49 protein-coding genes (2 of these 49 running past the window's edge) are annotated in these 57,671 nt (G+C 40.9%); 21 read left to right on the forward strand and 28 right to left on the reverse strand.

From position 1 onward, the window contains the following. Together EXT43_RS19720 and EXT43_RS19725 are read right to left on the reverse strand one after the other, a co-directional pair. Window positions 1-1,712: the beginning of a S8 family serine peptidase gene (locus EXT43_RS19720; RefSeq protein ID WP_062565873.1), read on the reverse strand. The gene continues 2,041 nt to the left of window position 1, outside the view; the window shows 1,712 of its 3,753 coding nt (coding positions 1-1,712); the start codon lies at window positions 1,710-1,712; the stop codon falls past the left edge of the window. A gap of 5 nt (window positions 1,713-1,717) precedes the next feature. Further along, window positions 1,718-5,365, reverse strand: coding sequence for a S8 family serine peptidase (locus tag EXT43_RS19725; RefSeq protein WP_082710924.1), 3,648 nt, complete (start codon window positions 5,363-5,365; stop codon window positions 1,718-1,720). Window positions 5,366-5,705: 340 nt separating this feature from the next. On the opposite strand from EXT43_RS19725, the gene EXT43_RS19730 reads away from it, so the two are divergent. Beyond that, window positions 5,706-7,718, forward strand: coding sequence for a winged helix-turn-helix domain-containing protein (locus tag EXT43_RS19730; RefSeq protein ID WP_062565875.1), 2,013 nt, complete (start codon window positions 5,706-5,708; stop codon window positions 7,716-7,718). Here the strand turns inward: EXT43_RS19730 and EXT43_RS19735 are convergent. After that, entirely contained in the window at window positions 7,715-8,122 is a 408-nt protein-coding gene (locus EXT43_RS19735) for a hypothetical protein (protein ID WP_130167753.1), read from the reverse strand. The two genes, EXT43_RS19730 and EXT43_RS19735, sit on opposite strands and share 4 nt — an antisense overlap. Before the next feature lie 37 nt (window positions 8,123-8,159). Further along, the gene (locus tag EXT43_RS19740; RefSeq protein ID WP_062565877.1) at window positions 8,160-9,140 is read right to left on the reverse strand and encodes a hypothetical protein; all 981 of its coding nucleotides are present in this window, start codon (window positions 9,138-9,140) and stop codon (window positions 8,160-8,162) included. A gap of 222 nt (window positions 9,141-9,362) precedes the next feature. Between EXT43_RS19740 and EXT43_RS19745 the strand changes: the two genes are divergently transcribed. Together EXT43_RS19745 and EXT43_RS19750 are read left to right on the forward strand one after the other, a co-directional pair. After that, a complete protein-coding gene (locus EXT43_RS19745; RefSeq protein ID WP_205990977.1) occupies window positions 9,363-10,433 on the forward strand; it encodes a DUF1214 domain-containing protein in 1,071 nt (356 codons plus the stop codon). Window positions 10,434-10,597: 164 nt separating this feature from the next. Further along, window positions 10,598-11,356 carry an AAA family ATPase gene (locus tag EXT43_RS19750; RefSeq protein ID WP_062565878.1) on the forward strand — a complete coding sequence of 253 codons (759 nt, stop codon included), beginning with the start codon at window positions 10,598-10,600 and terminating at the stop codon, window positions 11,354-11,356. A gap of 243 nt (window positions 11,357-11,599) precedes the next feature. On the opposite strand, the gene arsJ is transcribed toward EXT43_RS19750, so the two are convergent. From arsJ to EXT43_RS19800, 10 genes are all read right to left on the reverse strand, one after another. Next, window positions 11,600-12,808 carry an organoarsenical effux MFS transporter ArsJ gene (gene arsJ / locus EXT43_RS19755; RefSeq protein WP_062565879.1) on the reverse strand — a complete coding sequence of 403 codons (1,209 nt, stop codon included), beginning with the start codon at window positions 12,806-12,808 and terminating at the stop codon, window positions 11,600-11,602. 5 nt (window positions 12,809-12,813) lie between these two features. Beyond that, window positions 12,814-13,824, reverse strand: a complete 1,011-nt coding sequence (locus EXT43_RS19760) for an ArsJ-associated glyceraldehyde-3-phosphate dehydrogenase (protein WP_062565880.1) — start codon at window positions 13,822-13,824, stop codon at window positions 12,814-12,816. Window positions 13,825-13,826: 2 nt separating this feature from the next. Further along, window positions 13,827-14,327 carry a dual specificity protein phosphatase family protein gene (locus EXT43_RS19765; RefSeq protein WP_062565881.1) on the reverse strand — a complete coding sequence of 167 codons (501 nt, stop codon included), beginning with the start codon at window positions 14,325-14,327 and terminating at the stop codon, window positions 13,827-13,829. A gap of 13 nt (window positions 14,328-14,340) precedes the next feature. Further along, the gene (gene arsB, locus EXT43_RS19770; RefSeq protein ID WP_062565882.1) at window positions 14,341-15,363 is read right to left on the reverse strand and encodes an ACR3 family arsenite efflux transporter; all 1,023 of its coding nucleotides are present in this window, start codon (window positions 15,361-15,363) and stop codon (window positions 14,341-14,343) included. Window positions 15,364-15,372: 9 nt separating this feature from the next. Continuing rightward, entirely contained in the window at window positions 15,373-16,137 is a 765-nt protein-coding gene (locus EXT43_RS19775) for a metalloregulator ArsR/SmtB family transcription factor (protein ID WP_062565883.1), read from the reverse strand. A gap of 146 nt (window positions 16,138-16,283) precedes the next feature. Further along, a complete protein-coding gene (locus EXT43_RS19780; RefSeq protein WP_062565884.1) occupies window positions 16,284-17,420 on the reverse strand; it encodes a serine hydrolase domain-containing protein in 1,137 nt (378 codons plus the stop codon). A gap of 185 nt (window positions 17,421-17,605) precedes the next feature. Beyond that, the gene (locus EXT43_RS19785) at window positions 17,606-17,851 is read right to left on the reverse strand and encodes a hypothetical protein (protein WP_058584498.1); all 246 of its coding nucleotides are present in this window, start codon (window positions 17,849-17,851) and stop codon (window positions 17,606-17,608) included. Further along, on the reverse strand, window positions 17,848-18,792 hold the full coding sequence (locus EXT43_RS19790) for a polysaccharide deacetylase family protein (RefSeq protein ID WP_082710939.1): 945 nt from the start codon (window positions 18,790-18,792) through the stop codon (window positions 17,848-17,850). The genes EXT43_RS19785 and EXT43_RS19790 overlap by 4 nt, the downstream gene beginning before the upstream one ends. Continuing rightward, on the reverse strand, window positions 18,792-19,895 hold the full coding sequence (locus EXT43_RS19795) for an alkene reductase (RefSeq protein WP_062565885.1): 1,104 nt from the start codon (window positions 19,893-19,895) through the stop codon (window positions 18,792-18,794). Before EXT43_RS19795 ends, EXT43_RS19790 begins: the two co-directional genes overlap by 1 nt. Window positions 19,896-19,906: 11 nt before the next feature. Continuing rightward, window positions 19,907-20,320, reverse strand: a complete 414-nt coding sequence (locus tag EXT43_RS19800) for a hypothetical protein (RefSeq protein WP_062565886.1) — start codon at window positions 20,318-20,320, stop codon at window positions 19,907-19,909. 97 nt (window positions 20,321-20,417) lie between these two features. Here EXT43_RS19800 and EXT43_RS19805 point away from each other — a divergent pair, with 97 nt between their 5' ends. Further along, window positions 20,418-21,332 (forward strand): LysR family transcriptional regulator, encoded by a 915-nt coding sequence (locus EXT43_RS19805; protein WP_171037175.1) that lies wholly within the window; start codon window positions 20,418-20,420, stop codon window positions 21,330-21,332. Between the two features lie 37 nt (window positions 21,333-21,369). Here the strand turns inward: EXT43_RS19805 and EXT43_RS19810 are convergent, their stop codons facing one another. After that, on the reverse strand, window positions 21,370-22,179 hold the full coding sequence (locus tag EXT43_RS19810) for a sulfite exporter TauE/SafE family protein (protein ID WP_062565888.1): 810 nt from the start codon (window positions 22,177-22,179) through the stop codon (window positions 21,370-21,372). A 374-nt stretch (window positions 22,180-22,553) separates the two neighbouring features. Between EXT43_RS19810 and EXT43_RS19815 the strand changes: the two genes are divergently transcribed. The 3 genes from EXT43_RS19815 to EXT43_RS19825 all read left to right on the forward strand — a co-directional run bounded on the left by EXT43_RS19815 (window position 22,554) and on the right by EXT43_RS19825 (window position 25,806). Next, window positions 22,554-23,531: a DUF1852 domain-containing protein gene (locus EXT43_RS19815; protein WP_062565889.1), complete on the forward strand. Its 978-nt coding sequence runs from the start codon at window positions 22,554-22,556 to the stop codon at window positions 23,529-23,531. Between the two features lie 11 nt (window positions 23,532-23,542). Next, window positions 23,543-24,580, forward strand: coding sequence for a methionine synthase (locus tag EXT43_RS19820; protein WP_062565890.1), 1,038 nt, complete (start codon window positions 23,543-23,545; stop codon window positions 24,578-24,580). Between the two features lie 890 nt (window positions 24,581-25,470). Then, the gene (locus EXT43_RS19825; RefSeq protein WP_062565891.1) at window positions 25,471-25,806 is read left to right on the forward strand and encodes a hypothetical protein; all 336 of its coding nucleotides are present in this window, start codon (window positions 25,471-25,473) and stop codon (window positions 25,804-25,806) included. Window positions 25,807-25,840: 34 nt separating this feature from the next. On the opposite strand, the gene EXT43_RS19830 is transcribed toward EXT43_RS19825, so the two are convergent. Continuing rightward, window positions 25,841-26,317, reverse strand: a complete 477-nt coding sequence (locus EXT43_RS19830) for a hypothetical protein (RefSeq protein ID WP_062565892.1) — start codon at window positions 26,315-26,317, stop codon at window positions 25,841-25,843. Window positions 26,318-26,357: 40 nt separating this feature from the next. Further along, on the reverse strand, window positions 26,358-27,179 hold the full coding sequence (locus EXT43_RS19835; RefSeq protein ID WP_240701544.1) for a hypothetical protein: 822 nt from the start codon (window positions 27,177-27,179) through the stop codon (window positions 26,358-26,360). Between the two features lie 207 nt (window positions 27,180-27,386). On the opposite strand from EXT43_RS19835, the gene EXT43_RS19840 reads away from it, so the two are divergent. Further along, complete coding sequence (locus EXT43_RS19840; protein ID WP_130167754.1) at window positions 27,387-29,264, forward strand: GGDEF domain-containing protein; 1,878 nt, start codon at window positions 27,387-27,389, stop codon at window positions 29,262-29,264. A gap of 183 nt (window positions 29,265-29,447) precedes the next feature. Then, window positions 29,448-29,924 (forward strand): hypothetical protein, encoded by a 477-nt coding sequence (locus tag EXT43_RS19845; protein ID WP_063704069.1) that lies wholly within the window; start codon window positions 29,448-29,450, stop codon window positions 29,922-29,924. 3 nt (window positions 29,925-29,927) lie between these two features. Here the strand turns inward: EXT43_RS19845 and EXT43_RS19850 are convergent, their stop codons facing one another. After that, complete coding sequence (locus EXT43_RS19850) at window positions 29,928-31,133, reverse strand: anhydro-N-acetylmuramic acid kinase (protein WP_130167755.1); 1,206 nt, start codon at window positions 31,131-31,133, stop codon at window positions 29,928-29,930. A gap of 259 nt (window positions 31,134-31,392) precedes the next feature. Here EXT43_RS19850 and EXT43_RS19855 point away from each other — a divergent pair, with 259 nt between their 5' ends. From EXT43_RS19855 to EXT43_RS19865, 3 genes are all read left to right on the forward strand, one after another. Then, entirely contained in the window at window positions 31,393-34,128 is a 2,736-nt protein-coding gene (locus EXT43_RS19855; RefSeq protein ID WP_130167756.1) for a TonB-dependent receptor, read from the forward strand. Between the two features lie 164 nt (window positions 34,129-34,292). Then, window positions 34,293-35,288: a hypothetical protein gene (locus EXT43_RS19860; protein WP_062564720.1), complete on the forward strand. Its 996-nt coding sequence runs from the start codon at window positions 34,293-34,295 to the stop codon at window positions 35,286-35,288. Then, window positions 35,278-35,511: a helix-hairpin-helix domain-containing protein gene (locus EXT43_RS19865; RefSeq protein ID WP_063527592.1), complete on the forward strand. Its 234-nt coding sequence runs from the start codon at window positions 35,278-35,280 to the stop codon at window positions 35,509-35,511. The genes EXT43_RS19860 and EXT43_RS19865 overlap by 11 nt, the downstream gene beginning before the upstream one ends. Here the strand turns inward: EXT43_RS19865 and EXT43_RS19870 are convergent. Next, window positions 35,508-36,350, reverse strand: a complete 843-nt coding sequence (locus tag EXT43_RS19870; protein ID WP_130167757.1) for an SMP-30/gluconolactonase/LRE family protein — start codon at window positions 36,348-36,350, stop codon at window positions 35,508-35,510. The two genes, EXT43_RS19865 and EXT43_RS19870, sit on opposite strands and share 4 nt — an antisense overlap. Window positions 36,351-36,361: 11 nt before the next feature. Beyond that, window positions 36,362-36,769, reverse strand: a complete 408-nt coding sequence (locus EXT43_RS19875) for a hypothetical protein (RefSeq protein ID WP_062564723.1) — start codon at window positions 36,767-36,769, stop codon at window positions 36,362-36,364. A 187-nt stretch (window positions 36,770-36,956) separates the two neighbouring features. On the opposite strand from EXT43_RS19875, the gene EXT43_RS19880 reads away from it, so the two are divergent. After that, complete coding sequence (locus EXT43_RS19880; RefSeq protein ID WP_062564724.1) at window positions 36,957-37,988, forward strand: NADP-dependent oxidoreductase; 1,032 nt, start codon at window positions 36,957-36,959, stop codon at window positions 37,986-37,988. A gap of 47 nt (window positions 37,989-38,035) precedes the next feature. Next, a complete protein-coding gene (locus EXT43_RS19885; RefSeq protein WP_062564725.1) occupies window positions 38,036-38,653 on the forward strand; it encodes a glutathione S-transferase in 618 nt (205 codons plus the stop codon). Window positions 38,654-38,766: 113 nt separating this feature from the next. Here the strand turns inward: EXT43_RS19885 and EXT43_RS19890 are convergent, their stop codons facing one another. The 3 genes from EXT43_RS19890 to EXT43_RS19900 form a co-directional block, all read right to left on the reverse strand. Then, on the reverse strand, window positions 38,767-39,669 hold the full coding sequence (locus EXT43_RS19890) for a diguanylate cyclase (RefSeq protein WP_240701552.1): 903 nt from the start codon (window positions 39,667-39,669) through the stop codon (window positions 38,767-38,769). Window positions 39,670-39,763: 94 nt separating this feature from the next. After that, a complete protein-coding gene (locus EXT43_RS19895; RefSeq protein ID WP_062564727.1) occupies window positions 39,764-40,432 on the reverse strand; it encodes a response regulator transcription factor in 669 nt (222 codons plus the stop codon). Then, window positions 40,425-41,729, reverse strand: a complete 1,305-nt coding sequence (locus EXT43_RS19900; protein WP_240701545.1) for a DUF4118 domain-containing protein — start codon at window positions 41,727-41,729, stop codon at window positions 40,425-40,427. Before EXT43_RS19900 ends, EXT43_RS19895 begins: the two co-directional genes overlap by 8 nt. Window positions 41,730-41,906: 177 nt before the next feature. Here EXT43_RS19900 and EXT43_RS19905 point away from each other — a divergent pair, with 177 nt between their 5' ends. Beyond that, the gene (locus EXT43_RS19905) at window positions 41,907-42,566 is read left to right on the forward strand and encodes a TrkA family potassium uptake protein (RefSeq protein WP_054553462.1); all 660 of its coding nucleotides are present in this window, start codon (window positions 41,907-41,909) and stop codon (window positions 42,564-42,566) included. After that, the gene (locus tag EXT43_RS19910) at window positions 42,563-43,930 is read left to right on the forward strand and encodes a TrkH family potassium uptake protein (RefSeq protein ID WP_130167759.1); all 1,368 of its coding nucleotides are present in this window, start codon (window positions 42,563-42,565) and stop codon (window positions 43,928-43,930) included. The genes EXT43_RS19905 and EXT43_RS19910 overlap by 4 nt, the downstream gene beginning before the upstream one ends. Before the next feature lie 56 nt (window positions 43,931-43,986). Here EXT43_RS19910 and EXT43_RS19915 read toward each other — a convergent pair whose 3' ends face one another. The 3 genes from EXT43_RS19915 to EXT43_RS19925 all read right to left on the reverse strand — a co-directional run bounded on the left by EXT43_RS19915 (window position 43,987) and on the right by EXT43_RS19925 (window position 47,593). After that, entirely contained in the window at window positions 43,987-44,832 is an 846-nt protein-coding gene (locus tag EXT43_RS19915; RefSeq protein WP_062564730.1) for a DUF3037 domain-containing protein, read from the reverse strand. After that, entirely contained in the window at window positions 44,829-45,539 is a 711-nt protein-coding gene (locus EXT43_RS19920) for a HipA family kinase (protein WP_062564731.1), read from the reverse strand. Before EXT43_RS19920 ends, EXT43_RS19915 begins: the two co-directional genes overlap by 4 nt. Window positions 45,540-45,658: 119 nt before the next feature. After that, window positions 45,659-47,593, reverse strand: a complete 1,935-nt coding sequence (locus EXT43_RS19925) for a RecQ family ATP-dependent DNA helicase (RefSeq protein WP_130167760.1) — start codon at window positions 47,591-47,593, stop codon at window positions 45,659-45,661. A gap of 259 nt (window positions 47,594-47,852) precedes the next feature. Here EXT43_RS19925 and EXT43_RS19930 point away from each other — a divergent pair, with 259 nt between their 5' ends. The 3 genes from EXT43_RS19930 to EXT43_RS19940 all read left to right on the forward strand — a co-directional run bounded on the left by EXT43_RS19930 (window position 47,853) and on the right by EXT43_RS19940 (window position 52,065). Then, complete coding sequence (locus tag EXT43_RS19930; RefSeq protein WP_130167761.1) at window positions 47,853-49,157, forward strand: NAD(P)/FAD-dependent oxidoreductase; 1,305 nt, start codon at window positions 47,853-47,855, stop codon at window positions 49,155-49,157. Window positions 49,158-49,277: 120 nt separating this feature from the next. Further along, window positions 49,278-51,407, forward strand: a complete 2,130-nt coding sequence (locus tag EXT43_RS19935; RefSeq protein WP_130167762.1) for a hypothetical protein — start codon at window positions 49,278-49,280, stop codon at window positions 51,405-51,407. An 85-nt stretch (window positions 51,408-51,492) separates the two neighbouring features. Continuing rightward, the gene (locus tag EXT43_RS19940) at window positions 51,493-52,065 is read left to right on the forward strand and encodes a manganese efflux pump MntP family protein (protein ID WP_062564755.1); all 573 of its coding nucleotides are present in this window, start codon (window positions 51,493-51,495) and stop codon (window positions 52,063-52,065) included. Here the strand turns inward: EXT43_RS19940 and EXT43_RS20875 are convergent. Together EXT43_RS20875 and EXT43_RS19945 are read right to left on the reverse strand one after the other, a co-directional pair. Continuing rightward, window positions 52,062-52,625 (reverse strand): EAL domain-containing protein, encoded by a 564-nt coding sequence (locus EXT43_RS20875; RefSeq protein ID WP_240701546.1) that lies wholly within the window; start codon window positions 52,623-52,625, stop codon window positions 52,062-52,064. The two genes, EXT43_RS19940 and EXT43_RS20875, sit on opposite strands and share 4 nt — an antisense overlap. Continuing rightward, on the reverse strand, window positions 52,564-54,510 hold the full coding sequence (locus EXT43_RS19945) for a diguanylate cyclase (protein WP_240701547.1): 1,947 nt from the start codon (window positions 54,508-54,510) through the stop codon (window positions 52,564-52,566). The genes EXT43_RS20875 and EXT43_RS19945 overlap by 62 nt, the downstream gene beginning before the upstream one ends. 146 nt (window positions 54,511-54,656) lie before the next feature. Here EXT43_RS19945 and EXT43_RS19950 point away from each other — a divergent pair, with 146 nt between their 5' ends. Together EXT43_RS19950 and EXT43_RS19955 are read left to right on the forward strand one after the other, a co-directional pair. Next, window positions 54,657-55,607, forward strand: coding sequence for a diguanylate cyclase (locus EXT43_RS19950; RefSeq protein ID WP_240701548.1), 951 nt, complete (start codon window positions 54,657-54,659; stop codon window positions 55,605-55,607). A 52-nt stretch (window positions 55,608-55,659) separates the two neighbouring features. Beyond that, window positions 55,660-57,671: the 5' portion of an ATP-binding protein gene (locus tag EXT43_RS19955; RefSeq protein WP_062564737.1), read on the forward strand. Its footprint extends 1,510 nt past the window's final position; 2,012 of the gene's 3,522 nt are visible here — the first part of the coding sequence; its start codon is at window positions 55,660-55,662; its stop codon lies off the right edge, out of view.

Below are 57,671 nucleotides of genomic sequence, written 5' to 3' on the forward strand. Positions count from 1 at the left end.
CCTGGAGCGGCAATATCTAACGAAAAATAGCTATCGTAAGGAAGTCCTGGACCACGTGATGAGAAATACCCAGCAATAGAGCCAGCATCAGGATCGCTCACCATTTCACCTTCTTCGATTACGGCAATATGGTTGCTACCTTCTGCTAGCCAATTAACTAAACTCTGACCTTTAGTTGCATCTAAATGAATTGATGGCAGCACATGAAAATCATTATCTACCGTTTCACTGCCACCATCGACATTGATAAGTACTAAACCACCAGCGCCGCCAGCTTTAACATTTGAGCCTTTTGCCACACGCGCAATTTCACCGCGTCGACACACAACGATTTCACCATTAAAAGTACCAGCGGCAAACTCCGTTAAACAGTCACCATCACCAAAGTCAGCAGCATCCACTATTTCAGCTGTTAAACCACCACTGGCACTGCGGCCAACTAAAGGTGACAAACTAAAATTACCACCAGTGAAGCTGATCTGTTTTTCTGCAAAGGTACGGTCATGTGTGAACGCAGCAACCGTTGTCACCCAAGGTAAGTTTGCAGGGGTACCTATGGTGCCACTATCTGGCCCTGAGTTGCCCGCCGATGTCGCCACATGGACACCAAAGGTACGTGCATTTAAAAAGGCTTGGCTTTCAAATCCATACCAAGGATCTGTTGCAGAACCACCAACTGAATAATTCAGTACGCTTACACCATTTGCAATCGCATGCTCTACAGCTTGTAAAGTCAGCTCTGGTAAACAACCTACTAAATAATCATCGCTATTACCCGGATAACAAACCTGATAAGACACAATATTAGCGTGTGGTGCCATGCCACTTATTTGCTCGAAAGCGAAATTAGACTCTTTTCCTTCTGCATTATAAGCAGGTACATTTTTTAAGATATTACCTGCAACAGTACCCGCAACATGGCTACCGTGACCATTAAAATCAAACCCGATTTCCAAACGGCTTCCTAATTCATCATAGCGCTCTTCATCGATTGGCACTAAAGGATAGCCATTTAAGATATCGGCATAACTCACAATACCAATCAGTTTGCTATTACAAAATTCACTATGGGTTTGGCAGTCACCAAGGTATTGCCCATCGCCCAGTGGATTTACATGGGTATAACCGTCATCACCCCTTGCTGCAAAGCTTGGGTGATCAGCATTAATTCCTGTATCCATAATGCCGACAATGACGCCTTCACCTTTTGTCGCAACACCTGTCTCACCATCCCAAATAGCAGGAGCACCAACATAGCGAGGTCCTGAATCTGTGTGAAGATAATGAATTTGACGTTTTTCAACGCGCTTTATGCCAGTTTGTTTACGTAACACATTCGCCGCATTTTCTGACATACGAACGGCAGCACCATTCATACTGTACTGATACTGAAAGAGGGTATTAATTTTCTCACCAGCATGCAGGCTGGCTTGTTGTAAGATGCTTGTCTGCCCTGCTTTTAAATCAGCGGCATAATGTTTTACCGCTGGCATGCTGGCGTTCAGTCGCGACAAGCCCGAGAATTGGGATGATTTAGCAACCGATGGGTCTGAAAATTCAACTAGATACACATCATCACTAATTACAGCGCGACCTTTTAGCGCTGCAAGCGGTTGATAATTCAAGCGTGCATTATCATCACCTTCAACAGCTGAAACATGACTAACACTTAATAGGCCGACCATACTGGCTAAAATGGAAAGTTTTTTCATTATTTTTATTCCTTAATTCCAAATACTGCGGTGCGTTGAGCTCGCTTGAAGTACACCCATAACGCCATCATCAGCAAAATAAATAGACCCGTGCTACCACTTGATTTATGTGTGCTTTGTTCAGCTTCTTGGGTAACCACCAAGGTAAAGTCTTGAGATGTTTGGTGACGAGAGTCTGAAACACTAATGGTGAAATCATAGCTTGCCGCACTGCTCACGCTACCCGCTAACACACCGTCGTCGCTTAGTGTCAAACCAGCAGGTAAGTTGTTACTTGAAAATAATAATGTGTCACTATCAGCATCGGTAAATAACGCATTTATAGCGATATTTAGCGCTTCACCAGCACTAGATTGAAGTTGTGTATTTGCGCTGTCCACTAGCACCGGCGCGTTAATGTTCAAGCTGCTCACATTGACCGTAATATCTGTCGTTGAGCTCATGATCACGTTGTTATCGCGCATTTGCCCGAATACGCTCAACACATATTCTGAATTAGTCTCTGCATTTAAAGAAGCGGGGTTATTTACTAAAATGCGACCATCAGGCATTAAGGCTAGTGAATCATCAATAAGAGGGTTTGCTAGATAGAATTGATAAGTGCCAAAAATATCACCCGCTTCACCAGGCCCAATATTGAAGAAGTTGATAGACTCTAGTTGGATTTGGCCTACAAGATCACCCGCTTGCGCGCTCTCAAATACATCAAACTGCTGACCCGCAGATGGTTTAGCAATTGCACCTGACTGATCTGATAGCTTGGTTCTTGACCACATATGATAATCAGCGTTGTTGCTGAACAGCACAAATCCTTTACCGCATACAGCGCGATAGTCACAATAGCCATCATGCATAGCTGTTAAGTAAGCTTGCTCACCGGGTGCAAGAGTCATTTCGCTATGGTAATTTTCAACCGCTTGCGCGCCAGGTGCCTTACTTAATTTTACGTAATTTGCTTCGTTAGAGATTGATTCAATCTGATTACCAAACCAGTCATAGCTTATAGTCACCACTTTAGGCCCCATGTTGACTGGGTTAAATAATAAAGGCGCATCGCCTGTCGATGGAATTTGATCACGAACAGTTCGCACAAAATACCCTAGATTGCGATCAAACTCTTCTGCAGGTAAATCTTCGCGGATAAGTTCATCGGTACAATAATCAACGAGTAAACCTCGCGAGTCAGTTACAAATCGAATCGGCAAGCTTGACTGTTTTAAGTTTGCACTTGGATTCGATGGATCAGCTGCAATAGACGCATCGACATAATAAGCGGTAGGTACATTTTGCTCATCAATATCTATGAAACCATATAAAAGCAGATCCGCATTAGAGGCATAGTTCAGTAATGTTCCCGCTGCAGTGTCTGGGTACATTTCTAAGAATGATTCTCTAAAAATAAAAAACTCAATCGTACCGTTCATATCACTACGGTCGAAATACGTTCTAAATGCTAAGTCTTGTTTACTATGAAACGTTAAGCCTAAGCTTAATTTTTGCTTGCTCTCACATTGCTCCTCTGGCACAACTGCACTGGCTAGGTTTTCAATAATCATGCTACTTTTAGCACCATTTGCAGCTTCTGATATTTCGGTTTTGCGACCAACGGTCGGCAATACAGTGAATGTTGCATCGGTAGCAGAGGTATTTTCAAACGCTTGTTCGCGAGCAAAAAAGTCTTCAAATAAACTCTCACCCAGTGGATTATCGCCCGGTTCATTCAAGAAAACAGAACCGTAATACTCTTGATAAGTATCGTAATGAGCTTGAATACTCGTTGCCGGTCTTGCACGTAGCAACCAAGGCAGATGCATAGCTGACAGAGACTCATCATTAGACGCAGTTAGATGCAAATCACCATCGAGTTCAGTGGCACGCCAGTTCTTTAGGGTGTAGTCTTTAGCATCAACCAGAGGCCATTTTTCAAGTAAAGCGCCATCAATAGTCACTGACACAGGGAAGGTCATGGCACGATGAGCTTCAACCGTCACTGAACTTGGTAATTGCCATGTCAATGCAGCGTGCGAAGGGCCGCCTGTTTTTTGTGTTATCGATAAATCATAGGTAATTGCTTTGTCTGTTAGATTTTTAACATACACTTGCTCGGTTACTGTTCGCGTTTCATTGTCAGCAATATCAAGATTTCCTAAATGCAAAGACGGCTGACCATCTGGCAATGAAAATGCCACAGCTGTATTTTTTAAAGCCTCGGCTTGCTGTAATTTTCCTGCGCCGCTATGTGTTACTTCAGCTTGTTCTGAACCATCACGATTTAACACATTGCTATTTGCGCTATTCATCAAAATAGCTTTTACTTCTTGCCCTGTTAAGGCGCTATTTTCACTTTTAACAACCGCTGCAGCGGCTGCAACTTTAGCAGCGGCAAAAACAGCATCGCTTGCCGAAACCTGTTCACTCCCTGTGCCCACTAATGCCACCTGCACTGCGTCAGTCGAGTCGACTAAATCAGGTTTAATAGCATCAATGTCACCACGAACAGGACCATGTAATGAAGTGCTAGACATATAAATAGCACTGTCATCTTCAATTGATTGTGTTGTGCCTACAGATATTGCAGCTGGGGCTACAGCTTGAATAGGGGTTGCATAGTGACTCAATTGTTCACCACTGCCTTGTGGTACAATCACCACACTGCCTAAGGTTGCCGCTTTTTGAATGTTGACACCCAAACGTGCGTAGTCGCCAATCCAAACATCTTGGTTACTGTAATAACCAGGCCCAAAACCTGAGATATCTAATAAAATAATATCTGCTTTATCACTCGTATCTCCATCACCGTCTGGGTCCAATGCCCATTCAAGTGCTTGTGCGACAATATCAACAGTAGGCTGATATGGAACCACATTAGCCCCAACTTTAGAGGCACGGTATACCTTCGCAGCCCATAACTCAGCTGATGGTGCTAATTGATGGATGATTGAGGCTAATGCCGTACCTCGACTGCCACTTTCGCCATTCGGGTCGTATGCAGAATCAATTGGATTAAAGTCATGATAAGCCGCATATGACACACGCTCACCAAAAAAGTCCAATCCTTTGGTTACCACCGAGGTAGGGAAACCATCAAATGGCACATCCGCATATTTCCATGCTTTTTCATATGCTTCGACAGTCCCCTCTCCACCAAGAAGTTGATGAGTGTAATCGATACCGGTAGAAATAATCGCAACACTTACACCGCGGCCTAAGTCACTATCGACAACCTGCGACTGTTCAACTGCTGTAAGCGTTTGCTTAATCGTCATTGGTTTTGGTAAAGGCACTAGTCCCGTTGTTGCATGAACATGTTGTACACCCGGCATAGACGAAACTAACTCGGCTTGTTCAGCAGTTAAATTGACCGTTAAGGTATTCCCCAGAACTCGCCTTTGAGAGGCTAAGCTAATATCTGCAAACTCTTTTTTTAATGATTTAATAAAATCAGCTTGTTGCTCGGCTATTGCTTGAGTTTGATTTTTGTTTTGAATGGCTGAGCTTGCCACATCACTCAACACAATTAGGTACTGCTCTTTTTTGTTCGATGTTTTAATTTGCTCACCTGTTTGTGGTAAGGCAAACGCAGCAGAGCTGAGTAAACTTACACCACATAACAAGGAACAACCCCGTCTTATGGAATGAGATAAAAATCGCATAGTTATTCTCTTTTTGGTTATTTTTATGGTTAGGAGCCCAGTACTCCATTAACACCGGCTTGTTATAAAAGCCGAAACACGCAAACACCATCTTAAGAACCTCAAATTTTTATCTTTTTTTTATTTATTATTATTTTTCAACAAATTAGATGACCGCCGTTTATCTCAACTTTATTACTATAATATTTTTTAAATGTTATATTTGTTCACATTGCTGAAACTGAAGGCGCATTTTTTTAACTTTATTTTGCCTTCGAATGTTAAATAAGTAGTCGAGTTCACTTTGTCATTGATTAATAAATCAAAATTAAAAAACGTCTCTTTGAATGAATGGACTGTCGTGCCAGATCAGCTTTTAATTAGAGGTAAAAAGGGTGAAGCAAAAGTACCTGCTAAAGTCATGAATGTACTTTTACTCCTTATCTCTGCTAAAACAAAAACCGTCGCACGAGAAGAATTCATAGAGAGTATTTGGCATAGCCAACCAGAAGTCGGCGAAAAAGCACTCAATCAAGCGATATGGCAGCTAAGGAAAGCATTTTCACAAACAGGGGCTGAACAAGATGTCATTCTTACAGTAGCAAAAACAGGCTACCGTCTTGATGAAGATTTATTCTCTGAGCCAGTAAAAAATGTAAAAACCGCTCATTGGTCACTTAAACACACCATTTTTATCATGTTGGCAATATTCATTTTGCCCATTTTATATTTTCAATTAGCACACTTAATGGCTGAAGAGGGCTCAAGTTCAGTGACTCAACGCCCCACTAATCTGTCATATTTTAAAGGTGCCGAAGAGAACCCTGCATTTACGACTGATGGAAAAAAAATGGCCTTCCAATGGGATAATGGCGTCAATGTCCCAGGTATTTACTATATTGATTTAACAAAGAAAAGCTCTGTTCCCATTGCAGTTTCTGAGCTAGATGAGCATGCTGTGTCACCCACTTGGTCGCCCGATGGTGAAGCCGTCGCTTATATGGTTAGTAATGATGAGCACTGTAAAATCATCATCAAACATTTAAATACTGAAACGCGGCAGCAACTGAGTCCATGCTATGCGGGTAACCTGACCACAACGTTAAGTTGGTCTCGGATTGGTAATCAATTAGCCTATGCAAGACAAAATGATAAAGGTGGCGTAAACCTTCATAGTGTCGATATGGACACGGGTCTTGATAGTGAAATATCAATTGCTCAAGGGAAATTTCATGATTTCCCTTTTGCTTGGGCAAATACGAGTAGCGCGATTGCATACGCCAGCCGACAAGACCCTCTTGGCAACATTTATCTGCGCGATAAAAATGGTAAAACTCGGCCGTTATTGAAAGAAGAGCGAGAGATATTTTCACTGGCATGGAGCCCTAATGATACCTACCTTTATTTTGTGACGATTTGGCAATCAGAACTTGCCATATTACGTATCACATTAAGTGATGGCACTGTTACGCCTGTTTCATATGAAAATATTCCAGGCCGGATCGCAGTACGTTTAGGTGAGCAACCGCAATTAGTCTACCCCCGCTATACTTCAATGGAACAGCTCTATCAAATAATGCCAAGCGGAAATATCGCTGCTATGCCATTTTCATATGGCCGTGATCTTTATCCGGCTTATTCGAAAAGCCAAGAAAAAATCATATTCTTTAGCAACAAAGGTGGATTCTTCCAACTTTGGTCTGCAACACTGAATGAGAAATTCGCTCATAAATTTACCCGCCTAGATGGCAGTCCTTATATTCATGCTATTTCTCATAAAGGCGATAGATTTGTGATCCCCATGCAGGATAAGAAAGATAATCCATACCAACTTTATTTAGGTAATGTTGCCGATGGCAAACTTACCCAATTAAAATTTCTAGATTACGCCACCAAAAACTTTAGTTGGAGCCAAGACGATCAATCACTTCTTTACAGTGCAAATTTAAATGGTAACTGGCAAATATGGCAGCAAAATCTTCAGTCAGGGATCACCGAGCAATTAACCTTAGATGGCGGTATTTTTGCTCAGCAATATAAAGATGGTCGTATTTTTTATGTTAAAGCCGACAGTAATGGAATTTGGTTGCTTGATGACACAGCTAAACAACCGCTTATCGCAGATTTACAACCCAAAGACTGGGGCAATTGGCAGCTAACTGAGCAAGGGGTGATATATTTATCGCGGACAGACAGTGCAGATGAAATTCGCCAATTTAGCTGGCAAGGTGAAGACCGCATTTTACATAGTTTGCCACCACGCTCAGTCAAAGATGACCGCTCAATTGCGATGATGCCCGATGGCAGTATTATCGCTTCTATGTATCTGGGCAAAGAAGCGGATATTGTGGCCGTTGATTTAAAAGACGATTAATAGCCAAACTTTTCAACAATAATCCCTGTTACTTCACAATGTTCGCAGCTCAACTGCCAACCTGCGGCCCATGAGGTTGCGTTAAGCTTTGCTTTGCAAAGCGGGCAAACTTCGCCAGCAAAGGTACTGGGAGTAATATCTTTAGCTTGCTTAGAAAACGGTCTTAAAAACCATAGAATATTATCGTCGATACTGATGGTTAGATCGTGGCGTAACGTCTCGCAATAAGCATCAAACACCGCTTGTTTGTACTGTTTTTCGTGCTCAGTAGATTGACTAGCATAAACACTCAACGCATTTTCGATTTTTTTTAGACGTTCGGGCCATGCTTGTGCGTCTATATTCGCTTTGCAATCTAACAACTCTTCAAGAGTGTAACTTGTATAGTTTGGTTCAAACATCATTGCCATCCTTGCTTTGGGTTATTAATTCTTTGGGTACTCAGTGCTTTAGATATAACGTACCATTTTTATTTATTTGCAAAAGCCATTGTTCAAATAAATTGTTCGCAATACTCAGCTCTTCATCTGAAAGTGTCGGGTATTGCCTTTGCTCAAACCACGCATAACGATTATACACATCGTTATTTTGCGTGATTTCCATAATGAGTCGATTTATAGCGTAGGCTTTTGCTGCACTATGCTCACCAACTTGTTCGCTGTAATACATGCTCGCTAAACTCATCAGCGCTTGTTCACTACCCTGCTTCGCTGCTTGCTCTAAAAATACGGTTTTACGCTCTTTAAAACTATCACGATTTTTGATGAACTCTGCACGTGACAACTTCTCAGGAAATTGCGACTTCATGTAAAATTCGGGCGTTAGCCCAGCAAACGTTTGCTGCGCATAAGCGGAGCCATTTTCTGCAGCCTCTGCCAAATAACTGTAAAAAGAACGCCGCGTTGCTAAATCTAATCCTTGGCAATGCTCATATTTATCTAAAACACGGCTTTGTATCTCGCCAGCATCACTAAACTCATAGATTTCAGCCAACTTTACTTCCAGGACCTGTTCATCTAAAGGCGCATTAAAACAATACTTAAGGTTTTGCGCGATGAGGTAGTTAGCCTCCACATCACCTTGCTGAGCACGTTGCTTTAGCTCTGTAAAATGGTCTAGAAACACGCCATCAAAACGCCAGTTTGGTGGGTTTTTGATAATAAGCTCGCGACTATTATTTACCTCATTCCCTTGCTCAACTAATTTATCTGCTAACAAACTCGTTTCAAGCTTGGTAGCGGGCATGCTCACTTGTGCGTCAACTTGCTGCGTAGCTCTTTTATTATTCGATAGTTCTGAACTGGTAGCTAATGGAGCAGTTTTTTGAGAGACGTAACTGTTAATAAATATTACGCATACTAATACCATAGCCACAGTTAAAAGTGGCTTTTTCCGTTGTTTAATAAAAGCATACCCAGACATAACAACCTACTTATCACTCTTGTTGCTAAGTAAGTTACAAGAAAACAATAATAAAAGCGAAGCTAAACTTCTAAATATGACAGCCTAAAATCATGATGGCGATCAAACAAACTAACAACTTTGTACCCAAACATTGAGTTAAAGTTATTAACTTGCTAGATTATTTTTTGTTCGAAAAATAATCCCTTTACTTAAGTTTATGCAAAATATGGAGATCATCGAATGCGCCTCATGCTCAATACATCGATTTTTATAATTGCCGGTCTTACCCTTGCTGGCTGTGGCGATAATAAAACAGAAACAACAAATTCTGAAGATATAAAAACTGCGAGTTCTACTATTAAAAGCACGCAAAAATTAGTCACTCCAGAAAACTACATAAGAGCTGAAGATGACTTTTCATTTTTCGACTTTCAACTAAGAGCAGGCGGTAAAATCAATGAGTTCTTTTACATCACTGAACCAACGCCACTGGATCAGCAAAGTGTAGTGAGAATGAATAAAGATACTCTGTATGCAGGCGCTGTAGTAGATACTGAAGGAGGTGCTACTGTAACAATTCCTGAGTTTCCTGATGATCGATATTTCTCGGTCTATGTTGTTGATAATGATCACTACGCAACAGCGGTATTTTATGAATCAGGAACTCATGCTTTACCTAACACAACAAAGTATCAGGCAGTTATTCAAAGGATCCAGCTTCTTGCTCCAGATGACTCTGCTGATGTTGCTCTTGTAAATGAATTACAAAAGAAAATTATCATTTCTACAAATAGTAATGACACTTTTCCAAAGCCTGACTGGGATAAGCCATCAATGCTTAAACTTCGCGCCGATTATGAAAAAGAGTTTCAAAAATTCGCACAATACGAAGCTGATTGGATGGGCAAAAAAGGAGAAGTTAACGAACAAAGCCGCCACTTAGCAGTGGCTGGTGCTTGGGGTCTATTTCCTGAAAAAGACGCTGTTTATATAAACTATACAGGCCCTGCCGATCCAAGTAAGTGCTATTCTGCAACATACGAAGTACCTGATAATGATGCGTTTTGGTCTATTACTGTTTATGGTGATGATGGCTTCATGAAATCAACGAACAACATAATTAATGATCGTAATGTTACCCTAAACGAAAATGGAACATTCACCGCATTTTTCGGCTCAGAACAAGCTTGTGGCGATCAAGCTAATAGAGCTGATATTACTCAAGGCTGGAACTTTCTCATGCGAGTTTACAGGCCTGGCGAAAGTATTTTAGACAGAACATATAAGCTACCTGAAGTCACAGAAATTTAAATTACTATCTTGAGCCTGAATTATGAACTTTAGGCTCATTACAGCCATTTTCACTGCTTAACTGCGGTTTCGCTTCGCTTGCTTTGAACAGGTGAAAAACTTAAAGTTAGAAAGTTACCAGAGCCTACTAAGGGTCTAGTTCGTCTTTATTAGGAATATTGTGTATGGACGCATTACCGTATCTTCAAAAGATGACATTCAAACGAGAGCACGTTTTCTCTTTTGATACATATCCATTCTCTATTCCTGCGGTTAATCAGCTCTTTGAAATAGACTTTTCAAAACATGTCACAATATTTGTAGGTGAAAATGGTTCTGGGAAATCGACTCTTTTAGAAGCAATTGCTATCGCCTTAGGTTTTAACGCCGAAGGTGGTTCTAAAAACTTTAACTTTCAAACTCAGCAATCGCATTCAGAGCTTCATAAGTACTTGCTACTCTCAAAATCGTTTAAGAGATACAAAGATGGTTTTTTCTTGCGAGCTGAAAGCTTCTATAACGTTGCATCAAATATTGATGACTTGGATTCGGGATTTTCTGGAGGATCTAAGCTGATAGATGCCTATGGTGGTACATCCCTTCATCATCAATCACATGGCGAATCGTTTTTAGCGCTTATGGTAAACCGCTTCATCGGCAATGGGCTTTATATTTTAGATGAGCCTGAGGCTGCACTTTCTCCTGCTAGGCAGTTGGCTGTTTTAAGTCGCATGTTTCAACTAATTGAACAGAACTCTCAGTTCATTATTGCCACACACTCACCGATTTTAATGGCATACCCGGGTGCGAGGATCTACCAAGTGGGAGCACAAGGTATTGAACAAATAAATTATGAGGATACTGAGCATTACCAAATTACAAAGGCATTTTTAAACAACCCACAGCCAATGCTCGAAGAGCTTTTCAAGCCTGAAGGTGACTGATACCAATCCGCAATAAGACTTAATCATTTTGAGGGATTAAACCTGTCGCTACCTGCGTTAAAAATTTCTGAGTTAGAACAACTAAATAACGAAATTTTTGCCTTGCTATCAACGAGGTTTCTTTGCCTCAAAATAGACTACTAAATTAAGCGAATTGGTATGATTTTATTATTTCTGATGCTATGCATGAACAAAGGTAAGCAATAAAGCATGCTTACCTTTGTAGGGCGTGTTTAGATTTAACTAAATTTGTTTTGGTAATTTAGTCGAAATAACGGCGGTAATAACAATAAATAACAGCGATATAGCCAAACAGGCTGCTAAGCCATAAAGCTGAAACACTAAGCCCGACAACATAGTACCAATTAAGCGTCCCATGGCATTGGCCATATAGTAAAACCCGACATCAAGTGATACGCCATCGGCATCAGCCATGCTAACAATTAAGTAGCTGTGCAATGATGAGTTAATCGCGAAGACTACGCCGAACAACATCAGTCCGCCTATCAACATTGGTTTTACTGCCCAGTCAAAACCAATGGCAAGAGCAATGGCTAAGGTGACTAAAGCAAGCAATGATGCCCACTTAACTGTCTCTGCACTTGGTGATGTTTGCTTATTAAGCTTAATGATTTTAGGAGCAAAAGATTGCACAGCCCCATAGCCAATGACCCAACTAGCTAAGAAGGCCCCCACGGTCCAGTGGTCCCAATCAAAGGCTTGCGATAAAAACACCGGAAGTGCAACTACAAACCAAACATCACGCGCACCAAACAAAAACAACCTCGCGGCTGACAAGATATTGATTGAACTACTTTTTGAAAATATCTCGTTAAACTTAGGTTTGTTTTTAGCTTTGCCTAAATCATTTTTAAGTGCATAAATACTAAAACACCACACCACCAGCAAAGTGGCAGCCATGGTTAGCATTGCGCCTTTAAACGACATTAATGTGAGAAGTAAACCACCTAAAAAGAAGCCCACACCTTTTAATGCGTTTTTAGAGCCTGTTAGTATCGCTACCCATTTAAACAAGGTGCCTTCTTGGCCACTGGCAACCAGCATTTTAATTGAGCTTTTAGCACTCATTTTATTGAGATCTTTTGCAATCCCAGACAGAGCCTGCGCCAGCATCACATAGGCAACACTTAGCCATTCAGGGGGGACTGCCAACATGAACAAGGCTGCAACCTGTATGGCAAGGCCAATATTCATGGTTTTGTTTAAACCAAGCCTTGCGCCTAAATAGCCGCCCACTAAGTTAGTGACAACACCAAAAATCTCATAAAACAAAAACAGCATGGCAATACTCAAAGGCGAGTAGCCAAGCGCATGAAAATGCAGTACCACCAACATTCTCAATGCGCCATCTGTAAGCGTAAATGCCCAGTAATTCCCAGTGACAATTAAGTACTGCTTTATATCAGCGGGAAGATTAGCCAAACGCGTCATTGCTTTTAACCTTGAAGTGATCGCGCAACTTTTCGGGCAAGTTCGGCGGTACGGTTTGCATAACCCCATTCGTTATCGTACCAAACATACAGCTTAACTTGTGTCTCGTTGACAACCATGGTTGATAGCGCATCAACAATGCTTGAGCGTGGATCAGTTTTATAATCGATAGAAACAAGTGGCTTTTCTTCATAGCCCAAAATGCCTTTTAGCTCGCCCTCTGCGGCTTCTTGCATCCATTGGTTAATTTGCTCAGCAGTGGTTGGCTTTGTCACTTCAAACACACAGTCAGTGATTGATGCATTGGCTAACGGCACACGAACCGCGTGGCCGTTTAATTTACCTTTAAGTTCAGGGAAAATATGTGTAATCGCTGTTGCAGAGCCGGTTGTAGTTGGAATTAAGCTCATGCCACATGCGCGAGCACGGCGTAAGTCTTTATGGGGCGCATCTAAGATAGTTTGCGTGTTAGTGATATCGTGAATAGTGGTCATTGAACCATGTTTGATACCAATTTTTTCTTGCAATACTTTAACCACAGGCGCTAAACAGTTGGTAGTGCACGATGCTGCTGTAACAATATCATGCTGATTTACATCGTATAAATCATCGTTTACACCCATTACAATATTCAGCACACCGTCTTCTTTTACAGGGGCGGTGACAACAACTTTCTTCACACCTTGATCAAGATAGGCTTGCAGTAACTCGGTTTTTTTCATCACACCAGAGGCTTCAATAACGATATCGCAACCAGACCAATCAGTGTCTGCAATCGTTTTATTTTGCGTAACGTTAATTTCGTGGCCATCGATGATCACACTGTTGTCTTTACTTTCAACCTCATGAGGCCAAATACCGTGCACCGAATCATACTTTAGTAAGTGAGCCAATGTAGCTGCATCACCCGCAGGATCATTAATTTGCACAAACTCAACGTCGTCCCATGCAAACGCTGCTCTTAGTGATAAACGACCCATACGGCCAAAACCATTAATGCCTACTTTAATTGCCATTGTTAAGCTCCTACTTTTTGAAAATTGTCGAAAAATGAACGTTGTACTGGGTTATGCAACGATTTAGGGCGAATAGCCTGCACTTGATTAACTATGTCATTTTTAGCATAGCCAAGCTCATGCATTAATAAACCAATAACTAAGCCTGTACGGCCTGAGCCGCCTTTACAGTGCACAGCCACGCTACCACCGCTTTTTATGATGGCAAGAATCTCGTTAAGGTGTTTGTTGAAAGCTAAACTAAACGCTTCGCTTGGCGCGTCATCATCGATAATAGGTAATTGAAACCAGCTGAGATCTGCTCGCTCACATTCGATTGCAAGCTGCTGCGCGCCATTTTTAACAAGCTCTTCATCGTACATCAGAGTAATAATTGCTTTTGCATCTGCCGCTTTTAAATCAGCAACAGACTGTGATAAACCAACGTCTTTTGTGCCAGGGCAAGGGGTAAAAATAAATGCCCCAGTTTCTAGTTGTAAAATATCAAATGGATGTGATTGCATTATGATTCCCCAATTATTCTTTAAACCAATGTGTTGTTTTATTGACGATTGCAACCAACGACAGCATCACAGGTACTTCGACCAACACCCCAACAACCGTTGCTAATGCTGCACCCGAGTGCAAACCAAATAATGAAATAGCCACTGCGACCGCTAACTCAAAAAAGTTAGAGGTACCAATTAAACATGCTGGCCCGGCAATGTTATGCTTAAGCTTAAGTTTTAACGCAATGAAATAGGTGATTGCAAAAATACCGTAGGTTTGCAAAACAAGCGGAATAGCAATCAGTACAATGTTTAGCGGTTGGGCTAAAATCGTGTTCGCCTGAAACCCAAACAGTAAGACCACAGTGGCCAATAAGCCAACAACTGAATACGGTTTAATTTTCTCTAAAAATGACTGCACTGCAGCTTCATTTTGTGCTGAATTATTAAGCGCTTTTCGTGTTAATACCCCGGCGATAAGTGGCAGCAATACATACAACACAACCGAAATCATCAATGTAAGCCATGGCACATGAATATCAGATACACCCAGCAACACCCCCGCAATAGGTGCAAAGGCAAAAATCATAATGATGTCGTTCACAGACACTTGCACTAAGGTGTAATTTGCATCGCCTTTGGTCAGTTGTGACCACACAAACACCATTGCCGTACAAGGTGCAACACCAAGCAAAATCATCCCAGCAATATATTCTTGCGCCGTTTCAGGGCTAACCAAATCAGCAAATAACCCTTCAAAAAATAACCAACCTAACGCGGCCATTGAAAACGGTTTGATTAGCCAGTTAATGATTAAAGTGAGTATCAGCCCTTTAGGGTTATTACCGACTTCTTTAATCGTTGAAAAATCAACTTGCACCATCATTGGATAGATCATTACCCAAATAAACAGTGCAACAACAATGTTTACATGGGCCACTTCGGCTTTCGCTATTAGCTCAAATAAAGGCGGAAACATCACCCCAAGCGTCACACCGATGGCGATAGCAGCAGCAACCCATACAGATAAATATCGTTCAAAAACACCCATTTTCAGTCCTTAATTGCAGCAACGAGCAACACGAGTTGGGCGATCATCACCCATCGCATTTAGCCTTGCTAACTCGTTTTCTATGAAATTTGGTTCGTTTACCACGGTCGAGGTAATTGTTTGTTTCATCCACATAGGTAGAGTCGGGTTTAAAGAGTAAAATACCCACTGCTGGTGTTTTCTATCCGACAAAATGCCCTGTTTTTTAAGCTGCGCTAAATGCCTTGAAACCTTTGGCTGACTCTGCTCGTTAAGTGCCGTCATTAGCTCGCATACGCAAACCTCTTGCTCAACGGCGATAAGCAATAAGCTTTTTAAACGAATATCATCTGCAAGGGCTTTATAAAATGTGGTTGGCGAAATCGATGCTGGTTTTTCTTTGTTATGGGATTGCACAAACTGTTTAATTCGCTCATTGAGCTCTTGCAAGGTTTTTTCAAAGGCGTGAGGTTCAGGACGCGTTTTTGGATCAATAAAGTCCCAGCCTAAACAATGTGTACCATCAACGCGATTAGCGCATTCTTTTGCAGCGTCATCACATAAGGTAATGACGTAATCAAAATGTAGGTTAGTTACATCGTTTAAGTGCTTTGAGTGTAAGTCATCAGTTTTTAGACCAAAATGCTCAATCGCCGCAAGCGTACGAGGGTCTACCGCATAAGGTTCTGTGCCCGCACTAAACACCTCAAACTCACCTTTACCATGATGTTTAAGCAACGCTTCAGCCATAATTGATCGGGCTGAATTTTCTGTACATAAAAAGAGAACTTTCACGACTCACTCCATAACAATTTGGTTATATAATATTTTTGTTATATAAAGTGCGCAAGTTATTTTTCTTGATGACTTAGTTTAAATTGAACTAAAGAAAGAATCTGGCGCATCTTTGCGCCAGCTTAGATCTTGCCGTTTTTAGAGGGTTATTTTGCTTGTAAGGTTAAATAGTCACTCATGACTTTTTCAAGATGATCGTAATCTTTTTGCTGAGTAACAGCCCCTGCGACCACCACCTGCGTTGTTGGCTCATACATCACCAAAGTGCCCCAAAAGCCACCATGTTGATAAACCAAGGTGCCGTTATATTCTTTTGCAAATACACCTAAACGGTAAGGGCTATCTGCTGGTAAGCCTTTATCCGAGAGCATGAGTTTGAGCGTTTCTGGATGTTTGAAGACCTTACCTGAAAATAAAGCCTGATAAAATTTAGCCATACCGATTGGGCTGGCAACAAGCCCACCGCCACCATATAAATCGACAGTTGGGCTCCAATTAAAAGTATCGGTGCCATGCAAGTATTGATGTACGCGACGAGATTCATCCACAGCAACCGAATCACCCCGTTCCCAGATCACATTTTCAATATGATTTTTGTCGAAACTTAAGTATTGGCGAACCGCTTCAGGTAGCGGTAAATCTGTCACTCTTTCAATAATATGGCCGAGTAACACATAACCGGTATCTGAATATGAAAAACGCTCACCAGGTTTACCAACTGGGTCGCCCCACTCTACACACCCTTTAATTTGCTCGCGCATCGTAATATCTTGCTGCGGATTTGCCATTATGCCAGCTAAATACTGATCGCTTTGGGCGTGATCGTATAACCCTGCCGTGTGACTCAGCACTTGCTTAAGCGTCATTTTATCAAGGGCATAACCATCGCTTTCAAGAAGCGCAAAAAAGTCGTCAGAAATTAACTTATCAAGCGTTGTATCAAGGCTTAGTTTTCCTTCCTCGTGCAAACGTAGCACCGTTGCCGCAGTGAAAGTTTTGGTCACACTGGCAATTCTAAATAAACTATTTGGGTTAATAACTTGCGGCGCATTTTCTTTACTTTGCTTTGCCGTTGAAAAAGCATGTCCATCATCAACAATCACATGAAGTGCAAAACCTGTAAGGGGAGCTTGTTGGTTTGCATTGAGAACTTGGCTCATTAAAGCATGGTGAGTTTCGAGTGGCTTTGTAGGCTCAGCAGCCACTGGCAAAGCCATTAACGATAGAGCAACAAATAAAGAGCTTAGTGTTTTTTTACTCGCTTGAAAGCACCAGCGTTCCATAACATTTTCCTTAAAAAATAGTCCTTAATTAGCGCCTACAGCTTTCGAAAAAAGCAGTTAAGCAGCCTAAATACTGCTTAACTGACATTAACAAACGACTTTCCTCTTGTCGAATTAATACGTTAATGCTATTTAGTAAGCATAATTGCAGCCTTAGCAAACGTATTTTGAGGCGTTTTAAGAAGTTACTGATGCTCCCTTAAGTCTCTTTCAAATTCAGTTTCTGTTTTAACTGGAGTGCAATGTGTAGTGACTTCAGTTTTGCCAATTTTTTCTGGTTCGTCTGAGCTATAAATCGTGGTGTTATAGCTTCGATCTATTTCCCCTGGGCAGTGATGATCTGCGATTACTACATCCTCAAATTCACCCATTTGCTGCTGTGAGGCACAGCCAGATAAAAGTAATGCAATAAAGGTTAGTGTGTATTTCATAACAAATTCTCTTCAAAAGTTCGAGGTGAGTTTTTTGGCACATTGTCTTGGCGTAAAATCCATTTTGCTATGTCATCTTTACGCATAAACTTAACCCCCTTGTGCTGCTTTGCATAGGTTATAAAGTCATCCAACGCTTTCACTCTAGCGGGAGTGCCCGCTAATCTATCGTGAGCACTGATAGACATCATTCTTCTGCGTTGTTTGCCTTCCTTGTAGAGCACATCAAACTCGTCCTTAAGCTCTTGTAAATACGCTTTACCAGTCATGGCTGTGCTGCCAGTGTACCGAACTATATCGTTGTTTCTATAAGTGTATGGAACAACAACAATGTCGTCACTTCCGACAGGTGTTAGCGATGGCTCATCACGAGATAAATCGTCTATATGATAAATAAAACCTAATTCTTTAAGGATTTTGAGTGTGTTTTTTGAGTGCCTCATCCAAAAAGCGTTAAACCCCACAGGCCGTTGCCCTGTGACTTTTTCAATGATATTTGCACTTTTTATGTATGACTGTCGCTCTTGCTCTTCACTCATAGAGTATTGAGGGGTCCATGTTTGTCCGTGCCCTGATGCTTCATGCCCGCGCCGAACGACTTCTTTTGCTAATTCAGGATTTAATTCAACAGCTCGGCCAACCATATGAGAAGTTACTTTAATTTGATGCTTATCCCATAAATCTAGCAGCCTGGGTATGCCTTCATTCATGCCGTACTGGTACCAAGAGGGTGAAATAGTGTCTGGATAACCCAGCTCTTGCGGTGGAAACGGGCCTGGATCTGATTGGTCTTGCGCTGTTGCCTCAAACTGCATCGAAATTGAGATCACAAGTTGAGCATCATCAGGCCAAAATACAGATGTTGCCTCCTTAGCTTGAGCTACACCTAAGGAGCTTAGAACAAACACCGACGCAATTAAAATTGGCTTTAAAAATTTCATCATTTATTTCCCTGATATACTGGGTAGTCTGTGTAACCTCGCTCATCACCACCAAATAAAGTAGTAGGATCTGATATTTCATTCAAAGGTAAATTGTGCTCTAAACGATAAGGTAAATCAGGGTTTGCAATAAACTTTCTGCCAAATGCAACATAGTCAACTAAGCCTTCACCAATTAGTTTATCGGCCTTTGCTAATGTGTAATTTCCTGCAACCACTATTTTGCCACCAAAGCTTTCACGTAATTTAACTCTAAACTCATCTGTTACGAGGGGAGCATCATCCCAATCAGCTTCCGCTAAATGCACATAAGCAATTCCAAGTTCATCAAACTTTTTAGCTAGATATAAAATGGCATCGATTGCTTGCGGATCATCCATGCCTCTTTGTGTAATAAAAGGAGCTAATCGAATAGCCGTTTTTTCTGGGCCGATAGCTTGGCTAATTGCGGTAATGATTTGCAGCGCGAACTTTGCTCTATTTTCAATATTACCGCCGTATTCATCGGTACGTTTGTTTGATGTTTGCCTTAGAAATTGATCAATTAAATAGCCATTGCCTGCATGTACCTCAACGCCATCAAACCCTGCTGCAATCGCATTTAAAGCAGCTTGTTTATAGTCTTCAACAATGCCCTTAATTTCATTGGTCGATAATTCACGTGGTGTAGGACAATCAAGCATTTGGCCTTCGCCATTTTCATCAACCACCCACACTTGCGCATTTGGAGCAATAGCACTTGGCGCAACTGGCAAGCCGCCTGGATGAAAGACACTATGCGACATTCTGCCAACATGCCATAACTGAGAAAAAATGAGACCATTTTGCTGATGAACAGCCTGCGTTACTTTGCGCCATCCATTGATTTGCTCTTCAGTATAAATCCCGGGGGTAAATGAGTAGCCCTTTCCTTGTGCAGAAATTTGCGTCGCCTCTGATACTATAAAACCTGCACTGGCTCGTTGCGCATAATATTCTGCCATTAAACTTGTCGGAATATCGCCTGGTTGAGCCGTACGTGAACGGGTCATTGGAGCCATCACTATTTTATTTGCGGTTTTATGATGACCAATTTGGTCTGTATTAAATACTCTATTTTTCATGTGTGTACCTTTTAAATAAGCTCGCTGCGTGTAAATAAAATTTCTATTTTTAAGCCATCAGGCCCTTGAATAAACACTTGATGCTCATTCGCTGCCGGCACTTCCCGCTCAACGAATGGTATTGAAGTTGCTTCTAGCCGTGCTTTAACTTCTTGATAATCAGTTGCAAAGAAAGCAAGGTGGTCAACCGTTGATAAGCCAACTGCTTCTGTTGATACCGAAGCTTGGGTTAAGTAATCAGATTGCGATTCATTTATGCCAAACTTAGCTGCTATATGAATGCATGGTGTATCCAAGTCGTCATATAACCAAACACCATCAAAACCAAATGCTGGCCTTGGCCCCTTTTTAAGGCCTAACGACTCTAAAAACTGAGCCATGTGCTGGATATTCGTTGCTAATAACAGAGCATGATTAAGCTGCATTTCTATCTCCTTCAAGTGATGAAATGAGTTTAACTATTTTGACTAAATTGATAATTAGCCTTAGAGTTAAATAAGTATTCATTAAAACTGAAGAATAATGTCAAAAATTGATGATATGGCGCTTTTTGTTCACGTTGTAAAAGCGGGAGGTTTAGCCGCTGCGGGAAGAAAATTGGGGCTTTCGCCTGCAAGTATGACAGCACGAATTAATAAAATTGAGCAAAATTACGATACGCGATTGTTAACGCGTAATACGCGCAGTATTGCCTTAACAGATGCAGGTGAACGTTTTTATAGTGGCTGTTTAAGAGTATTAGCAGAAGTCGAAAACACAGAAAACATACTTCAAGAGTCGCAACAAAGCCTAAGAGGCCAGCTGAAACTCTCTGCAACATCTGACTTTGGTCGCCAGTTTGTTGCACCCGCATTAGCAGAATTCATCAATAGCCACCCAGATGTTAAACCGCACTTAGTACTGACAGATGGGGTTACCAATATTGTTGAGGAAGGTATTGATCTGGCATTTAGATTCGGCAATTTGCCTGATAGTAACTTGATTAGCCGCCCGCTATGTAATAACCGCCGTGTGCTTTGCGCCTCACCTAGCTATATAGAATCGTTTGGCTTGCCAAGGCATCCCGAAGATTTAAAAAATCATCGTTGCCTTGTACTTGAGCGACTTGGGCAACCGCTAAATGACTGGCATTTTGAGGTAGATAACACGCACTTTTCTATTAAAGTAGCTCCCCACCTTTCATGCTCAGACGGTGAGGTGGTAAGACGCTGGGCAAATCAAGGCCATGGCATAGCCTTAAAATCATACATTGATATCAAAAATGACCTCAAAACAGGCGACCTTATTTTGATACTAGATGAGTATGTTCGAGGCTTTAGCCACAGCGATAAAAAAAGTGTCGGCCTACAGGTGATATATCCAAGCAGGCAATTCCAACCTCGGCAAGTGAAAGCGTTTATAGAGTTTTTTGAGTGTTGGTTCAAAAAGCACTGCTAACTTTAAATAAATCGCAAAGTAGATTTAATAGTTAACACTACTTTATAAGCATATTCACAGCCATAATTACCAAAAGCCCTGCAAAGATTTTCTTGATGGTAGACACAGGCAAATGATGCGTTGCTTTTGCACCTAATGGTGCGGTAAACCACGAAGTACAAACAATACCAAACAAGGCTGGTAAATAAACAAAACCGGCAAAGCCCTCTTTTAATGTAAGGTACTGACTGCCCGAGCTGATGTAACCCACTGAACCAAATAGCGCAATGACAATACCGCAGGCCGAGGCACAGCCAATAGCTTTTTTCATATCCACCGAGAAAAACGTTAGTAACGGCACAAGTACCGCACCACCGCCAATACCTATCATGGCAGAGAGCCCCCCCGTGATGCTTGTATAAAATGTTAACAGGCCTTTATTAGGTAGCGAGCGTAATGTTTGGCTGTCATTTTTACTGCCTAAAATCATTTTTAGTGCAATAAGCAATACACTCACAGCAAATACAATTCGCACTACATGTTCTGGTAATAGTGAAGCCAAAAAGCCACTGATAAGTGCACCTAGTGCAACCCCAGTCATCACCCACGGAGCCAATTGCCAAGGCACATTACCATTTTTATGGTGAGCGATAGCTGATGACGTAGATGTAAACAGAATTGAGGCAAGCGATGTAGCAATCGCCACCAGCACAACTTGCTCAGCAGGTAACACCTGAAAGTGCAGCAAGATCATGCTTAATATGGGCACAATCACCAAACCGCCACCAATTCCTAATAGCCCCGCTAAAAAGCCAACCCCACTGCCAAGTACGGCGCAAGCGATAATAAGCACGATTAATTCATTCATTGTATTTGTCTATGTTGTTGGTTTAGGGAACCGAGTATAACAACAATAAAGTACGGGGTTGCTCTCAAAAGTCCTGTTAAGTAGTGAATATTACTCACGTTTTATATGAAATTACTGCAACTCTAACAAACCCATTTAGAAATCCAGACGTCCAAAATGACTTTAAAGCATTTTTTCACTATCCCTTCCTAAATGTTTTACTAAAACAGTAAATATTTATGAATCTGCCTCATGTTTTACCTGAAATAAAAACGTTTTTCTTCATGATACTGAGCACGTATAAATTGATACCAAGCCACCTCAAGGTTAATGACCTAGCGATTTAAGGAAGGTGAGCAGCAATCATTTATCTCAGGAAATATGGACACATTGCTATGAACAACGATTTTAAATATACAGTTAAAAGTTTAAAGCTAGACGAAAACTATCACCCATCTAACAGCACGCGTATTACAACTAACTTTGCTAACTTGGCACGAGGCGCAAGCCGTCAACAAAATTTGCGTAATGCATTAAAAATGATTGATAGCCGCTTTAATGCACTAGCAAATTGGGATAACCCGCAAGGCAACCGCTATTCAGTAGAACTTGAAATCATTTCGGTTGATTTAGAAATTGCGGGGAGCGCTGAAGCTTTCCCATCTATTGAGGTATTAAAAACCAATATCATTGATCACCAAACTAATGAACGTATCGAAGGAATTGTTGGTAATAACTTTTCATCGTATGTACGTGATTACGACTTTAGCGTACTGCTGCTTGATCATAACAAAGCGAAAAACGAATTTAGCATTCCCGAAAACTTTGGTGATCTTCATGGCAAACTTTTTAAAAGCTTCATAAATTCAGAAACCTATAAACAACACTTTAAAAAACCTCCTGTTATTTGTTTAAGCGTGTCTGATAACAAAACGTACCATCGTACAGAAAACCAACACCCAATTTTAGGTGCTGAGTACCAACCAAATGAGTCGTCATTAACCGAGCAATACTTTAAAAAAATGGGCTTGCAGGTGCGCTATTTTATGCCACCAAACACAGTTGCTCCGCTGGCGTTTTATTTCTTTGGTGACCTGCTGAACGATTACACCAACTTAGAGTTGATCAGCACGATTAGCACCATGGAAACATTCCAAAAAATCTACCGTCCAGAAATTTATAATGCCAATGCCGTGGCGGGTAGTTGCTATCAACCAAATTTAAGAAACGCCGATCACTCGATCACGCAGATTGTCTACGACCGTGAAGAGCGCAGCCAACTTGCGATTGCACAAGGTAAATTTACAGAGCAGCACTTTATTAAGCCTTATCAATCAATGCTTGAGAAATGGTCTGCTAACTACGCGATTTAAAGAGAGTAAAAATGAGAAAGTTATTACCCACATCGACAGCTGGCAGCTTACCAAAACCTGCTTGGCTTGCTGAGCCTGAAACCTTATGGTCGCCTTGGAAATTGCAAGGCGCAGAGCTTATCGACGGCAAACAAGATGCGCTGCGTGTTGCCTTACAAGAGCAACAACAAGCTGGCGTTGATATCGTGAGCGACGGCGAGCAAACTCGCCAACACTTTGTAACGACCTTTATCGAACACTTAAATGGCGTTGATTTTGAAAACCGTAAAACAGTGACCATTCGTAATCGCTACGAAGCCAGTGTACCAAGTGTAATTGGCCCGGTATCACGCAGCAAACCAGTGTTTGTTGAAGACGCCAAGTTTTTACGTTCGCAGACCAAGCAACCTATAAAATGGGCATTGCCAGGGCCAATGACCATGATCGATACCTTGTATGACGCCCACTATCAAAGCCGTGAAAAACTAGCGTGGGAATTTGCCAAAATCCTCAATCAAGAAGCGAAAGAGCTCGAAGCTGCTGGTGTTGATATTATTCAATTTGATGAGCCTGCGTTTAATGTGTTCTTCGATGATGTTAATGACTGGGGCATTAAGTGCCTAGAAAGAGCAATCGAAGGCTTAAAGTGCGAAACCGCCGTGCACATTTGCTACGGCTATGGCATTAAAGCCAACACTGATTGGAAACAAACACTAGGCAATGAATGGCGTCAATACGAAGAAGTATTCCCAAAACTTCAAAAATCGAATATCGATATTATTTCACTTGAGTGCCACAACTCTCGCGTGCCCATTGAGCTATTAGCACTCATTCGCGGCAAAAAAGTGATGGTTGGTGCCATTGATGTAGCGAGCAATGAAATCGAAACCCCTGATGAAGTAGCACAGACATTACGCGAAGCCTTGAAATATGTTGATGCCGACAAGCTTTACCCATGCACAAACTGCGGTATGGCTCCCCTTCCTCGCAACATAGCAAGCGCCAAGCTCAGTGCGCTAAGTAAAGGCGCAGAGATTGTGAGGGGGGAGGTTTTAGGGGCTAGGATTTAGGCTCTGGGCTCTAGGCTCTAGGCTCTAGGCTTTAGGAGTAGTTAGCGAGTTACTAGGGGAAAGGTGCGAGGTTCGAGGATCGAGATGCGAGGTGAGAGGATCGAAGTGCGAGACGCGAGGGTCGAGTCCTTGTCGCCATAAATGACGACCTTGTAGGTCGGGCTTTAGTCCGTCAGATTTTATATTTGCTATGGACCTGATTGTGTAGCAGCCATTTTACATCGCGTTTATGGTTGTTTAATTGCGAGGGTAAGTTAGTGAGTTACTAGGGGAAAGGGGAAAGTTACGAGGAGCGAGATGCGAGATGCGCTTCTACCTCACCCCTAGTCGCCATAAATGACGACCTACATGTAGGTCGGGCTTTAGCCCGTCAATTTTTGAATTTGGTCTGAACCTGATTGTGTAGCAGCCATTTTACATCGCGTTTATGGTTGTTTAATTGCGAGGGTAAGTTAGCGAATTTTTAAGAGAAAGTTGCGAGGTGCGCGTCTACCTCACCTCTAGTCGCCATAAATGACGACCTGTATTGTAGGTCGGGCTTTAGCCCGTCAGATTTTAAATTTGGAATGGACCTGATTGTGTAGCGGCCAATTTACATCGCGTTTTATCTCGCCTCTCGTTTCTCGTTTCTCGTTTCTCGTTTCTCGTAAAATTTATCAATGACGCGGCATAAAGCCGCTGCTACAACGTAGGCGTGAAACCTGTTTCGCGCATCCTATCCTCTAACGACTATTCTCTATCAACTAACTCCTACGTCCCCCCTAATGCTTTTAAACCACCCCGTTCAGAAAGTGTTAATCCAAAAGATGCAAAATTGAATTGGCTAGATTAATTATTTTTTGCTAGATTTCAGTTGTACCCAATGGATGGGCAAAAATTGAGGGATTAATATGAACGAATTTGATATTTTCATTAAAAATATTGTTTTAGATTGTATTCGTGAGCAAGGCACCTGTAGTGACATTTACGAAGAAGACGAGCAATTAACTTTTTATGTTGAGATTGAAAACCACGACAACGTGATATCACGCAAACAATTTAAAGTTACTTACCCAATTAACTACTCTATTCAGTCAGCTCTCAAGCATGAAACTGATTTACTTAGGTATTTAGACTCTGGTGAAATCAGAACGCCATTTACAAACGACATTGTCGAAGTACTTAAATCTGAGTTACAAGCCTTTATGTTCAGCAACAAACCACATGGCGAATATCATATTTGCTGATTCTTGATTTATAGCCTGAAGCAAAACAACCAGGCTATAATTTAACTAAATCACTATTATAAATACGGTAGCGTAAAGTGGTTTTCTTGCTGGGGCAGCAACGAGGATCACTTTCATCATATGTACGTAATTGTATAACAAGCTGTTCGCCAATCTTTTTCGTACTATCTACTACGCCGTTAATAGAAATAGACGACAATTCGCTATAACCATCATCTTGCACCTTAATGAGAGTCAGCTTCTCTAACCAAACATTGCCTGATTGATAAGTCCAAAATATAGAGACTCTTCCATCACTATGCTCATAAAAACGCTTTAATCGGCCAATTTCATCATCAGAGACTAATTCTGGAAAATGATCTTTATATTGACTCTGAATAAACGCATCTACGTGCTGCTGAACTTGCTGCTCGGTGGCATATCCTGTTAAGGATACAAAAAGTGCTATTAATCCAAAGCTTTTCAACACAAAACTATGGGGCTTTAGTTTGTTATTTTCAGACAACCCCATTGTTTACTCCATTGATAACTGTTTGTTGATAAAACTTGGTTTAATTAGTTTGATAATAAAAACTTGTCTTGGAGAGTGGTTTGATTATTTCATACTCAAGGCCAAAAGCATTCCTATCCCCCTCCCTAGGTATACTATAATTGTCTAAAAGGACCACCCCCCAATGATTATCACTAAGACCACCGAAAATCACATTAATGTTGTCATACTCATCTTTTGTAATAGCTGCAACCTTATACTCAACCATTAAATCTCTGAGTTCTTGTGTATCAGCTGATAGCTCCATCAAGTTTGGCTCTGCATCAGGGCTTAGAATTTTATAATCGGCAGAGGGTACAAACCCAGCATATCTTGATGGTGTATAGCTTATTAATTGGGTGGGAGAGTAAAAAGTATTGTTAACACGGTAAACGTGCGGCGCAGATTGCTGTATGAGTTTCAAATTTTGGCTATTTTTAAATGCTAAAATTTGTGCCTCTGATACATCTAAAAAAGACCTAATTAACTTAAGCCTTTGTTCAGTACACTGATCTTTTTTGCAAATAAATAAATTAGGGAGTTTTGTTCCGAACTGCTGTTCAACATTTAAATACTGACTACCAAGCACTCCTAAATTAAAGTTAGTGAACGCTTGCTTATCTTTGTCATTTTTAAATTTTGTGGCATGTATATCAAAGATGCTAAACGGGTAAAAAGAGGGTAAATAGGCAAGCTCTACATCGGTTTGCGGCATCATTTCGTCCATATGCTTTAAAACCGCGAGATACTCTTGCTCTATCTCATCATTAAAATAGTCTGGTCTTTCAGCCAGTGCTGTAACAGAAAATAACAAAGCACTACACAGTAATATTTTGTTTAACATGAAAAAAACATCCTTTTAATTAAAACTATTTAAAATAACCATACCATTTTAGGTACACAATTCCATTACTTTGTGTTGAGCTGCTTTCAAATCCCAAAAGTAACCAATCATAGCTTAAAGCATTAAATTATTTATATTTTTCAACGCAAAATCTTATAAGCAAAAATTTCATTATGCTAAGCTAACTTCAATTATAAGAAAATATCATTGATTGGTATCAGAGTAGCTTTATGGAGTAATGCTCAAATGATAAGGATATTGTGCTTGTTGCTATTTTTTGCAACCAATGTGGCTGCAAAGGATGTTCAGAGTGAAATCAGCCGTGTTCTTCACGGTTATACAACATATTCTGAATCTGTCGAAATTTTAGCTAGATTAGAAAAGCAAATGCCTTATGAAAATGCGCTAGATGATGCGCAAGTGATGGCGTTTAAATGTTGGTTTTCTAATGTATCAACCCCAAACAGGGTTAGCGAATATAAACATTTTCTAGAAACAGCCAAACCAGTCATTCATCAAGCAAACAATTTAAACTTAATACAGGAACTTGCTGTCTGTGAAGCAAACCAAGAGTATACACAAGGTAATTATCAAACAGCTCTAGAACACTTAAAACCAATAATTAACACGTCGTCATTAGACGAAATAACCTCTTCAAAAAAATTGTCAATCATTGCTCTTGCCCACATAGTACTTAACCGTATTCAGTTAGCTAAAGGCAACTATCAAGAAGCATTCGACTCTGCTAAAACTGCTTATCAGTTATTTGAAAAAGCAGGTAATGACTACGAAAAAGCACTCGCATTAAAAGAAATTGCCGATATTCACATAGCGTTGTACAACTATGAACTTGCAATTGAACAACTGCAGCGAGCCAAATTAGCGTTAACGAAATTCAATGAGCAAGAGCAGTACAAAGTAGCGGATCAACTCGCGTATGCCTATGAAGAAAAAGGCGACTTAATAAAGGCTATTGAGCTATACGAGTCGATTAAAAAAGATGTTCGCCGTTTCGAAAGCGACAACGGATATGCTTACATATTAATTAAACTTACAGAACTCAATATAAAACTTAACAGTCTATCTCAGGCTGAGTCATACCTAACTGAGTCGAACACGCTCTCTGTTACTGACAGCTGGATTTTGACTCTTTACAACTTCACTAAATCAGAATGGTACTTGGCTACAGCTCAGTTGCAAGCCGCCCTTTCATTTCATGAGAAGATAGCCGCCGCGCAACAACAATCTTGGCCCAAGAGCTTAAAGGAGCGTTATTTAAATTTAACCTCGCAGCTTGCAGCTGCAACAGGAGATACTTCCTTACAAATAGCATCTCAACAACAATTAATCTCTTTAATTAAAGATAAACAACAAGCTATCGCAAATAATACGCTTATTTCTGCCAGATTAAACTTTAATTATGAACAGCAGATCCTTGAGATTTCTCGTTTAGAACATGAGTCAAAGCTACAACAAAAGCTATTATCAGTAGCCGAAGATAAGTCTTTTTGGCAAGGCTTAACTATGATGATAACTTGCTTGTGTTTACTCTTATTCGCCGTTTATACATTCAAACAAGTTCGCCAGAAAAAGTACTTTGAAATACTCGCTTTAAAAGATGAACTAACAGGCATAGCGAATCGCAGAGCTATATTAAATTTAAAACGAAGCGTCATGCTGCAAAACAAACTCAATCAGCAAGTCAGCTCATTAATTTCTATCGATATCGATCATTTTAAAGCGGTCAATGATCAATACGGTCACGATATTGGTGATGAATTAATCATTTCCATAACCAATACGATTGTGCAAACCGTCCGTTGTTCTGATCGGGTAGGTCGTGTCGGCGGCGAAGAGTTTTTAATTGTGCTTGAGAATCAATCTTTAGAGCATGCAAAAGATATTGCCGAGCGCATCAGACTTTCTGTTGCCGAAAAGGAACATACATCATTGTCTATAAGCGCAACGATAAGCTTAGGTGTTATAGAAATTGCACCAAATGAAACGTCTGAACAGGCAGCCAAAAGGGTAGATTTACACCTTTATGAAGCAAAAAGAGGCGGCAGAAATACTGTTTATTCTTAGCTTTAAGAAGAGTTCAACAGCAATCAAAAAAGACACAGACTAAAATCCGACCAAACGAATGAAACACTCAACTTTCCTCTGTTTTTGATATAAATAATCCGCAATATGACAATAGTCATAATTCTGTCATCTAATTGATCAATAATTGACGCTAATTTAATCACCTAACGTAATGAAGAAGTAATGGACAGTGCCTTGGTGCAACTTTCGTTTGCACTCCCATCTAGTGAAGACCCTTTATGTGCTGCGCTTGCGCATACTATGGAATATGAACAATTGCATTTTGCGGCTAATGAGCAAAAGCGTGTTGTATTTTGTTGTGTGCTGCCAGATGATGCCCATGAAGGTGATGTGATCTCTATCAGTGCAACGCGCCCTGATGCACGTGAGTCTGCGTACTTTACTGCGCATACTTTAACGCAACACGATCTAGATCAGCACGTTATTATGCTTACGTTAGAGGATGTTACTCACAGTGGTGAATTTGTATTGCAATTAATGCTACACGGCATGCATGCAACACTTAAAGACAGCGCCCAATTTGATGTCAGCATTGCAGCGAGCACATCACCAGAGCTATTAACTTCTGAGCAAGCTAAAAACCATGGCTTACGCCATTACATCAGTAATATTGGCGCAAGCTTTTTAGCCTTTTTCTAGGGCCTAGTCAGCAAAGCTAATTTTACCCATGGTAATATCGGGGATCCCTTGCTCGGTATTACCAAAGCATTGTTGCCCGCCCGACAAACATTCGTTCGCTAAAATTGCAAATAACACGGCTTCTTTTGCATCTGGGTTTATCCCCAACGAATCGGTGTTTTTTATAACAGAAAGTTCTGGGCAATTAGCCAAAATAATGTCCATTAATAATGGGTTATGAACTCCACCACCACTGGCGTAAACAGCCACATCGGTCAAGCCTTCGCTGCATTGGTTAATTGCTTTAGCAATCATTACCCCTGAAAACTGCACTAAAGTTGCCATCACATCAAAGTGCGATAAACTCTGCGTATTCGAGCGTGCTTGTGCTGCAAATAAATACTCTAGATTAAACACTTCAGGCCCGGTTGTTTTTGGAAACCCTAAAGCAAAAAACGCATCATCACACAGCGCTGCGAGTAAATCTTCACTTACCGTGCCTTTTGCTGCAATAGCGGCATCTTTATCATAATGAAGTGGTGCAAAATAACGCTGCACATAGGCATCCATAATGGTATTGCCAGGGCCTATATCAGAGCTAAAAACCGCTCGTGCATCTGCAGATTTAGGTAAGTAGGTTAAGTTTGCAATACCGCCCATATTTAGCAAAATACGGTTTTCGCTGGTACTTGTGAAATACAAGTAGTCACCATATACCGCAAGCGGTGCGCCTTCGCCACCCGCAGCAATGTGCTTTTGTCTAAAATCAGCTATGGTCGTAATACCTGCAGTCACCGCTAAATGATCGCTGTCACCAATTTGTAGTGTTGCATTGCCATATTCTGCACGCTTGTGTTGGTTTTTAGGGCAGTGATAAATAGTTTGTCCGTGGCTGGCAATCACATCAACAAGTTCTTTTGCTACTCCCCAGCTGGCTAACGTTTTGGCAACCATTTCACCATGTAATTGGCCAATCCAAGGGTTGAGTAAAGTGACTTCTTCAAGATCACATTCGCGTTTGGCGAACACTCGCTTTACACGCGTTTTATAATCATCGTCGTAGTCGACCGTCGTAAACTTTAATACTTCTACATGAGTGTTCATGCCCTGCCCTGATACTTCGCATAGCGCGATATCAAGGCCATCTAACGAGGTACCACTCATTAGACCAATTATTAATTTTCTTTCTTTTTTTGCGCTTAAATACAGTTTTTCAATATGTTGATGCATAAATAAATCACTTAAAATCAGCTTATTAGATGTAAATAAGCGGGTTGATGAGTTGGAATAGTTTATATTTTAAAATAATAGATTTAAAGAATAATTATTGCAAAGACTTTTAAATTGCTTTAAAACTGTACCGGTGAGCTCCCCAAAAGGAGAACACACAAGCATCATAACAAAAAGTATGACTCATTAAATTAACTAAATGGTCTAGGTCACTCACCAACCTGCGTTGATTTAAATGATAAAACGCAAGGGAATCATCATGAAAGCAAATACATCAACAGGGCATCGCTCGCTATTGCTGCTATCACCTTTAGCTCTCGCTGTAAGTTCAGTAATTAGTTATGCCCACGCAGAAGAAACTACTGAAGTAAAAAAACCTGAAGTGATCACCGTAACGGGTTCACGTATTCAACGTACCGAGCTGGTTTCAAGTAGCCCAGTGGTGAGCGTTGATGAAGCACAAATTCACCTAGACCGTGCAGTGAACGTTGAAGATATTACAGCAAAACTGCCACAAGCTGCGGCGGGTGCAAACAGCACCGGTGCCACAGTCGGTGACTCATTTGGCTCATCAACCATAGATTTACGCGGCCTTGGCCAAAACCGTACATTAGTACTTATTGACGGTACTCGCGCAGTACCATTTAGTTTTCGTAACTCGGTTGACGTGAACACCATTCCAGCCGGGTTAATTAAACGCGTTGATGTATTAACTGGTGGTGCAGCAGCGGTTTACGGCGCAGATGCCGTAGCCGGCGTTGTAAACTTTGTTTTAGACGATGATTTTACTGGCGCTGAGTTCTCAACCAGTTACGAAAGTGCCGATGGCGGTAACGAAAAGCTTAACTTTGAGGCTATTTTTGGCGGTGACATCGCCGATGGTCGCGGCCATGTAACAGGCTATATTGGTTATACAGAGCGAAAAGAGTTATTAGCCGGCGAGCGTGACTATGCGCTTGAAAACTCAACGGCAATGATCAACAGCGGTGGTTATTATACTGACGTTGCATCTGGCAATAGCATTGGTATTGCTGACTCAGGAGCTGTAACAAGTGATCGTCAAACAACTGATTTCACAGCTGACCGTTATTTAACTCAACCGATGGACCGTTTTTCTGCGGGCTTATTATTTGACGTTGATGTAAGCGACAGTGCCATTGCCTATGGCCGCGCAATGTATTCTAAAGTGACCGTAAATGGTGCGGGTGCCAGTGGTCAAACACCGATTTTTGTAAACGAGCAAGTGACCCTCACGCAAGACAACGCGTATATTCCAGATGAACTACGCGACCAACTCACGTTTGATAGCGAAGGCAATGCCCTTGTTAATGTTGAACGTAACCTAGGTTTAGCCGTGCAACACACCGAAGCGGTGCGTGATTCAATGCAATTTCAATTGGGTTTAAAAGGTGATTTAACTGACTACTTACGTTATGACGTATATGGCCAGTATGGCAAAACTGATGAAGTAGCCACCATATACAACAACGCATACCGTAATGATAACAGCGGTAATAGTCGCTTTGCTGCCCTTGCAAATTCAGTGGATATTTTTGATCCAAACCATGATTTCAGCGACTTTAGCGACCCATTGCTATATACCACTCGCGACCGTACACAAAGTGTGATCTCAGCAACACTGTCAGGTGACTCTGGATTCTTATTTGAATTACCAGCCGGCGCTATCGATTTTGCAATTGGTTATGAATACCGTAAAGAAACCGGTAAACAAACCCCAGGTGATGCATTTAGAAACGGTACCAGCTTTGCGTCTATCAGCGCATTTGATATGGATGCAAGCTTTAGCTCTGAAGAGTTCTACGCTGAAATTTTAGTGCCTATCTTAGTTGATAAACCTTTTGCTGAAGAGCTTAGCTTTGAAGGTGCCTACCGTATTTCTGATTACTCAAATACCGAAGCAGAAGACACTTACAAACTAGGTATCAACTGGGCAATAAACAGTGACATTCGTATTCGCGCCAACCGCTTAACCGCGTTTAGAGCACCTAACTTAGGTGAGTTTGCCAGCCCAATCACAGCGCTATCGTTATCGTTATTTGACCAAAACAGCGATCAGTTTGTACCACGCCTAGCAGGGCGTTATAACGGCGATCCATGTTTACTGGGCACCGGTGATGCGACTCAATGTGCTGCGTTTGGTGCGCCGCCTGTTGGCACCGAGTTTGATTCAAGCACGGCAGAGTACACCTACGGTGGTAACCCGAATATTAAACCTGAACAAGCTGAATCTGATACATTAGGCATTGTTTATACACCTGGCTATTTAGAAGGCTTTGATTTATCACTCGATTACTACAGTATTCGTGTAACAGATGCGGTAAGCCAAATTCAACCAGGTGCTGCACTGCAAAGCTGTTATGTTGATGACCCGAATCCAAACAACCCATTGTGTGGTGCGGTACTTCGCGATCCAAACACTGGTTTTATTAGCACAGCTATCGTCAATGACTTTAACTTAGCCGCAATTGAGCAAGAAGGTATCGACGTTGCAGCAAATTATGTGATTGATGCACCAGAGCAAATGGGTGGTCGTTTTAGATTCTCGTACCAAGGTAACTTTGTTACTAAGCAAACGCGCCAAAACAACAGTACGGTGGCTGAAATTGACTGTAAAGGAACGTACGGCAGCGCCTGCTCGGGCGACTTTGCGAGTATCCTGCAAGCTGATTACAAACACCGCGCAAGCATTGATTGGCAGTTAGATAACATGAACTTCCAACTTGGCTGGCGCAGAATCGGTGAAGTAGAGTATGCTGTTGACCGTTCAGAAACAATTTCAGCACAAAATTACTTAGACTTTGCCGCTGCATGGCAAGTTAATGAGGAACTTGCTGTTAACTTTGGTGTCGATAACTTATTAGACCGTGAACCACCAACACCTGAAGTAGGCGCAAACCACTTTAACACCGTGAGTGATTATAGTGTGATTGGCCGCTCAGTCGGTGTTTCACTGAGATATGCTCCAAGCTTCTAATTAATCCTACTGTTTTAGCTACACAGGATTGATCCCCTCAAGCGCACCCTGCCCGGTGCGCTTTTTTATTTTAAACAGGCTGTAATTATGTCAACAATAAAAAAGGGACAGTGTTTAGATTGTTGGTTATGATATGAGCAACAAAAAACAGCAAGGAAGATGTAATGCTCAAATCAATAAAGTCAAAAATCCCATTTATTTTCCTAATTAGTATTAGTCTTTTTTGGGGTATGTATTACCAAGGTAGCCACCCGTTAAATGACTTTGGTAAAGCAAACTTTGAATGGTTATACCTGCTTGATGCACTGATAGTATTACCTGTACTTTGCTTAATATTAATTAAAAATAAGAAAGAAGCAGCTTTAAAAGCCTTGATGTTGTGCTCACTAGCTATTTTAGTGGGGAGTTACATTGTTCCCGAACAAAACAAGTTTTTAATGCATTTCTTAGAGCAAGGTCGTTACGGGATTTTAGCTTTGATTGTAATTTTAGAGCTAAGCGCTCTTATTACTGTGTACCTGGCAATAAAATCCGCTTTAAGCCAGCAGACCGACCCAGACACAGCTATAGAAAGGCCAATTAAAAAGCTTTTCAAACAAAGTGCTATTGCAAACTTTTTATGTTTCGAAACACGGATGTGGGCTTTCTTATTTTACGCTAAACACATTAAACCTAGTTATTTCACTGGTGAACAACATTTTAGTTATCATAATAAAGACGGCGCACAAGCTAACTTACTTGGCTTTATTTTTATTATCTTATTAGAACTGCTCATGATGCACTTCTTCATACACTTTGTGTGGTCATCAACAGCAGCAAACATAATCACTGGTTTAACTATATTTAGTCTTTTATTCTTCATTGCAGAATACCGAGCAGTTGCAAAGCGTCCTGTTTCTATTAGTAAATCACAACTCATTATTCGCTGTGGGCTCTATCCTGCTTACAATATTGCTTTAGAAAATATCAAATCCATTGATTTAAATACCGACTTTATTGCACGCGCTCGTTCAATCAAACGTTACAACTATTCTGGCTACCCGAATATTAAAATTAAGCTCATTGAACCTATGGGTGATATCAACACTGTTTTCCTGGGACTAGATGACCCTCATCATTTTATAAACGCAATGAACAAGGAACGAACAAATGCCATTTAACGAGCAAGAGCGCAACGCGCTTTTAGCACTCAAAGGTGTTGGGCCAACGGTGATAAAACGGTTTGAAGAAATCGGTATTGAATCGTTTGAGGAGTTAGCCGGGTTTGATGCCAACACAATTGCTGAGCGAGTCGCGACGATGCTGCATTCAAGTTGTTGGCAAAATAGTCCGCAAGCAAAAGCGGCAATCACCGCCGCGATTGCACGAGCAAAACAAGGCTAAAGCTCAATCACTTCTATTGCACCGCGCTTTTGCATGGTGACATACACTTTGTTTTGCGTCTCATTGAAAGCCAAATTCGTCGGATGCTGGCCTTTTAATTGATAGCTATTTAAGAGTTTGCCGTTTGGCGAGACTTCAAGCACTTTCCCTTCGCCGTAACGAGTAATAAAGACGTGCCCTTGATTATTAACGCGCATGCCATCTAAGCCATGATCAGCAAACTTAATCAAAGCTTTTTTGTTACTAATGTTTAAGTTCTCATCTAAGTCATATTGCCAAACAACTCGCTGCACACTCTCGTTCACATAAAGCTTCGTGTTGTCGTGATTAACCGCTACCCCATTGGTGGTACCCATGTTTTTTTCGAGTAAATGAGTGCTGCCATCTGCATTAATACGCCACAGCTGGCCCGTTTCGTTCGCCCAGTTAGGGTCACTTGCAAACAGCGCCCCGCTTTTGGTGATAGCAATGTCATTGGGTTGATTCATTTTACTATTATGGGCGAACACTTCTGCTTTATTGCTGCCAGCAGGTACTTTTAAAATATTGTGGTTAACATAATCAGCAATAAACAAATTGCCTTGTGAGTCAAACTGTAAGCCATTACCAACGCTGTCATTTGGTAGCCTTACAAATAACGATGTTTTGCCCATGTTATCAACGCGGCCAATGGTTCCTTGCTGGGCATAGTTCACCGCGTACAAGGCACCGTTATACATGGTTGGCCCTTCAACGCCTTGCGTAAAAACGTTATCTTTAACAAAGTCTTGGCTATCAACTGCAAAGGTTAACGGTGAGTTTAAAAGTAATGTAATTGCCAGTGGCTTAAGTAGTTTCATAGGTCTTCCTTTTACTCATCTAAACTCGTGTATACCGCTAAAATTGGGTATTCGTTTTCACCAAAAGATAATGTCAAAGAACGCTTTTCGCCATCATCTAACTTAATACCTTCGTCAAAGCTCTGAGGATGAACACGACGCCCATCGGCAAACAGCGCCATAATATGGTCAGCCTGAAGAATTCGCGACCCCGATGCTTTATTTTCAATCGTCACAACCGCTAAACGGCGACCACTTTCACTGCTCATTAATACACTATGGACAATGCTAAATTGGCTTTGCTTAGGGTAACGCTTGGCATCATTCTCAAATGAAAAAGCACTGCCAGAGAGCATGACCGGATCCACTGATAGTACATCGGTATTGGCTTGACCAGAGGTTGCAAAAACCGCTGCACATAATAGTAAAATGCGCTTCATATCAATCCTTTTCAATTAACTCAGCCTAAAAACAGCATACACCGTTCCTATAACCAGTGCAAAACCGTGAGTAACCCTATAATGAGCGTGTTACTCAGCAATTACAATTTTAGTGTTGATTTTTAATGTTATGCCCGCAAAACGTTAAAGGCGTATCTTAATTTACTGCTGGCAAAAGGAGCCTAGTATGTCTGATATTCAAAATCGTCAATATATTCTTGAGACACGTCCAAAAGGCGTAGCGAATGATAAAAATGTTGTTTTAAAAACTAACTCAGTATCAGCGCCAAAAGATGGCGAGGTATTACTCAGGACCATTTATCTATCACTTGATCCCTACATGCGAGGACGAATGAGTGATGCTGAATCATACGCTGATCCTGTAAAGATTGGTGATGTGATGGTAGGCGCAACCGTATGCCAAGTTGAGCAATCAAACCACCCTGACTACCAAGAAGGTGAATGGGTGTTGGCATACACAGGCTGGCAAGAATACGCAATAAGCGACACTGAAGGCTTAATGAAACTGGGGAAAAACCCTGAAAATCCTTCGTATGCACTTGGAATTATGGGTATGCCTGGTTTTACCGCCTACATGGGGCTTTTAGATATTGGTGAGCCAAAGCCGGGCGAAACAGTCGTGGTTGCTGCAGCTACAGGGCCTGTCGGTGCAACTGTAGGGCAAATAGCTAAATTAAAAGGCTGTAAGGTCGTTGGCGTAGCTGGCGGTAAAGAAAAATGTCAACATGCCGTTGAAAACCTAGGCTTCGATGCCTGTATTGATCACAAAGAAAATGATTTTGCAGAGCAGTTAAGCGCAGCGTGTAATAATGGTATTGATGTTTATTACGAAAATGTCGGTGGCCATGTATTTGATGCTGTGTTACCCCTGTTGAATACAAAAGCACGTATTCCGTTATGTGGTTTAGTATCACAGTACAACGCTACCGAGCTGCCGCCAGGTCCAGATCGCTTATCTATGCTTATGAGTCACATTTTAAAGAAACGCATTAAAGTACAAGGGTTTATTATTTTTGATGACTACGCCCATCGTTATGAGGAATTCGCAAAAGACATGCAAACATGGTTAAGCGAAGGAAAAATCAAATATAAAGAGCATCTTGAAGCTAATTTCGAAAATACGCTGAACGCCTTTAATGCGATGTTAAATGGTGAGAACTTCGGTAAAACTGTCGTGCAAGTTCAGCAGCCAATTTAAATTTCAAGGCGTAGTCAGCTTGGCTACGCCATTTTTAAGGATAACGAATGATTAAATTACACCATTTAAATAAATCACGCTCTAAACGTATTATTTGGTTACTGGAAGAGCTTGGTGTCGATTACGACATTGTTGCTTATCAACGCAATAAAGAAACCTTCTTAGCACCTGATGAACTAAAACAAATTCATCCGCTGGGTAAATCGCCCGTTATTGAAGATAACGGTAAAGTAATTACAGAATCTGGCGCAATTACCGACTACTTAATTAGTAAGTACGGTAAAGGCAAGTTTATGCCAAGCCTGCAAAACGACAACTATGTTGATTATCAGCAATGGCTTCATTTTGCCGAAAGCTCAGCAATGGTCCCTTTTTTATTAAAATTATTTATTACAAAAGATGGCTGTAAAACCAACTTTATTGGTGATTATGCTGATCATGAAATTGGCAAGATACTGAGTTATGTTAATCAGCAATTAAAAGGTAAGCAGTACTTAGTGGATGAAACTTTGACCGGCGCTGATTTTATGATGTCTTTTGTTGTAGAGAAAGCTGATGAGGCAGGCCTGCTAGCACATTTCCCTGAAATTAAACGTTATTTAGAGCAACTGAAAACTCACGAAAGTTATCACACAGCCAATGAGCTAGAAGCAAAATACGGTTAACTCAATAAACAAAGGTACTTCCTGTACCTTTGTTTGTCGCAAAGCGTTGAAGGTGGACTACAGCCATACTTTTACTTCACCAATATTATCAAATAAGTCAGCGCAGCTACCATTTAAGCCGCACACACTCGATTGCGGCCTGACTTTTTAGCCTGATACATGGCTTCGTCAGCCCTTTCGATTGCCGCCTCGATATCGTCATCGGCATTTATTAACGAAACACCAAATGAGCCTGTCACATTGATGTGTTTACCTTTGCCAATTTCAATTTTTAAAACTTCAACGCCAGCTCTTAATCGCTCAGAAAGTGATTTGGCACCTTCTAGCTCTGTTTGGGGTAAGCAGACTAAAAACTCTTCACCGCCATAGCGATATAGTTGGTCGTACTTCCTTAAGTGAGATTTAATACATTTAACAAGGGCTATTAATACCTTATCGCCCGCAGCATGGCCAAACTCATCGTTCACTTGCTTAAAGTGATCAAGGTCGATCATTATCAGTGCGCAGCTCAGCGATTTACGTTTGCAAAGCTCATGCTCTTTTTGTAGGTTTTCAACTAAATTTGTTCGGTTTGATGCACCCGTTAAAGGGTCTCTTGTGTGCAGCAATTCAGAGAATTCATCGATAAGGGTTTCAAATAATTCATGCAAGCTATCTAAATCGGCATGAAACTGGTCCAATAAATTAGCCGGAATAACGGACTTAGACTCTTTTAACGATAACAGGACTTTGGCACCTTGATGCATCTTTTGATGCGCACAAGCGATTTCAGAAAAGTAAGGGTGAAGACTTATGGTGTGTTCGGGTAGCTTATTAAACCATTGCCCAAAACGACAAAGGTTATGAGCATTATCTGCTAAGTCTTGTTCATCTGCAGGTATGTCTGCAATTAAGCACCTTAATAAATTTCTATACCATGACTGGTGCCACTCAATGGCCTGCTCGATTTCTGCAATCACGTCTTCAAGCTGTGTATTCGACAGAGAATTAATGCCCTGCTCGGTATTTTGATGCATAGCCAATGAAAAGACTTCCGCTTATTATTTTATTTCCTAAAACAGTACCTAAGGTAAGTTACAAACTCAACCTAAAGCGCTAGAAATAGATGGCTTAATCGACTAATCGATAACCAACAGCGGGCTCAGTTAAGATATGTTTAGGGCTTGCCGCATTTTGCTCAAGCTTTTGTCTTAACTGACCAATATGTACACGCACATATTCAGGGCGATTAATATACTGCTCTCCCCACACCTCAGATAAAATAGCGTTATGCGTTAATACCTTGTCTTTTTGCTGAAATAACAACAGCAAAATAGCGTACTCTTTTTTAGTTAGTTTGACTTCTTCAGCACCTTTACGCACCACATGTTTATGTGGGTCGATGTGAATATCGCCACATTGCAGGGTCAGGCTTGGTGTTGTTTGCATACGCAGTAGCACCCGAATACGTGCTAGTAATTCGTTTGCGCTGAATGGTTTGGTCAGGTAATCGTTAGCGCCGTTATCAAGGGCGGTGACTTTTTCTGTTTCGCCGTCGCGTGCAGAAAGTACCAAAACAGGGAGCAGGCTCCACTGCCTAAACTCCACCAGCCAATCTTGGCCATCCATATCGAGCAAACCTAAATCAAGCAGCACTAAATCAAACTGCTGCTGGCTTAAAAGTGCAAACGCATCAAGCCCTTTCGCGCACACACTGACTTCATGGTTACTTGCTTTGAGCAGTGTTTTTAAAAAACTTTGCAGAGGCGGTGAGTCCTCTAAAACCAAAATATTAGCCACGGCTGTTACTCCAAATTAATTTAGCTGTTGCCTGCTTTGTCTGCTCATTGAGGGTTAATTCAAAGCGCCCCTGATGACATTTAGCAACCACATCGCAAATAACACTCCCTAGGCCAACGCCTTCATCTTGACTCGTCTCGTGCTTATTAGCAAAAGGGTTAGTTAACACAATTTGGTATTCGTCTTGTGTTTCAATAAATTGCATGTTCGCCGAACCATCTCCGTAACGAGCTGCGTTTTCGAGCATATTGGCAAAGGCAATTTCCAGTAGGGTTTCATCGCCAAAACAGATGCTTTGTTGCTGAGCTTCGATATGCAGTTTAAAGTTTTGTAGTTGTTGCTGACGGCGTGATTTAGCTTCGCTAATTAAGGTCAAAATGGGTAGATTTTGCCATTTAATATTCTCAGCTAACTTATTCACTTTACTGAGCTCCATGACTTTATCAAAGTGCTGGTTAAGTATTTTACTTTGCTCATAAATGTTAGCAACTTGCTCTTTGATAACCTCAGAGCCTAGTTGGATATCATCATCAGCCAACATGCTTGATGCGCCCATAATGGTCGCTAATGGCGTGCGTAAGTCATGGGATAAACTCCGTAATAATGTATTTTTTGACCTCTCTAGCTCCGCCTGTACTTTTATCGCCGCTGATTGCTCGCGTAGTAAGGTTTTTTCTTGAACCTGATACAGTAAAGAGCACGCTGTATTCGCCAAAGCCTGTTGCTCTGCATTAAGTGCTTTGGCAAACGCGATGCCGCCAAATTCAGCTTGTTGTTCATTTAAATAAATAAACTGCTTAGAGGCTACTAACTGCCAATCACACGCAACCTTTAAATGCGCGGCCATGGTTGTTAAAAACAGCTGCTTTTGCTCCTCAAGGCTATCGAGATCATTAAGCTTTTTTGCTAACTCATACAATAAGCGACTATTACTTGCATGTGCTTGCACATCGCGAACCTTGGTATTGAGCTCCCCGGCTAGGTGGCTTATGACTAAACCCACAATCAGCATCACCAAAAAGGTGACCACATATTCAATATTTTCGATATGAAAAGTAAAATACGGCACCACATAAAACCAGTCAGTACAGGCGACACTTACTAAGGTGGTAAACGCAGCAACACGACGATTACTGCGCACCGCAACCCAGGTCACCCACAGCAGCTGTAGCATCACAATATCAGTGGTTGTAAACAGTTCTCGAAACGGAAATATCGCGAGCACCACCACAAGTGGCATCAACACGCTTAAAAATGCGGCTTTTAAATACTGTATTTTGAATACTGACTGCATCATCTTTTCACTTATTTTTTGTCCCTATTAGATTAAAGGGTTTTCAGTTTTGTCACCATAAAGTTTTTATAAAGTTTTTTTATCTCAGCATAAAATCTTTATAAAGCTTTCAAGCTCTCTAAAGACTTCTGTTTTTTTGCTATTAGCATTTAGCGCGTACCCACAATAGCGAGAAAGACAATGGCTCAGTTTGCAGTTATAGGATTAGGACGTTTTGGCGTAACCGCCTGTTTAGAACTTTCAAAACAAGGTCATACAGTGTGTGCCGCCGATATAAGCGAAAGCACCGTTAATCACTATGCCGACCAACTTAGTTTTACCGTGGTGGTTGATGCCAGTGATGAAACACAATTAGCACGGCTCGATTTACCCAGTTGCCAAGCCGTATTGGTGGCCATTGGCGAGAATATTGAAGCCAGTATTTTATGTGTATTGCATTTAAAAAACTTAGGTGTAAAGCAAATTTGGGTAAAGGCCTGTACTAAAAGCCACCATCAAATACTAAGTAAACTCGGCGTTGACCGTATCATTCACCCTGAAGAAGAAATGGGCGTAAGGGTTGCACAAGCGCTTAACTACCCAATGGTTAATCAATATTTCCCGCTTAACCAATCCACGTTTATTGTTGAACTAGGCATTGATCTACAGCTTTCAGGTCGCAAAATTGGCTGGCTACTCAAAGAGCGTAATAGCGATATTAAACCACTCACACTACGACGTGATGATTATTTCAATACAGAGCTGACTAACGACACCGAACTGCGCCACGGCGATAGTTTGGTGCTACTGGGCTCTAAAACTTACTTAACTAAATTAGCAAAACGGTTTCGTGCATTATGATTAACTGGCAAGCCAACGTTTACCCTAAACAATTTAGCGGTGTAAAGTGCCGTAAGCGGCAAAAAATAAACCCACCATTAGTGCTCACTATCGGCTTTATTGTGTTAATTATGCTCGGCACGAGCTTGCTTATGCTGCCAATGGCAAGCACCCAACCGATCAGTTGGCTCGATGCATTATTTACGGCAACCTCTGCGGTTACAGTAACAGGGCTGGTGGTCATCGACACAGGTACTGATCTGACTGTATTTGGTCAAAGCGTAGTAATGCTGCTGATTCAAATAGGTGGTATTGGCTTTATGACAGTGGCGGTGATTTCAATATTAAGTTTAGGAAAAACTCTAGGCTTACAGCAACGCTTACTAGCCAGTCGCGCTTTCGACACTAACGATTTAACCTCGGTGATCAAGGTTGCTAAGTATGTTTTAGTGTATTCATTAGTGATTGAGTCGGTGGCATTTTGCTTACTCTTTATTAGTTGGTTCGATGACTACGGCGCACTAAAAAGCGCCTATCACAGTCTGTTTTATACGATTTCGGCGTTCAATAATGCGGGTTTTGCGTTAAGTGGCGATAGCTTATCGGCATTCAAAGGCGATATAACCGTAAACCTGGTGATCACCACTTTGTTTATCATAGGTGGCTTAGGGTTTACGGTGCTGATTGATATCTACAAACAAAAACGCTGGTCATTACTGTCAACCAATACCCGCTTGGTGTTAATTGCCACCTTAGTGCTCAACTGCATCGCATTTATATTGATTTTTTTCTTTGAACACGCCAATCCGGCGACATTAGCGCCGCTATCAACGTCTGAGCAGATATTAACGGCTTGGTTTCAAACGGTGACACCTCGTACCGCAGGGTTTAATACCCTACCGATTGATGGTTTGAGTCAAGATTCAACGCTTTTGACTATGCTGCTGATGGTGATTGGCGGTGGTTCAGTCAGCACCGCGAGCGGCATAAAACTAGGCACCTTTGTGATCCTAATTTTAGCGATGCGCAGCTATTTAAAACAGCAAACCACGGTCACCGTGTTTAACCGTCAGCTGAGCGACAAGTTAGTGATCAAGGCATTAAGCGTCATGATACTGTACTTATTTATCGCTTTTACCAGCATTATGATCATCACCAAGCTTGAACAAGGGTCGTTACTTGATATTACCTTTGAGGCAATTTCGGCACTCAGTACCGTAGGTCTTTCGCGAGGTATTACTGGGGATTTAAGTGCGCCTAGTCAGCTCATCATCATATTGCTGATGTTGATAGGTCGGGTTGGGCCATTAACATTTGCTTATTGTTTTGCTCGCCAGCACAGCCAACCTTTGACCTACCCTACTACCAGTATTCAAATTGGCTAAAAATCTGTAAAAAAGGCAACCAAGAAAAGGTTGCCTTTGGACTTTATTTGGAATTTCTAAGTAGAAATTAACTTAAATTCTTCATCTTCAAAACTAGTAGCAAAACTGTAGATACTTTTCCTATCTTCAAAGAGAGTGAATTTTGTATTAAGCATTTTCATTTCATTAGTAACTTCATCGTATGCTTTTAAAAACTCTGTTTTTTGGCTTTTGGGCTTCTCAAGCGTAAATAGCATGTTTTGTGCTTCAATAGCTCCAGCCTGAATTAATCGCCTAACGCGATTTATCCATTGTTCACCGTGTTCTATTAATGCTAATGGTTTTGTTTGATTAAAAGACAATGGCTTTATTGCTTTAGTAATTTGACTTCCTTTTGTTACAAAAGGAATATCAATTTGAACACCCAAGCCAGCAGGCAATTTCTGCTGAGTATAATGCACGCCCCTGATATTATCTTTTAAATCTTGTCTTAGAGCCTTAACCATTTGCTGTTCGCGGTACTCTTTAGTCACAAAGTTTCTGGCTATATACTTGTTATATAGCTGTTCAAGTGCGATTTGAGGAGCTTCATGCAGTACAGCTCTTGTCTCACTAAAACTAACAATCCCTTCCCTGAACCGAGTAACTTCTTCAAGCAACTTAACTTGTTGTTCGCCATAAAACCTAGAGCCTAAGCTTTTCACTCTTGTTAATTCTTTTTCAAAAGTAACTAAAGCACTTTTATAAAGCTCACCGTTTAAATCGTCAAAAAATTCTGTAACTCGACCAAAGCTTTTAGGTGCTAATTTGTAGTCAACAAAACCTGTTTTTGGAGAGAATAATAATATTCCAACATTGGCAAATTCTTGTGTTTCACTGAAAGGCATAAAACGTATGATTGAGTATTTGCATAAATTTTTCATCTTATATCCTCCCAAAATTTTGCCAATTTAAATTGTTTTAATACTACGATTATTTCACTCTCAATGCTATCTAAATCATAATATTCAAGCCATTCTTCAGGTAAAGAGTTTATGACAGCATCAATATTTTTTAATGAAGCCTCCATCTTATCTTCGTACTCAACCCGGCTCCAAAGTGGTAACTGCGGATCATTCCAAGCTGACCTGCCTAAGTGTAATTCTTTATGCTTCTCTAAAGAAAAATTAGGTTCAAAAGACAAATTATGATCGAGTACATAAACTTCTTTTTTTAAGGGCTCATAGAACAGATTTGGATTACCTCCAAGGCTTGTTAGATTCCTATCATCATTTTTTATCCAATAATCAAAAATATAGAGATCTCTTAAAAGTTCATTTGATAAAAATTCCAACTCAGCAAATGTAACATCTTGAATATTAGGTATGAATCTAGAACCAAAACACATACCAGGACCAAGATCATCATATCCATATTCAACAAGTGCATCATCAACATATATGAGATCATAATCAGGGTTAGGTAAACCAAAACTTCTACATAAATGCGCAGCAATCCACTCTTTAACCAACCCTTTAGCTGTAGCACGAGCACCTTTTACAATGTATTGCTCATCATTTTCAGTCCTACACAAAAATGGTGTCGTCTGGCCTTGTTTAAATTGTCTGACAATTTCCGTAACAGCTAACATTTATATCCTTAAAAACTCAAAGCCTTATATAGAAAGTATAATTTTATTTCGCGAATAAACTTTATACACGTTTTTGTATATTTCAAACTATAAATATTTATTAAACATTAATCTATCCGCTACAACTGCTGGAGCAAGGCATTAATATCACTGTAGCGCTGCTGTTCACAAAGGCCAAAACCTGAAAGCTGCCTGACTTTGTTGCGGGTAAATAAAGGCACGCTCATGCCCGCTAAAAACCGGCACTGGGTGTCGATGCTGACATCACTAATCCCTTTAGCGGCTAAGTGCTGTTTAAGCTCAGCAATTTTGCTGGCAATCACATTTTGCTCAGGCATTTGATGCACTAATGAATAACTAAGTTTTACCTGCTGGCCCCTACATACTGAACAATGGCCACATTGCTGGGGTGCATTCTGATCATCAAAATAGCGGGCTAAGTTATAACTTAAGCAGTTATCTAGCTCAAAAAAGCGTACTAAAGTGGCAATACGTTTAATTTCGGCCTGCTCTTTTTCGATAAAATATTGGTGAAGTTGCAGTGCTAAATCTGCGTGGCTTATTACCGAGTTATTCACCTCATACACTTGCGTAATACGTTTAGTTTCAAGGGCAATATGACCTTTTTCGGCCAAATAATCGAGCGCTGCAACCACGCGCTTTCTATCAACTTGAGTGGCACGGGTTAACGCATCAAAATTAAGTGTGCCCCAAATTTTCTTAAACTCAGTGTGTTTGAATACCTGTTGTAAAAACGCTTGTCGGTCAGCATCAAACTGGCTAAGTAGCTCGTTTTGCTCCGTTAAAAACTTATATTTAAAATCGGCGTAATAGGCATATAAAGGCGTAATAGCCCCTTGCATCTCTAACTGTACTAGTAAGGTTTTTAACGCTAAAGCACGAATATTACTTTCGCTCGATAAGCTGTACTCTTGCATTTCCCACTGGTTGTTCGTTTGTTCGTTGCGAATGTTATTAATGACATAGTCAATCCCACTTTGCTCGGGAGTGTCGGCATAAACGAAGTTCTCAACGGTATTTAAGCCATCAAGGTTTGCTAGGGTAAAACAGTTTGACGGCGCACCATCTCGCCCTGCACGGCCAATCTCTTGGCTATAGTTTTCAATCGATTTTGGCAAATCATAGTGGATCACAAAGCGAATATCAGACTTATCAACGCCCATTCCAAAAGCAATGGTTGCCACAACGATATTGATTTTACCCGCCATAAAATCATCTTGGATTTGCCAGCGTTTATCATCCTCAAGGCCTGCATGATAAGCCACCGCATTAAAGCCCGCTCTTGCCAAGCCTTCTGCTACTTGCTCAGCGGTATGTTGTAAGGTGACATAAACAATCCCAGCACCTTGTTGGCTGGCTATAATACTGGCTAATTGCTGAGGTTTTTCTTGGCTTGCAACACTGAGCACTGATAAGTCGAGGTTGCTGCGGTAAAAGCCAGTTTGCACCACACATTCTGGGGCAATAGCAAAACGCTCGCACATATCGCGCTTTACTTTTTTAGTCGCTGTAGCAGTGAGAAGTAATACCAGTGGAATATTAAGCTCTTCACGATAGCGCGGCAGCTTTAGGTAATCAGGCCTAAAGTTGTGACCCCATTCAGATATACAGTGCGCTTCATCAACCACCAGCATCGAAATAGGCACTTGTTTAATAAATTCACGAAAGCGCTCATTCTTAAAACGCTCAACTGAGACCATTAAAATTTTCACCTTTCCTGCTCGCACATCACTCATTACCGTATGACTTTGCTCACTGGTTTGGCTTGAATCAAGGCTTGCCGCGTAAATACCTTTGCTATTTAAAAAGCTGATTTGATCTTTCATCAGTGCCAATAATGGCGAAACTACTAAGGTCAAATTAGGTAGGTGCATTGCAGTTAATTGATAGCACAAAGATTTACCCGAGCCAGTTGGAAAAATTGCCAACGACGATTGCTGATTTAATAACTGCTCAATGGTTTGTTGCTGACCTTGGCGAAACTCATTAAAGCCAAAGTATTGATTCAACGAAGTGTGTAGTGGTGTAGTCATCCTGATCCCTCACTTTCATTTCCCTTTTCAGGTAATGATAGGTCTCTTACTGCGAATTAGCCATGTTAACGTGTTTAACTCAATCTCCCAAGGCCATTGATATAACTAAGCGCACTATATTGTTCTTAACAGGTACTGACAAAATCAGTAAAAAGGCGCACAATGGACGCGTTGCCATGGGGTATTGATGGATGGACTTACAATACCTAAGCGCTTTTTCGCAAGAGTGTTTAGGTATTATACTTTTGAGGGCAACGTAATGATTAACCAACCTCCTAAAATCGTGATAATCGGTGGTGGCGCTGGTGGCTTAGAACTAGCAACACAATTAGGACACAAACTCGGGAAAAAACGCCAAGCAGAGATACTTTTAATCGATAAAAACCGCAGCCATATTTGGAAGCCGTTACTTCATGAAGTAGCGACGGGGTCGATTGATGCCGATTTAGACGGCGTTGTATACTCAGCTCATGCAGCAAAACATCATTATAATTTTCAACTCGGCAGCTTTTGCCACTTAGATCAAACCAACAAAACCATCACTTTAAGTGAGTTAAAAGACGAACTTGGCCACCGTATTTTACCTGAGCGCCAAGTCAGTTATGACTACCTAGTACTTGCTATAGGCAGTGTCAGTAACGACTTTAATACCCCAGGCGTTAACAAGCATTGTTTCTACCTTGATTCAAACCAACAAGCTGAGCGCTTTCAGCATGCCCTACTCGATAACTTCACCCGTTTACATCAAGATGACGACCCACAGCATTCTTTAACCATTGCTATAGTCGGCGGTGGTGCAACCGGGGTTGAGCTGTCGGCAGAGCTTTATCATGTATCAGACATGCTGAAAATGTATGGCCTGAATAAAATGACCGCTAAACGCTTACACATTGATTTAATTGAAGCAGGGCCGCGAATTTTACCCGCGTTACCAGAGCGTATTGCAAACTCAGCTAAGCGTGAACTGGTTAAATTAGGGGTAACGGTGCGCGAAGGCACGCAAGTAAAAGAGGCCACAGAAAACAGCTTTATCACCAAAAACGATGAACATATCAAAGCCGATATTATGGTTTGGGCTGCGGGTGTAAAAGCCCCTGATTTCATTAAAGACATTGGTATCTTTGAACTTACCCGCAATAACCAAATTAAGGTGAACCAATATCTGCAAAGTAGCGTTAACGACGATATTTTTGTGATTGGTGATTGCTGTGCATTTACTCAAGAAGATGGCACGCAAGTGCCACCCAGAGCGCAATCGGCTCATCAAATGGCGCAATGTGTTGAAAAAAACCTTATAGCCACACTCAAAAACCAGCCTCTGAGTGCCTTTACCTACAGTGATCATGGCTCTTTAGTTAACTTGTCACGCTACAGCACAGTAGGCAGTTTAATGGGCAACCTAACCAGTAATAGCTTTTTTATAGAGGGTAAAATAGCGCGATTTATGTATATTTCGCTCTATCGTATGCATCAACGTGCCATCCATGGCAGTGCAAAAACCTTTGCACTGTGGATCAGCGAAAAAGTACTACGCGTTGTTAGGCCAAAAATGAAACTGCATTAAGCTACAGCATAAAGCCGGCAAATTAGTTGTTTGTCGGCTATTTGTGCACTTCGTCCCCAAGTCATTGACATCAAAATATAAAGCCATACACTTCAGGCAAAATAAATCCATGGATTGAATATGAAAAAAGGTATTTCACTAACCGTTTTTGCAGGGCTTTGTGCCTGTGGGACTTACCTGATATTAGATAAACCCACTCCCATCGAAGCGATAAGCAACAAAGTCTCGACATCTTCTGCTACTGTCGCTGAACAAAATAACGCTACGAGTTTATTTGAACCATTAAGCCTGCCAAATAGCAAAGCATCAGAGCTGGCTAAGCTCAAGCTAGCCAAACACCAGTGTAAGCAACAAAGTTTAAAAGCCACTCAAGCTGCAGCTGATCACAGTCAAATAGAGGCAGCGATTAAACAAGCATTAAAAGACGGTGACTCTCTTGAAGATATTTTAAGTTATTCAGAGCTTGTGAAAATATCTTACCGTTCATTTAATACCTTAGTTATTAACGCCATCAAAGAGAATGCAGAACAGCAATTTCAATATGCCTCATCTGTTAACATACTAAAAAGCTGGCAAGGACTTGAGGTCATTGATTATTTTGATGCTGATACAATCAACCAACTAACGGCAGTTAATGGACCCCTTAGTCAAAATACAGGTTCAATGATGTTTAATGTTCCATTACCTGAGCAAGTAAACAAAACAGCATTGTACAAACTATTAGATAACAACGATGATTTTAATACCTATTTAAAAACACCATTTAAAATCGGTCCATCACGGCTCATTTCACCATCTATTTTGTTTCTTGCTAATGCTCATGCGCTTAGTTTGACTGAGTTTGAAAACGCAATATCCAGCAAAGAGTTTACTGTTAACGACATTGCTGTGGCTTTAAAAAGCAACTTACCTAATGATTATTTAACAGCCCTCATCTCTCAAACAGCACAGCTAGGCGGCTCGCCTACAGCAATGAGTGATGACTTTATGGATGAACAATTGTATTTAAACCTTGCTGATGTGGCTGTGAGTGAATTTAACGTACCAATTTTAAAGTTGTTAAGTGAACGAGGTATTGAGCCCACTAATCAGCCAAATGTATTTACAGCGATGGATATAGCCATTGTAAACCTAAAGGGCAGCTCAAATAGCGAAGTACAGCCACTAGAGAGCAAACACTTAGAAACACTAAGTTATCTAAAAAATAAAGGTTATCGAGCTCACGGCGAGCTTGTGCGCGACACACCGAACGATAGGCTACTGATGCTTAAATCTTCATTCTTACCGAGTAGCCTTTTATTTGTTGGCGACCAAGTTGCTAATGATGCTTTTTCTCAGTTCAAAGATTTAAAGCTAATCCCAAATAACCAAGCATTTAAACGTAAAGAAAAAGATAACTCTGCAATATCAAAAGCACTCAGTGCCTATGAGAGACAAAAACAGCAAGCCAAAAAAATAACTCCTGAGTGTGAAACGATAGATCAGCGGATCAATTCACTAGAAGCGATAAAAACACGCTCTCAAGCACTCGAAGAATTAGAAACGCTCGAAGCGCAACAAGGCTTACTAACTCCCAATACGCTTCAAGAAATCGACCCTGTACAAGTTCATAATTGGCAATTCTTGCATTCAAATGAGTATAAATATCAAACCTCAACGCAGTATCAAGCCTTTAAAGAAGCAATTGTCGAAAAAGACTTTAGTACTGTTGCAACGATTACCCAAACAGCAAAGCTCAGTACCCACCAGACAAATATGTTGCTTGCAGCAACAATAGCAAACGCTCAACAATTGACGTCTATTTGGCAAAACAGAGTCGCTCCAACTGCACCTGAAAATCTTTTTGTATTTACTAAGTTACCATTAGCACAATGGCAAACATTAGCCGATAGTGGCTTTGATTTTTCATTAAAAGACATGCAAAACAACGATATGTATTTTTATGCAAGCATGCATTCAAAAGAAGCAGTTAAGTTTTTAATGAGCCTTGCAGTTGCACATGATTTTTCTAAACCTGGGCTTGATATTCTCGACCAAGCACTGGAGCAAAGCTATAACACACAAACCCTCGCAGACTATATGCCAAGCGCATTAAAACTTGTTGAGCAATATGAGCCTAACCACTTTCGCCGTGCTGAGCGTCTAAAAGTTTTTGTCCCTGATGTTTATGAAGAGCTTATTAAACTTGAGCCAAAACTTGCACCCAAAGGTGGCACTGTAATGAATAACTATCAGTACAGCGCTTATTAAGCTCCTTACCTATTTGAGCCGTAAATTAACCTATCTGTTTACGGCTTAGCCGCGTATAATGCCCACTTTTTGTGGGGCGCAAAAATTGAATATTATTACTCTAAGCGTTTTATCGCTTGCTATGTCGACTGATGCTTTTGCAGCTTCAATCACCAAAGGTAGTACGCTTAAAAATCCTCGTGTTCTGAGTGCAATCAAGCTGGGTTTATTGTTTGGCTGTATCGAAGCTATCGCACCGATTGTTGGCTGGCTAATTGGCAGTGCTGGTGCAGATTACGTTGAAGCCTTTGATCACTGGATTGCCTTTGTGTTGTTAGTGGGTTTAGGTGTTCATATGTTGCTTGAGAGTCGTAAAGAAGATGACGACGATGAAGAAGAACTTGCCCCGAATACCAAACGCTCTTTCATTGCCACATTACTAACCGCTGTTGGCACTAGTATCGATGCCATGACAGTAGGTATTAGCCTTGCTTTCATGAAAGTGAACATTTACTTAGCAGCCGCCATGATAGGCCTAGCAACCACAATTATGGTTACCATCGGCGCACTACTTGGTAACGTAATGAGTGGCTGGGTTGGCAAAAAGGCCGAAGCAATCGGTGGTGTTGCACTTATCTTTATCGGCTGTGGCATCCTATACAGCCACACCATGGCTTAACCTAACAGCTTATCAAACTCTTCTTTGGGCATGGGCTTATGAAAATAGTACCCTTGCCCAAGCTCGCAGCCTAAATCGATTAAACTATTTAAGTGTTGCTTTTCTTCAATACCTTCAGCCACAATTTGCAAATTCAAGGTATGCGCTAAGCTGGTGATGGTTCTAACAATGTCCATACTTTGTGTATCGGTGAGCATATCTCTCACAAAAGATTGATCTATTTTGAGTACATCCACGGGAAAGAGTTTTAAATAAGACAAACTTGAATAGCCCGTACCAAAGTCATCAATGGCAATGGCTAACCCTAAGTCAGAGAGCTTATTAAGCATCATTTTTATTTCTTCAAAATCATGCATCAACGCGCTTTCGGTTACTTCAAGCTCTAACAGTTCGCTGGCAAGCCCCGCTTGTTCAATGGTATCAGCAACGAGATTACAAAAATTACCATCGGTAAATTGTTTTGCTGCAATGTTCACGGCAACCTTTATGTTATGCCCTTTATCGGCCCACTCTATTAGCCGCTTTACAGCTTTGCTTAAGCACTGACTGGCCCAAAGCATGAATAAGACCTGTTTCTTCTGCAAGGGGTATAAAATCCAGTGGTGAAATTAGCTTATTCTCGTCATCTCTCAGTCGCACTAGGGCTTCAACACCAATAATTTTTTCTGTCAAAAGCGCTAGTTTCGGCTGATAAAACACCTCAATCTTATCTTGCTCAATAGCATGTCTTAAGAGCTTTTCAACGCTTTGACGCTGCTTAAATTGATACTCTAAGTCATCGGAGTAATAGCAAAAACGGTTACGCCCCTGCTCTTTCGCACGGTACATGGCTGCATCGGCATGAGTCATCATCTCTTCTGCTTGAGTAGAGTCCGCAGGGTTAACACTCACCCCCACACTGACCGATAATATATACTCTTGGCTATCAATACGAAACGGCTCATTCATAGTATTAATAATATCGCTGGCAATGGCATCGACCACAGAAGTACTCTGCACGTCAGGTAATAAAATTACAAATTCATCGCCGCCAATTCTAGCTAACGTGGTATTTAAATCGATGAGAGACTCAAGGCGCTTAGCCACATGTTTAATAATTAAATCGCCTTGATGATGACCTAGGGTATCGTTTAAGTACTTAAAGTGATCGATATCAATCAGCATTAAAGCCACTTTCTTTTTCATGCTCATAGCGACTTTACATGCATGAGTGACCCTATCATGCAATAACACCCGATTAGGCAAGTCTGTTAGTAAATCATGATTAGCTAAATGGCTCATTTTCACTGCCATCGCGATTGATTCACTGACATCATGAAACACGATAATACCGCCAATGATATTACCTTCAATATCACGTATTGGCGCAGCTGAATCTTCTACCCTATATACTCGCCCATCAAGCCCAGTTAATTGACTATTTAACGCCATAGCAACAATGCGCTGCTCTTTTAAAGCAACAGATATAGGATTGACGAGTGTTTTGTTAGATGTTGCATCAACGAGCTTCATTACCTCTTCAATATGACGCCCTTTTGCTTCTTCAGCGTGCCAACCTGTTAATCGCTCAGCAATAGGGTTCATAAAGTTAATAATTGCATTATTATTTGTAGCTATTACGGCATCACCAATAGAATTAAGCATAACCCGTAAACGTTCAGACTCATTCGATAGCAGTTTTTTTGTATGGGTAATTGAGGTGATATCCGAAAGAGTAAGAATAACACCAACAACTTCTCGCTCTTTTATTCTTAAATTTATTTGCGCTCTAACATATTCAATCTTATTGCGAGGGCTAGGCAACTGAATATTTAAAACTTCTTGCTCTATGCCCTTAGTCAAGCAGCGATGAAAAGCCTCATACAATTCATCTGGTAATACATCTTTAGCGAAACAACCTAACATTTGCTCGCTGCTTTTTGAAAACCAATGGCTGGTTTCATCATTACTAAAGAGGTTTTCCTCGGTATTTGACCAGTAAGATATATACACAGGTACTTGCGCAACGAGTGTCGAAATATCATTTTTTGCAGCCAGTATTTGCGCCTCTTGGTGTTTAAGCTTTAACTGGTTTTGTACTCTCAGGCGACAAATGTTCAAATCAACGGGTTTATGAATAAGATCAATCCCACCGCTTGCAAAACTTTGATATTCAAAAATTTGCTCATTATGAGAGGTAACGAAAATCACATGACTTTGCGCGGTTTTAGGGTTGTTTTTAAGTTTTTTACACACCTCAAAGCCATTCATGCCAGGCATTTCAATGTCGAGCAAAATCACATCTGGCTGAAAGAAAACTGCTTTCTCAATTGCTTGAGTGCCATTATCGCAACAAACAATCTCACCAAGGTCGCTAAGCGACTCGGCCATAATCATCAAACTAGTCGGCTCATCATCCACTACAAGCACTTTATTGTGTGAATTTTCATGATGAGAAAAAAGCATATCCATCGCCTCTGTAAATAGTACTTAAAAAAACTCTAGTCCTATCTCAGCAGACGCGCCAACATAAAAAATAATTTTTTAATTCTTAAGTTGTAGAAAATCCCAAAATCCGGTCTATGATTTATTTATCGCGTGGAGGGAATAGTTTGCAACCGGTAGCTAGTCGCACAGATTTAAAGCTTAATAATTCTGTTATTTTGATTGTTGATGATGAACCAATTAATACAACCGTAATAGAAAGTTTGCTCTCGCCCTACTATAAAACTCACACTACAGATTGCGGTGAAAACGTGCTGCACCTGTGCGAAACCGTTAAGCCAGATTTAATATTGCTTGATGTGATGCTTGGTACTATGAGCGGCCTAGATGTTTGCAAGCAATTAAAAAAACACTCCCAATACAAAGATATTCCGGTGATATTTATTACCGCTATTATGGATCAAGATGACCAAAATCGCTGCTGGCAAGCAGGCGCCGTCGATTTTGTATCAAAACCGGTTTATGGCGTCACATTACTTAATCGCGTAAAAGCGCATTTGACCTTAAAAAAACAAGCTGATTTGCTCAAAAACCTTTGTGAACACGACAGCCTCACTGGTTTAAACAACCGACGATTTTTACAAAACACCCTTGATCAAAACATTCGTTTAGCCATCAGAAACGATAAAGCCCTTTCGGTATTAATGCTCGATATTGATTACTTTAAACAGTACAACGACTCTCTTGGCCATCAACAAGGTGACGAATGCCTAAAACGCGTTGCTGATGAAATCAAAAAAAGTGTTAACCGCCCAACTGATACCACTATCCGCTATGGCGGTGAAGAATTTTTATGTGTATTGCCAGACACCGATATTCAAGGGGCACAATTTATTGCCCATAAGCTATTGGCAAACATTCGTGAACTAAATATTGAACACCCACATGCAACCTCTGGAGTCCTCTCTATTAGTATTGGTAGCGCAACATTTTCTGGGCATGAAGCCATCGACACTGACGAACTAATTCGCAGTGCCGACAAAGCGCTCTATCAAGCCAAGCATCAAGGGAGAAACCGCTGTGTTTGCATACTTGCTGAACCCAGTTTTAGCTTTTAAGCTAAATCAAACCTTACTACCGACTCACGTTTGCGGTATGGAGGGCTGAGCCATGGATTACGAAGTATTACACCAGAAAAAAACGACAACATCTGAAGGACGCTTTTTAATACCATTAGCGATTGCTTTTATAGCCGCAATTATGTGCTCAGCAATCTTCTTTTTCGAACTACAACTTCATAAAAATATTAATAACAGTGTTGCTGAACGACTGAGAGAATCAAGCGCTACCGTAGATGTGCAAGTCCATGAAAAAATAAATAAATATAAAAACGATTTACAGTTTTTATATTCCACTCCACCTATAGCAGGACTTGCCAGAGCTGCAGCAAATGGTGGTAACGACCCTCTTGATAACACTACCTCAGAGCAATGGAAAAAACGTTTAGAAACGATATTCGTTGCATTTTTACAATCAAATTCTGAATTCGAGCAATTACGTATCATCAGTACACAACAAGCAGGACAAGAACTTATCAGGGTAGACAGAGCTGCCGGTGGCATAGTTGTAAAATCCGATAATCAGTTACAGGATAAAAGTGGCCGTGATTACTACCAACAGAGTTCGCAATTACCACAGGGTGATATGTATTTATCAGCAATAACACTTAACCGGGAATATGGAAAGCTCGATTATCCATATAAGCCTATGCTGCGAATAGCCTTACCCATTTTTGATGAAAATATGCAGCGCTATGGGCTGATTATTGCAAACATTAACACCTCTCACCTATTTGCATCTCTTAATGCGATGGTACAAGCACCAAACTCATTGATCCTAACAGACAGCGAAGGCTACTTTTTAGTTCACCCAAATGAAGACTTACGCTTTAGTCGCGACTTAGCGCCAAACAAACGTTGGGACTCAGTGTATAAATCTGAACCCGCCTATCTAGAAAATATACTCAGCATTAGCTCTAACTTTGCTGGTGAACAACAATACGAAGCGTTAAGTAAACGCATACCTCTTACTGGGGATTTAGAAACCGGGTTTATAGATGCCCACATTATGCTTCCTCACTCTGAAATTAATGTGATGGAGCGCGAACAGAGGATCAGCACCTATGTTTTTTTGCTGGGTGTTTCTGCTTTTTTAGTGTTTGTGCTTGGATTTTTACATCGGAATTTAAAGCGTAATCGTGAGCTTGCCGAGGCAAGAGCAGTATCTTCAGCCATTATTAGCGGCTCAAAAGATGCCATTATTGCGGTCAGTGATATTGGTCTTGTGTCTAGTTGGAATAAAGCGGCCACTGAACTGTTTGGGTTTCAACGGGAACAAGTTCTAGGCGCTGATATAAACAAACTGAACCTATTTCCAAATATTAATATTAAAGAGGTATGTAACGAGGTTAAAAGCCAACGAAAGCAACATGAAATTGAAGTCGACTACCAGCAATCAAATCAACAAACAACTCATTTAGCACTCGCTTTTTCAGCTATTTTTGATGAACATCATCAACACAACGGCTCAGCCATCCTCATTCGCGACACTACCGTTGAAAAGCAAGCGAGCGACAAAATTAAGCAAATAAATAACGAACTCGAAATTAAAGTCGCACAAAGAACTGCCCAGCTCGAAAAAGCCAGCCAAGTTAAAAGCGCTTTTATATCCAATATCAGCCATGAAATGCGTACTCCCTTAAACGGCATTATCGGCACACTTAATTTAATTAAACGAGAGTCATTAAGTAACCAACAGCAACATTATTTAGAAATGACCGAGGTAAGCGTTAATAGCTTAAATGTGCTTATTAACGACATTCTTGATTTATCAAAAATTGAGGCTGGCAAACTCGACTTGGACAAAAAAGCGTTTAACCCTATTAATTTTTTTGAAAGCTTAAGTGGCAGCATGGCTGTTAAAGCACAAGAGAAAAACCTTGAATTTATTTTAGATATTGCCGATGTTGAGTACAGCTCGATTGTTACTGACCCTCATCGCTACTCACAAGTGCTTACCAATTTAATAAATAACGCGATCAAATTTACTAAAACAGGCTTTATAAAATTTACCGCCACAAGCAAACGACTTAGCGATGATAACGTTGAGCTATGCTGCACAAT

Source organism: Pseudoalteromonas sp. CO109Y, assembly GCF_004208935.1.
Lineage (GTDB): Bacteria > Pseudomonadota > Gammaproteobacteria > Enterobacterales > Alteromonadaceae > Pseudoalteromonas > Pseudoalteromonas shioyasakiensis.

Coding starts and splice junctions, on each gene's coding strand:
- EXT43_RS19725 (WP_082710924.1), bottom strand. CDS start 5,365: ATGCGATTTTTATCTCATTCCATAAGACGGGGTTGTTCCTTGTTATGT.
- EXT43_RS19735 (WP_130167753.1), bottom strand. CDS start 8,122: ATGATGTTTGAACCAAACTATACAAGTTACACTCTTGAAGAGTTGTTA.
- EXT43_RS19740 (WP_062565877.1), bottom strand. CDS start 9,140: ATGTCTGGGTATGCTTTTATTAAACAACGGAAAAAGCCACTTTTAACT.
- EXT43_RS19745 (WP_205990977.1), top strand. CDS start 9,363: ATGCGCCTCATGCTCAATACATCGATTTTTATAATTGCCGGTCTTACC.
- EXT43_RS19750 (WP_062565878.1), top strand. CDS start 10,598: ATGGACGCATTACCGTATCTTCAAAAGATGACATTCAAACGAGAGCAC.
- arsJ (WP_062565879.1), bottom strand. CDS start 12,808: ATGACGCGTTTGGCTAATCTTCCCGCTGATATAAAGCAGTACTTAATT.
- EXT43_RS19760 (WP_062565880.1), bottom strand. CDS start 13,824: ATGGCAATTAAAGTAGGCATTAATGGTTTTGGCCGTATGGGTCGTTTA.
- EXT43_RS19765 (WP_062565881.1), bottom strand. CDS start 14,327: ATGCAATCACATCCATTTGATATTTTACAACTAGAAACTGGGGCATTT.
- arsB (WP_062565882.1), bottom strand. CDS start 15,363: ATGGGTGTTTTTGAACGATATTTATCTGTATGGGTTGCTGCTGCTATC.
- EXT43_RS19780 (WP_062565884.1), bottom strand. CDS start 17,420: ATGGAACGCTGGTGCTTTCAAGCGAGTAAAAAAACACTAAGCTCTTTA.
- EXT43_RS19785 (WP_058584498.1), bottom strand. CDS start 17,851: ATGAAATACACACTAACCTTTATTGCATTACTTTTATCTGGCTGTGCC.
- EXT43_RS19790 (WP_082710939.1), bottom strand. CDS start 18,792: ATGAAATTTTTAAAGCCAATTTTAATTGCGTCGGTGTTTGTTCTAAGC.
- EXT43_RS19795 (WP_062565885.1), bottom strand. CDS start 19,895: ATGAAAAATAGAGTATTTAATACAGACCAAATTGGTCATCATAAAACC.
- EXT43_RS19800 (WP_062565886.1), bottom strand. CDS start 20,320: ATGCAGCTTAATCATGCTCTGTTATTAGCAACGAATATCCAGCACATG.
- EXT43_RS19805 (WP_171037175.1), top strand. CDS start 20,418: ATGTCAAAAATTGATGATATGGCGCTTTTTGTTCACGTTGTAAAAGCG.
- EXT43_RS19810 (WP_062565888.1), bottom strand. CDS start 22,179: ATGAATGAATTAATCGTGCTTATTATCGCTTGCGCCGTACTTGGCAGT.
- EXT43_RS19815 (WP_062565889.1), top strand. CDS start 22,554: ATGAACAACGATTTTAAATATACAGTTAAAAGTTTAAAGCTAGACGAA.
- EXT43_RS19820 (WP_062565890.1), top strand. CDS start 23,543: ATGAGAAAGTTATTACCCACATCGACAGCTGGCAGCTTACCAAAACCT.
- EXT43_RS19825 (WP_062565891.1), top strand. CDS start 25,471: ATGAACGAATTTGATATTTTCATTAAAAATATTGTTTTAGATTGTATT.
- EXT43_RS19830 (WP_062565892.1), bottom strand. CDS start 26,317: ATGGGGTTGTCTGAAAATAACAAACTAAAGCCCCATAGTTTTGTGTTG.
- EXT43_RS19835 (WP_240701544.1), bottom strand. CDS start 27,179: ATGTTAAACAAAATATTACTGTGTAGTGCTTTGTTATTTTCTGTTACA.
- EXT43_RS19845 (WP_063704069.1), top strand. CDS start 29,448: ATGGACAGTGCCTTGGTGCAACTTTCGTTTGCACTCCCATCTAGTGAA.
- EXT43_RS19850 (WP_130167755.1), bottom strand. CDS start 31,133: ATGCATCAACATATTGAAAAACTGTATTTAAGCGCAAAAAAAGAAAGA.
- EXT43_RS19855 (WP_130167756.1), top strand. CDS start 31,393: ATGAAAGCAAATACATCAACAGGGCATCGCTCGCTATTGCTGCTATCA.
- EXT43_RS19860 (WP_062564720.1), top strand. CDS start 34,293: ATGCTCAAATCAATAAAGTCAAAAATCCCATTTATTTTCCTAATTAGT.
- EXT43_RS19865 (WP_063527592.1), top strand. CDS start 35,278: ATGCCATTTAACGAGCAAGAGCGCAACGCGCTTTTAGCACTCAAAGGT.
- EXT43_RS19870 (WP_130167757.1), bottom strand. CDS start 36,350: ATGAAACTACTTAAGCCACTGGCAATTACATTACTTTTAAACTCACCG.
- EXT43_RS19875 (WP_062564723.1), bottom strand. CDS start 36,769: ATGAAGCGCATTTTACTATTATGTGCAGCGGTTTTTGCAACCTCTGGT.
- EXT43_RS19880 (WP_062564724.1), top strand. CDS start 36,957: ATGTCTGATATTCAAAATCGTCAATATATTCTTGAGACACGTCCAAAA.
- EXT43_RS19885 (WP_062564725.1), top strand. CDS start 38,036: ATGATTAAATTACACCATTTAAATAAATCACGCTCTAAACGTATTATT.
- EXT43_RS19890 (WP_240701552.1), bottom strand. CDS start 39,669: ATGCATCAAAATACCGAGCAGGGCATTAATTCTCTGTCGAATACACAG.
- EXT43_RS19900 (WP_240701545.1), bottom strand. CDS start 41,729: ATGATGCAGTCAGTATTCAAAATACAGTATTTAAAAGCCGCATTTTTA.
- EXT43_RS19905 (WP_054553462.1), top strand. CDS start 41,907: ATGGCTCAGTTTGCAGTTATAGGATTAGGACGTTTTGGCGTAACCGCC.
- EXT43_RS19910 (WP_130167759.1), top strand. CDS start 42,563: ATGATTAACTGGCAAGCCAACGTTTACCCTAAACAATTTAGCGGTGTA.
- EXT43_RS19915 (WP_062564730.1), bottom strand. CDS start 44,832: ATGAAAAATTTATGCAAATACTCAATCATACGTTTTATGCCTTTCAGT.
- EXT43_RS19920 (WP_062564731.1), bottom strand. CDS start 45,539: ATGTTAGCTGTTACGGAAATTGTCAGACAATTTAAACAAGGCCAGACG.
- EXT43_RS19925 (WP_130167760.1), bottom strand. CDS start 47,593: ATGACTACACCACTACACACTTCGTTGAATCAATACTTTGGCTTTAAT.
- EXT43_RS19930 (WP_130167761.1), top strand. CDS start 47,853: ATGATTAACCAACCTCCTAAAATCGTGATAATCGGTGGTGGCGCTGGT.
- EXT43_RS19935 (WP_130167762.1), top strand. CDS start 49,278: ATGAAAAAAGGTATTTCACTAACCGTTTTTGCAGGGCTTTGTGCCTGT.
- EXT43_RS20875 (WP_240701546.1), bottom strand. CDS start 52,625: ATGCTTTGGGCCAGTCAGTGCTTAAGCAAAGCTGTAAAGCGGCTAATA.
- EXT43_RS19945 (WP_240701547.1), bottom strand. CDS start 54,510: ATGCTTTTTTCTCATCATGAAAATTCACACAATAAAGTGCTTGTAGTG.